Consider the following 47,812-nt stretch of genomic DNA (forward strand, 5'->3'; position numbering starts at 1 on the left):
GTTGCCGGCCGCGCGCAGCCCCGACGGCAGCGCCAGCGCCACCTGGTCGGCGCGCCGGCCCGCGCAGCGGCCCGTGCCGCCGGCCCGCGCGCCGCCGTCGCTCCGCCTCCGGGCCGCGCCGCCCCTCATGTCCACGCGGCCCCCGGGGGGGGGGGCCCCCCACCCCCGGGCCCCCCCCCCCCCCCGGCCCGGGGGCCCCCCCCCCCCCCCCCCCCCCCCCCCCCCCCCCCCCCCCCCCCCGGGGGGGGGGCCCCCCGCGAAGCGGCAGCGCCCCTCCCGGCGGGAGGAGAGCTGCCGGCAGTGCGCTCAGCGGCGCTCGTCGGCGCTGGCGTCGCGCGCCGCGCGGAACGGCTCGTCGGCGCTCCAGTTCGGCCAGGCACGGGAGTTGGCCAGCTGCTCGCCCAGCGTGTAGACCACTTCCAGGTCGCGCGCGGCACCGGCGAAGGTCCAGTCCGGCTGCCATTCGTCGCCCTGCTGGTGATAGCGCTTGGCGGTGTAGTCGTCCGAGGCCTTCTTGCCGGCCGCCACGCCGCCGTCGATCCAGTCCTGGCCGGCCGAGTACGACAGCGCCGGCACCCCGCGCTTGGCGAACGGGAAATGATCGGAGCGGAAGAACAGGCCCGCTTCCGGCTTGGGGTCCGGCGTGTAGCGGATGTCCCAGCCCTTGGCCACGTCCTTCAACTGGTCCAGCAGCTCGAAACGCGCCGAACCATAGATGCCGAAATCGCGCGACGGGCCGAACGGCGCCATGCCGTCCATGTTGATCAGCGCCACGGTCTTGCCCAGCGGGTAAAGCGGATGGCTGGCGTAGTACTCCGAACCCAGCAGGCCCTTCTCCTCGGCGGTGACCGCCAGGAACACCACCGAACGCTGCGGGCGCGGCGCCTTGGCGAAGCCGCGGGCCAGTTCCAGCAGCGAGGCGGTGCCGCTGGCGTTGTCCAGCGCGCCGTTGAAGATGCGGTCGCCGCGCGCGTCCGGCTCGCCGACGCCGATGTGGTCCCAGTGCGCCGAGTAGAGCACGGTCTCGTCCGGATGGCTGCTGCCCTCCAGGCGTGCAATCACATTATGCGAGGTGATGACCTCGGTCTTGACCGCGTAGTCGGCCGAGAACGTCTCGCCCTTCAGTTCCACCGGGCGGAAGCCGCGCGACTGCGCCTGCTTCTTCAACGCCTCGAAGTCCAGCCCGGCACGCTTGAACAGGTCCACCGCCAGATCACGCTGGATCCAGCCTTCCAGCGGCGGATGCGCCGCGGCGGGGTTGTCGCGGACCACGTCGAACATGGTGTTGGTGTTGGAACCGGCCACCGTCGCCCAGCCGTAGGAGGCCGGCGCGGTCTCATGGACGATCAGCACGCCAGCGGCGCCCTGGCGCGCGCCTTCCTCGTACTTGTAGGTCCAGCGGCCGTAATAGGTCATACCCTTGCCGTCGAAATCGCCGACGCCGGTCTCGAAGTCCGGGTCGTTGATCAGCATCACAGCGATCTTGCCCTTCAGGTCCACGCCCTTGAAGTCGTCCCAGTCGCGCTCCGGCGCCTTGACGCCGTAGCCGACGAACACCAGCGGCGCGTCCTTGATCGCCACCGCGCTGTCGCCGTTCATGGCCGCGCGCACCGCGATCTCCTGGCCCTGGGTCAGCGCCTGCGGCTTGCCCTTGCTGGACAGCGACAGCTGCGGCTTGCCGACGATGTCACCCTTGAGCAGCGGTACCGCCTGGGTCCACAGGCGCTTGCCGTCCTGCAGGTCGCCGCCAGGCTGCAGTCCGGCGTCGGCGAACTGGCGGCTCAGGTAGGCGATGGTCTTCTCCTCGCCGGCGGTAGCCGGCGAACGGCCTTCGTAGGCGTCGGAGGCCAGTTCCTTCACGTCGGCGGAAATCCGCGCGCCATCGAATTTCGGTGGCGCGGCCATCAATGCGGTGGACACCGACATCGCCAGCAGGCTGATCACAATTCGCTTCACATCCATCTCCAAGGGTCGGACAACCGCTGGAGTGTAGCCAGCGTCGCGGCTGGACGGGCAGTGCCGGAGTGCACGGGCAGCGGCCCGCATCGGCAAAGTCGCCATTGCCGTCCGTGCTCCGGCTACATTTTCCCCGCGCGGGCCAACAGCGCGGCGCGCTCGCGGCCATTGCCGCTCAGGCCGGCGGCGCGCTCGAAGGCGGCGCGCGCTTCGCCGCGACGGCCCAGCTGCTCGAGCAGGTCGCCGCGCACCGCATGCAGCGGTGCGTAGCCGTCCAGCCGGCCGTCTTCCTGCAGGGCTTCCAGCAGCGGCCACGCGGCCTGCGCTCCCTGTGCGCGCGCCACCGCGACGGTGCGGTTCAGTTCGATCACCGGCGAGGGCATCACCGCCATCAGGCGCGCGTACAGCTGCGCGATGCGCGACCAGTCGGTCTGCGCGGCGCGGCGCGCCCGCGCGTGGCATTCGGCGATGGCCGCCTGCAGTACATAGGCATCGTCGTCGCCACCGAGGGCCAGCGCCTTCTCCAGCGCCACCTGGCCGCGGCCGATCTGCAGCCAGTCCCAGCGGCTGCGGTCCTGTTCCATGAGCAGCACCGCTCCACCATCGGCGCCGGTACGCGCATTCATCCGCGAGGCCTGCAGTTCCATCAATGCCAGCAGCCCAAGCACCGGCGCCGACACGGGCATCAGCCCGGCCAGCACCCTGCCCAGGCGCAGCGCCTCCTCGCACAGCGCCGGGCGCATCCAGTCCTCGCCATTACTGGCCGCATAGCCTTCGTTGAAGACCAGGTAGACCACCTCCAGCACCGAGCGCAGCCGCGGCGGCAGCGCCTGCCGTCGCGGCACCTCGAACGCCACGCCGCGCTCGGCCAGGGTGCGCTTGGCGCGGACGATGCGCTGGGCGATGGTGGCCTCCGGCAGCAGGAACGCGCGCGCGATTTCGGCCGTGCTCAAGCCGCACAGCAGGCGCAGGGTCAGCGCCACGCGCGCGTCGGCCGGCAGCACCGGATGGCAGGCGACGAACAGCAGGCGCAGCAGGTCGTCGCCGATGTCATCTTCCACTTCGCGCTCGTGGTTGCGCACGACGCTCCCCTGGTGGTCCGGCTCCTGCGCCATCGCCGCGTGCTTGCCGGCATGCAGGCGACGCTGGCGCAGCAGGTCGATCGCCCGGCGCTGGGCCGTGGTCGTCAGCCATGCGGCGGGGTTGTCCGGCACGCCATGCCGCGGCCAATGTTCCAGCGCGGCGACCAGCGCGTCCTGGGCCAGTTCCTCTGCGCCGTCCAGGTCGCCCAGCATCCGCGCCAGGCGCGCGATCAGGCGTGGCGACTCCATGCGCCACACCGTATCGAGCCTGCGCCGGATTTCGTGGGTTTCCATCAGCCCGCGATCACAGCATCGCGCCACCGCAGGCGCAAGCTTCCGCACCGCCATGCCCTCGCCCCGCCTGTAGCGACGGGCATCCTGTCCGTCACAGATCGACGAAGGCCTTGAACCCGCCCCAGAACATGCGCTTGCCGTCGAACGGCATGCTCCTGGCGTCCATGCCGGCCAGGCGTGGGTCGGCCATGGCCTTGGCGTTGACCCGGTCGCGGTGCGCGCGCGAGCGATAGATGATGTAGGCGAAGATCACCACTTCATCGGGCTTGAGCTTGACCGCCTGCGGGAACGAGGTGTGCTTGCCCGGCTTGACGTCATCGGCCACCGCTTCCAGGTAGGCCAGCGCGCCATGCTCCTTCCACACCTTGCCGCCCAGGCGGGCCATGCGCCGGTATTCGGCCAGCCGCCCCTGCGGCACCGGCAGTACGAAACCATCCACGTAGCTCATCGTTGTCTCCTCCACCCATGGAATGCGACGGATGCGGCCGCGCGGGTTCGCGGCCGTCCGCGGATCAACCGGGCTCGCCGTCCATGTGGGCGATCTCCCACAGGTGGCCGTCCAGGTCCTGGAAGCCGCGCTGGTACATGAAGCCGTAGTCGCGTGCCGGCATCGGCTCGCTCGCGCCGGCGGCGAGCGCCTTGTCCACCAGCTGATCCACCGCCGCGCGGCTGGTCGCCGACAGGCAGGTGATGACCTCGGTCTGCCGGCGCGCGTCGCACAGCGGCTGGCGGGTGAAGGTCTGGAAGAACGGCTCCACCAGCAGCATCACGTAGATGCTGTCGCTGACGACCATGCAGGCCGCGTCCTGGTTGGTGAACTGCGGGTTGAAGGTGTAGCCGAGCGCAGCGAAGAAGGCCTTGGAGGCATCCAGGTCGCGCACCGGCAGGTTGACGAAGATCATCTGCGGCGTGGCCATGCTCACTGCCCCCCGTCCATCGGCTTCATGCAGTTGACCATCCATGGCTTGCCATAGCGGTCCACCAGCATGCCCCAGCGTCTGGCCCAGAACGTCTCGGCCAGCGGCATCTGCACCTGGCCGCCGTCGGCCAGCGCGGCGAACACGCGCTCGGCCTCCTCGACGCTGTCCACGTCGACGTTGATGGTGGTCGCGCCCTGTCCGTCGGTGGCTGGGCCATCGGCCGCCATCAGGATCGCGCCGCCGGCTTCGACCTGGCAGTGTGCGACATGCTCCGGCTGCGGCATGAAGCCGCCGCAGCCTTCGGCATCCATGTCCGGGCTCGGCGGCATGTCGCCGTATTTCATTTCCGACACCACCTTGCCGCCCAGCGCCCTGGCATAGAAGGCCATCGCCTCGTGGGTGTTGCCGTTGAAGCCCAGGAAGGGAATCAGTTTCATCGTGCTGCTCCTGTCGTCGGGGTTTTGGAAAGGGGTCAATCGTTGTTGTCGATGCGCTCGCGCAGACGTTGCTCCTGCGCGCGCAATTCAGGGGTGAAGACGTCGCCGAAGTCCTCGGCCTCGAAGAACGGGCGGATCTCCACCTCCACCGGCGTACTGCCGTCGGGATTGAAGGGCGCGCGCTTGAGCCACTCCACCGCCTCGTCCATGGAGCGCACCTGCCACAGCCAGAAGCCGGCGATGAGTTCCTTCGTCTCGGCGAACGGTCCGTCGATGACGCTGCGCCGCGCGCCGTCGAACCGCACCCGCGCGCCGCGCCGGCTCGGATGCAGGCCCTCGCCGGCCAGCATGATGCCGGCCTCCACCAACCGCTCGTTGTAGGCGCCCATCGCAGCCAGTTCGGCCTGGGTGGGCATCACCCCGGCCTCGCTGGCGGCCGTCGCCTTCACGATCACCATCACTTTCATCGCCGTGCCTTGACGGTTGCGGACCGGATGATCCGCTTCACACCCGATATGACGAACCGGCGCCGACGGTATCGACAAGGCTGCCGGTCTTTTTCATGAACGCGTTAATGATTGCCGCGCAACCGGTTCCCTGCGCGATCATGGCGGCTCACCCCGACCGGCGCCTGCCATGAAATTCCTGCTGCTGATCTACATCGACCCGGAACTGCTGCAGTCGCTCCCGCAACACGAGTACGACGCGCAGATGCGCCAATGCCTGCTCCACGCCGACGCCCTGCAGGCGCAGGGCACGCTGCAGTTGGCGCAGAAGCTGCAGCCCCCGGCCACCGCCCGGACCCTGCGCACCCGCAACGGCGAGCCGCGCATCACCGACGGCCCCTTCGCCGAGACCCGCGAGGTCCTGGCCGGCTTCAACCTGATCGAAGCGGCCGACGTGGACGATGCCATGCGCATCGCCCGGCAGTTCCCCTGGGCGGCCTACGGCAGCATCGAGGTGCGCGAGGTGGAGGACCTGCAGGTGGAGCGGATGCGGCTGGACGCCTGATCGCGCGCCCAGCCGACCCGGTCAGCGCGCCACGATCCGCAGTTCGCGACGTTCGCCGGCCTCGTTGCCGCTGTAATCCTTCGCGGTGATCCGGATCACATGTTCCCCGGGCGGCAGCTCTTGCGCCTGCAGCGCGCCGCTCGCCAGCCGCCCATCGCGCACCGTGTTGGTGAGCACGTAGCGGAACCGCGTGACCGCGCTGCCGTGGACGGTGATGCCGCTGTCTTCGGCGTAGGCCACCTTCACCGCATCGGCCTGCGGGGGCATGCGGTTGAACTCGATGTTCATGTGCGGCCGCTCGTAACCGGGCAGCGCCCGGCCCGCGGCATCGAGGATCTGGTAGCCCAGCGCGTACAGGCCGAGGCGGCGGCGCGGCAGGTTGCCGTCCACCTGGTCCCAGGCCTCGACCACCAGCTGCAGGCCGCCGGCGTCGCGCGGCACGACGAGGCGGCCGTCGCGCGTTTCGCGCAGCCGTTGGCCGTTGCCATCGAGCAGGGCGATGTCGTCGATCTTCGGCGCGACATGGTCTGCGTAGCCGGCAAAGCCCAGCCGCACCGCGTTGCGCTCATAGCCGGAAGGGCCCACTGCCAGATGCACGTGGGCCTGGGAATTGATGCTGCCCAGCGCGTCACCGGGCTGGAAGCGGGTGCCGCGGCGCACCCGCACCCGCTCAAGCTTGCCCGCGTCGTCATACAGCAGCTGCATGCGCGCCGGATCCAGCGCGCGATTGGCGGCATCGCGCCCCACCTTGATGTGGATGTAGTCGAGCTTGTCCAGCGACAGACCCTCGGCCTGCCCGCCCAGCGTCCAGGTCGAGGCCGGACTGCTGACCTTGCCGCCGGCAATCGCCAGCACGGTCTGGCCGACGTCGCCGCGCACGTCGAAGCCGCTGTGCAGGTGGTGGCGGCTCTCCCCGCGGAAATCGCCGCGGACCTCGCCCAGCGTGCCGGTCACCTCATGCCAGCCGGTCTGCGGGGCCAGCGGCCAGCGGCCCTGGTTGCGCGGCAGCGGATTGTCCGGCGACGGCCCCACGGGTGTCGCCAGCGGCGGTTCGCCCGGCTGCCGCGGTTGCAGGTGATGCAGGCGGTGGCCATCGGCATCGGCCAGCAGCAGGCTGCCATCGGCTGCCAGCGCCAGTCCGGCCGGGCGCGCGAAACGCCGCGCGTCGTCACCGGCCACGGCGACCACATGGCCGTGTGGCGAGACCTGCATCACGCGCCCACTCAGCCGCTCGCCCACATAGGCGACGCCGTCATGGGTCAATGCCAGGGCCATCGGCCCCCACAGCACGCGCTCGCCGTCGCCACCGCCCAGGCGGGTGCTGACCATTCCGGACGGCGTGATGGTGCGCAAGGCGTTGTTCTGCAGATCGGCGACCCACAGCGTGCCATCGGCCGCCAGCGCCAGGTCGGTCGGAGTATCGAAGCGCGCCTGGCTGCCTGCGCCATCGACCCAGCCCGGCTGCGCGCCGCCGGCCAGCGTCGTCACCTGCCCGTCGGGATCGATGACCCGGATCCGGTCGTTCCAGGTATCGGCGACGTAGATGCGGTCGTCGGCGCCAACCGCCACGCCCATCGGTCCGTTGAACTGCGCGAGCCGGCCGCTGCCGTCGGCAAAACCAGCGCGGCCACTGCCGGCGATGGTGGTGACCTCGCCCTGCGGGGTGATCCTGCGGATGGCGTGGTTGCCGGTATCGGCCACGTAAAGATTGCCGTGCCGGTCCAGGGCGATGCCCGAGGGCGTGTTGAACGCGGCCGCGGCGCCGCGGCCATCGGCAAAGCCCTCGCCGCTGCCGGCCAGCAGATGGAAGTCGCCGTCCAGCCAGCGGTAAAGGATGCGGTTGTTGTCGCCTGCGTCGGCCACGTACAGCGTGCCGCCGGCATCCATCGCCACGCCCCAGGGATCGCTGAAGCGGCTCTGCGCCCCCGGACCGACGACATCGCCCTCGACACCATCGCCGGCCAGCAGTTCGACCTGCGCGCGCCAGCCCAGCGGCGTCGCGGCCGGCACCACCGCCTGCGGCGCGCGCGGCGCCCACAGATAGCTGGCCGCCAATGCGCCGCCCGTCAGCACCACCACGGCCATCACCCAATGCCTTCGTTCCATTTACATCCAACCCACTGCGGACCGGGCACGATAGACGCTCACGGCCGATGGCGGAACCGCCCGGGCCCTGCGCGCGGGAGCCCCCATGCATCTTTACCTGGACGAAGACCCGATCCGCCTGCAGCCCACGCACGGTCCGGGCATCGGCTGCCGCTGACCCTGGCGTCGCTGCTGGAGGACGGCCTGCGCCGCTTCCCGCCATCGGAGGCGGCGCTGGAACAGGCCATCGCCCGCACCGAGGACGCGCTGATGCCGCAGATTCCGGCGCTGCGCGCGCATCCGCATCTGCGGCTGGACTGCAGCGACGCCGTGCTGCAACCGCTGGCCGGACTGCTGGGCCTGCCGGAGCAGCCGGAGCAGCTGCTCGATGTCGAACAGGTCGAGCGCGCATTCAACCAGGTGGCACGGGTGGCCGCGGGCCTGCCCGCCAGGGCGGCAGGACTATCGGAACGTCCCGGTTTTGTCGCCGCGCTGCTGGTGCTGCGCGAACTGATGCACCACCTGGGATCAGGCCAGCTGCGCCTCCTGCAGGCGCCGCACCGCTGACCGCCCGGCAAGGAACGCTACAACGCCGGCCGCTCCGGTGCGCGGCCCATGGCCCGCCGATAGCGCTCGTACAGCGTCAGCACCTTGTCCACGTACTGGCGCGTTTCCGCATAGGGCGGCACCCCGCCATAACGGGCGACCACGCCGATACCGGCGTTGTAGGCGGCAGCGGCCAGGCTGCGGTCGCCGTCGTAGCGGCGCAGCAACGCCTTCATGTAGCGGGCGCCGCCATCGATCGACTGCGCCGCCGACAGCGGATCGGCCACGCCGTACTCGCTGGCGGTTTCCGGCATCAGCTGCATCACCCCCTGCGCGCCCTTGGCCGAAACCGCCGTTTCGTCAAACCCGCTTTCGGCATGGGCCACGGCCCGCAACCATGCGTCATCCACGCCCGTGGCCCTGGCGGCAGCGCGGAACTGGGGGGCGTGGCGGTTCAATTGCGGCTTGCCGACCTGGCCCAGCCCGGCGTGCGCCGGTTCTCCCGGCGGCGTGGCGACGGTGAAGCGCAGGTATGGCCGCGAACCAGGCAGGTTGCGGGTGGAATAGACCAGCGCGCCGTCCTGCTCACGCTCGTACAAGGTACCGCTGAACACCCCGAAGTCGCCCCATAGATTGGGCGTCTGCACGGCGTTGTCGTCGATCACGATGGCTTCGCAGCGGGAGCCGGGCTCCGGCGCGGTGGCCATGCTCACCGTGCCTTTCTGCAGACAGCGGTATACCGTGCGGGCCTGCACCGGCGCCCATGGCAGATACAGCAGCAGGACCATCGCAACCGTACGCGGCATCGTCTTGCGCGCCCTCCATCGCAGAAGGCGATGCTGGACCCGGTCCTGCGAACCCGGGGTGATGGATCCTGGCGCCCTGTCACTCGAACCGAACCAACGCTTTCCCGGAACCCGCCATGGATCTCTCGCCCGCACCGCTGCTGACCTTCGTCAATCCGCTGTTCCACCGCGGCCGCAATACCAGCGTTCGCCGTGGCAACCGCTGGCACGGCGTGGCCCAGGCGCGCCTGCAGTGCGCGGCCGGCCAGCCGCAGCCCACGGTGACGCTGGCCACCGAGCTGCGCCAGTTCAGCACCCTTACCACCGCCGACCTGCGCGACGAGCACGATCCCGCCTGCCGGACGCCGGATGGGCTGCTGGACGTGCTGCAGCAGATCTACCCCGGCTTCCAGCCCGATGAGACGGTGACGCTGGTGCACTTCGTGCTGGACTGAACGGGAACGGCGCCGCGGATCGGCGCGGCGCCGTTGCGGCAGACTGCGTGGACGCTCAGCGCGCGGCGCTGGCCGCGCGCAGGTGCTTGCCGACCGCTTCGGAGAAGGCGCGCCCGTCGACCACGTCCGAGTTGATCGACCAGGTCATCACCCCGCGGAAATCCGGGTACGGCCGCGTCGGCACGACCTCGTCGCACTGCGTGGCGGTGGTCAGGCAATCGAAGGCGCGGTTGATATCGGCCGGGATCGCATGGCCGTTGCCGGCCGCGCGCAGCCCCGACGGCAGCGCCAGCGCCACCTGGTCGGCGCGCAGGCCCTCGAAGCGGCCCTTGCCGCCGGCCAGCGCGAAGCCTTCGATCAGCATCCGGGCCGAGCCGACCATCATGTCCACGCTGCCGCCGGGATACTCCTCGGCGCGGTAGGGAGTCGGCAGCCCGCCGTTGTTGTAGAGCTGCACGTGCAGCAGATCCAGCTCATCGCGCAGGCCGTCGATCAGCGGCAGGTAGGCGCCCCAGATGCCCTCCATCGACACGAAGCCGCCCTGCACATACGGGTGCTCCGGCGCCATCGAGACGTACAGGTTGGGATACATGCGGTGCAGGCGCTTGACCGCCGACACCAGGTGCGCGACCACCGGGGCGTCGTGGGTCACTCCGGCGATCTTCTCCAGGTCGATGTCGATGCCATCCAGGCCGAAGGTGTCGATGGCCTCGGCGGTGGTGGCGACGAAGTTGTCCTCCTCGCGACGGGTGTTCAAGGTCACCGTGCCCAGCTCGCCGCCGAACGACAGCGCCACGATCTTGCCCTGCGCGCGCTTGGCCGCGATATCGGCGATCAGCTGCGTGCGCTCCAGCGCCGGATCCGGATTGAACGCCACCTTGCCCTCGCCCATGTCGTCGGCGAAGGCCAGCACGATCACGTCCCAGCTGTCATCGACCTGGCCCACCGGCAACACCCCGGTGCCGTTGTCGAAATTGTGCAGATAGCCGATCAGCGCGTGCCTGGGCAGGGCGTGGCTGTTGCCCGGTGCGATACCCGCCTGCGACTGGACAGGTTCGTTCTGCCTGGCCTGGCAACCGAACGTGGTGAGGAGAACAAGCGCGCACGACAACAGGCCGATCGGCTTCATCGCAATCCCATGCGGTGGAGGAAGCCCGATTCTAGACAGCCTCCAGGACAGAAAAACCTTCCGGAACATGAAGTTGGACAAGTTGTCCGGAAATGGCCCGGGCCAGTCCGGGCGCTGTCCCGTACGCGCCGGCGCCGGCTGTCGGCGGGCTGTCGCATGCCGCTCCTGGCAGCGGCGACAAGGACAACGCACCGCCCCCGCCGGCAACGCGGAGCTCCCGGACCGGCCTTCGGCTGGCGCCGAGGCTCAACCGCAGGTCTTCATGCGCCGCTCGGCATCCCACAGCGCGCGCCGCGCCAGGTCGTAGGCGCTGTCGGCCGCCGACGGCAGCGTGTGTTCGGCCTCGACCGGATCGGCACCGTGGCGGTAGCGGTATTCCAGCCGCTCGAGCGCATCGAGGTGCTGCAGCGCAGTGGCGGACCAGCGGCTGCGCAGCTCGCCGCTGCAACGCGGATAGCGCCGTTCCAACTCGCCGATGGCGGCACGGAGGCGGCGGCTGGCCTCGCCGTCGAGGCCGGGCAGCGGTTCATGGCGGATCGGCGCGGCCTTGTAGGCATCGCCGGTCGCCTCGCTGCCCAGGTCGGACGCGCGCTCGTGCAGGGACGGATTGAACGCGACATCGGGTGGGCGCCGCGCTTCGGCCGGCTGGATATCCTCGCCATAGAGCCATTTCTCCTTGCGCGACTGCCGGGTCCCGGCTGCCCGCTTCGAGAACAGCCCGGCGGTAGCGCGTTCGCCGACCCCCGTCGCCAGTTCGTCGCGGTGCTCGAATACCCGCTCGCCGGTCGCACGCGTGCGGCCATCACTGGCGATGTCCTGGGGCAGGGCGATCTCGCCGTGGCTGTCGTACAGGCGCTGCCACCAGTCCGCGGACGCTGCCGGTGCGATGGCGGACGGAGGCGTGGCGACGGTCGACGGGGGAGGCCGGAGCTCCGGCGATGACGGCGCGGTGTCGCGGGACGCAACCGGCGTTTCCCGCATCACCGCCGTCGGCGGCGGCAGCTGCGCCTCATCGTGCTGGCGCGGCAGCCAGCGCACCTGCAGCCGCTGCGCGCGGCCGTCGGTCTCCGCCTCGGGCACCTGCCAGAGCACGCGCGCGAACAGGCAGAGGACCGCCGTGGTCGCCAGAGCGGCGCCGATGCGGTGGGACAACGGTTCGCGACCACGTGAATCCTGCATGCCTCTCCATCGCCGGGTATCTCTGCACGGGCGCGCATGGAGCCGCCGTGGTGCAACCATGACAGCAACAGACCGGCCGCGGCGCAACGAGTTCCATGGCCGCTACCGCGCCCGCCGCCGCTTGGTCCGGGCGCGGGTTACGATGGCCGCCCTTTCCGTCACCGGCCCTTTCCGCAGGGCCGCTCCGCGCATGCCCCATTACTCCGGTCCCCTGCTCACCCGCCCGCTGCTGGAGGCCATGCTCGACGCGCGCCGCAGCGGCAGGCCGACATGGGCCGGTTCGTTCGACCTGGGGTGCGGCAGCGACGAGGTCCGGCTGGAGGCAGATCACTGGCGGTGGCGCGGCAGCGACTACCCCTGGCCCGAACGGCTGAAGGACCGCACCGTCTACTACTGGGACGGCGAGGATTTCGCCCCCGCCTCGCGGTTCGGCAGCGGCCTGTACAAGCTGGTACCGACCGGGTGGGGCGTGCCGACCTTCGAGATCGACGGCATCAAGATGCTGGTCAGCGCGCAGCTGTCGCCGATGGATGACGCACGCCGCAAGGTCGCCTTGATCGCGCCGCGCGGCAAGCAGGTGCTCGATACCTGCGGCGGCATGGGCTATTTCGCCGCCTGCTGCCTGGAAGCCGGCGTGGCGGCCGTGCGTTCGTTCGAAAAGAGCCCGGAAGTGCTGTGGCTGCGTACGCTCAATCCCTGGTCGCCGGACCCGGAGTCCGACGCCGCGGGTGGGCGCCTGACGCTCGCGCATGGCGACGTCTCATTGGCCATCGCGGACATCGCCGATGCCTCGGTCGATGCCGTGCTGCATGACCCGCCGCGCTTCGGCATCGCCGGCGAACTGTATTCGCAGGCGTTCTACGACCATCTGGCGCGCGTGCTGCGCCGGGGCGGCCAGTTGTTCCACTACACCGGCGCGCCCAACAGGCTCACCAGCGGCCGCGATGTTCCCCGCGAGGTCGCCACGCGCCTGGCGAAGGCAGGCTTCCGCGCGCGCCCGGAACTGGACGGGGTGTTCGCCGTCCGCACCTGAGCGGCGCGCTACGCATCGCGCCCTTCCCGCCGCTCCAGGTTCTCGCGCTGGAACACCACCCGCTGCGGACGATGCAGGGCGAAACCCTGCGCGCTGTCCACGCCCAGCTCGCGCAGCAGATCCAGGGTGCCCAGGTCGTCCACCCACTCGGCTACGACCTTGGCCCCGCGCTGGTGGCCGATGCGGGTGACGGCATCGACGATGGTCCGGCTCATCGGGTCGCGGCCGAGGTCGCGCACGAAACTGCCGTCGATCTTGATGACGTCCACCGGCAGGTTCTTCAGATAACCGAACGAGGCCATGCCGGCGCCGAAATCGTCCAGCGCGATGCGGCAGCCGGCCGCGCGCAGCCGCTCGATCACCCGCACCACGCGCAGCAGGTCGCGCACCGCCACGGTCTCGGTGATTTCCAGGCACAGGCGTTGCGGCGGCACGCCGTTGCGGGCGATGGCATCGAGGATGAAATCGGCCAGCCCTTCGTCCTCCAGGCTGGCGCCGGAGAGGTTGATGGCGCAGTTCTGCAGGCGGTTGCCGCAGGGATGCAGGTTGGCGAAATTGGCCAGGGCGGTCCGGATCACCCAGCGGTCCACGGCCGGCATCAGGCCATATCGCTCGGCCGCCACCATGAATACGCCCGGCGCGATCACGCTGCCATCTTCGCCGCGCATGCGCAGCAGCAGTTCCACGCGCGTGACCGGGTTGGCGCCGGCCGACAGCGGCACGATCTCCTGGTAGTCCAGCAGCAGGCGGTCCTGCTCCATCGCCCGGCGCAGCCGGCTGGCCCATTCCATCTCGCCCATGCGGCGGGTGGCGTCGGCATCGTCGCGGTACACGCATACGCGGTTGCGGCCGTCTTCCTTGGCCTGGTAGCAGGCGCTGTCCGCCCAGGCCAGCAGGTCCTTCAGGGTGCATCCGGGACGATCGACCAGCACCAGGCCGATGCTGGCGCTCACCGTGTAGCTGCGTCCGAGCCAGCAGAACGTCGAACGCTCGATGCAGGCGCGCACCTGCTCGGCCAGCTGGTCGGCCTGCGCCTTGTCCACGCCGGACGCCAGCAGGCCGAATTCATCGCCGCCCAGGCGCGCCAGCAGGTCGCCGTCGCGGATGTGGCGGCGCATCGCCTGCGACAGCTGCACCAGCAGCTGGTCGCCCGCGGTATGCCCGGACAGGTCGTTGATCAGCTTGAACTGGTCCAGGTCGATGTACATCAGCGCGAACGATGCGGCGCCGGTATCGCCGCGGTCGAGCAGCGCCTGGCGCAGGCAGCGCTCGAACTCGCGGCGGTTGCACAGCCCGGTGAGTTCGTCGTGCGTGGCCTGGTAACGCAGGCGCTCGGTCATCTCGCGCTGCGCGCTGGTATCGCCGGCCACCATGAGCAGGTGGGGCACATGGTCCATGTCCAGCATGGCCAGCGAGCCGTTCACCCAGAGCGCCGCGTCGGCGCCGCGCACCACGAATGCTTCCTGGCTGTTCCAGTTTCCTTCCAAGAGGGTAGCGGCGACCGCCGCCCGGCCCTGCGCGGCATCGGCGAACAGGCCCTCCAGCGGCTCGCCGGCCACATTGCCCAGTTGTGTCCTCGCCGCGCGGTTGGCGTAGCGGATGCGTCCGTCACGGGCGTCGGCCACCAGCACCAGTGCCGGCAGCATCTCGTTCAGGGCCTGGAAGCGCGCTTCGCTTTCGCCGAAGCGGGCGCTCATCCGCCGCGCGAGTTCGACCGCGCGGCGGTGCAGGGTCGCCTGCGACCACAGGAACAGCGCCAGCAGCACGCTGATCGAACTGCCGCCGATGACGATCAGCCGCAGCTGCCCCCACGCTCCCATCGGCGCGCGCGGCCACAGGCGCAGCTCCCACGTACGCCCGCCGAACTCCATGCGCCGCACCTGCAGCGACGCGGTATCGGCCGGCAACGGCGCGCTGGCGAACACCCGCGCATGCGCGGGCAGGGCCCCCAGGTCGCGGATCTCCACGTCCATGTGGTCCAGGATCCTGCCGTACAGGGCCTGGCGGACCATCGGCTCCAGGCGCACGCTCACCGCCAGCGCGCCCAGTTCGCGCGCGCGGCGTTCGTCCACGGTGGCCGGCATGGCGCCCGGCGTATACGCGGGCAGGCGCACGGTGATGCCCATGTCGCCCGCTCCCTGCCGGTCGCGGAACTGCAGCAGCTGGAACGGCGCGGACAGGGCCGGCGCATCGGCATCGCGCGCGCGCCGCAGCGCTTCCATGTTTTCCGGCTGCCGGGCGATGTCGAAGCCCACCAGCACTTCGTTCCCTTCCAGGGGCGCCACGTACTGGTAACGGTAGGTGGCGCCGCCATCGTTGCCGGCGTCCCCGTGCCGCTGCGCGAAGGCAATCAGCACATAACCATGGATCCATTCCTGCGAACGCAGGTTGCGCTGGTAGCTGTCGAACGTGCCCTGGTCCAGTTGCGGGGTGCCGGCCAGCAGCACGGTCTGCATCGCCCGCAATCCCAGCGCGGCGCCAGCCAGCGGTTCGCGCAGGCGCGCGGGCGCCGCATCGGCCAGCGAGCGCTGCAGGGACTGCACCCGGCCGCGCTCGCCCTTCCACTCGCCGAGCGCCAGCCAGGCGGTCAGCGCCAGGCCTGCCACCAGTACCAGCAGGCCCCATAGTGGCGTGGTGGACATATGCCGCGGCGCATCGCCGCCGCCACGCTCCACGGAAGCGTCATGCATGCGCATATCCCCGGGGAATCATCATGGCAGCCCATCGGCCCGCCGTTGCCGCCGCAATCCCGTGAACCGTCATTGTCCCGCTGTCGTCCATACGGCCCCTGCCCGATACCCGAACTCCAGTACGCCGGCGGCAGGAAGCGGCCCCGGCAACGCGCACTACGAACGGACTTCCCCATCCACTCCACCACCCGGCGCAGAAGCGGTCGATGGGGCACGATGGAACGCCACGATTCTACTCACCACGCCGATCCTGCGGGCTGCCCCCGTCGGCCGCCCCGCACTGCCGCACCGGCCACTACCACAACCATCGCGCCGCGCCGCCCCGCCTGAGGCGAACGTGCGGCCCCTGAAGGGCGTGCAGGCATTCACCTTCATGTACCGCAGGTCGCGATCTACAGGCGCATTCCCTTCTCTTAACCTGGGCCTGTGTATACCTCGACACTCGGCCAGGCGGCACTGCAAACCGCGCCGATGCACAGCCAGCTGCCGGGCCACGCGCCCGGCGCCGGCTTCGGCGATCAGGAACCCATCCAATCTGGCGGGACGCACCCTTAGCCCTCGGCAGGACGGATGCGCGTCGAGACGGAGCCGATGCCCGCCGTCCTTCGCACGGAAGCCGGGACCGCCTGCATGCGCCTTCGAAGCGGACGCGATGCGGCGCTGTGCCGGCGGCCTGCCCGCTGCCGCCTGCCATCGCCATGTCGAATGGAAGACAAGCAGCGTTGCCAACCACAACCAGGGGATCCATCGCCAAGGAGAGCTGCCTTGAAAGAAGTGAACATGTTCCTGCAGGGACCGGGATTGGAACGGCGCGCCGTCACCCTGCTGGCAACCGAACAAGTCCCACTGGAAACACTCGTCTACCAGGCAGTCAACGCCCGCCGGGACGTCCTCGTCGACCTGCACATACTGGTGGACGAACAGGGCAATCTCGCGCGCCAGATCGACCATGAAGGCCTTCGCTACCGCTTCAACGGATCCAATGCATCCTGGGCGCTGGTCGTCAGTTGAGACCGGTGGCGAACGACATGCCGGGCTCACCCGGCGCGCCTGCTCCCAGACCATTGATTGCAGCGGCGCAGGCGACGGCATGTGGTTCGCCGCGACTCCCGTACCGCGCCAGGGCGCTGGCCGTCCCGCCCTCCATGCCTGCAGGACAGTGAAGTGGAGGCCGACGAACACAGCGGCGACGCTGTGGGCACCGAGTAGGCGGGAAGGCGAAAAGGCCAGGGAGAACAGGGCGGCAACGATGCAAGCCCTTGATCCGCGTGGTGGGCCCACCAGGATTCGAACCTGGAACCAAAGGATTATGAGTCCTCTGCTCTAACCGTTGAGCTATAGGCCCGCTGCCGGTGCGCAAGTGTAGTGGAGGCCGGCGCACGCGGCCACCGGCCCGCTTCCGCGCACCCGCCTCAATGCGTGGACTGCGAGTACGGCCTGGCGTCCGGGTGCGTGCCCCATTCGCGGTTCGGCCCGGCCTGCATGGTGAAGCGCAGCTCGCCGCCAGCCGTGATCTCCTCGTGGCGCAGGAAGGCGCGGTGCAGCGGCTTGCCGTCGAGGGTGGCGCTGCCGATGTAGGGATGGGCGTCGTCCAGGCCGTCGGCGACGATGGTGAAGCGCTTGCCGTTGGGCAGGTTCAAGGTGGCACGCGGCAGGAACGGGCGGCCGATGATGTACTCGTTGCTGCCCGGCGTGACCGGATAGAAGCCCAGCGCGGTGAACACGTACCACGCCGACATCTGGCCCAGGTCGTCGTTGCCGGCCAGTCCATCCGGGCGCGGGGCGTACTGGGTGTCCATGATCCGCTTGAGCCGTGCCTGGGTGCGCCATGGCTGGCCGGCGTAGGCGTAGAGATAGGCGACGTGGTGGCTGGGCTCGTTGCCGTGCGCGTACCAGCCGATCAGGCCGGTGATGTCTTCCATGTGTTCGAACACCGCCGGATCCACCTTGGCGTCGAACACTTCGTCGAGTCGTTGCAGCAGCTTGTCCGCACCGCCGTGCGCGGCGGCCAGCCCGGCCACGTCCTGCGGCACGTACCACGAGTACTGCCAGGCATTGCCTTCGGTGTAGTCGCTGCCGTAGCCGCTGGCAGCGGGATCGAACGGTTCGCGGAAGCTGCCGTCGCGCCTGCGGGCGCGCATGAAGCCGGTGGCAGGATCGAAGGCGTGCTTCCAGTTGCCGGCGCGCCTGGCGAATTCCGCGGCGACATCCCCGCGTCCCATCGCCTTGGCCATGCGCGCGATGCTCCAGTCGTCGTAGGCGTATTCCAGCGTCTTGCTCGCCGCCTCGCCTTCCTCGTCGATCGGCACCCAGCCCAGTTCGCGGTACTGGGCGATGCCGTCATAGGGACCATAGTTGGCGCTGGCGACCATCGCCTGCAGCGCCTCGTCCGCATCGAAGCCGCCGATACCCTTCATGTAGGCGTCGGCGATCACCGGCACGCCGTGGTAACCGATCATGCACCACGTCTCCAGACCGTGGAACGACCATACCGGCAGGATGCCGTAGGGGCTTTCGCGACGCGCGGCCAGCAGCGAATTGACCATATCGCTGCTGCGCTGCGGCGGCTGCAGCAGGGTCATCAGCGGATGCAGCGCGCGGTAGGTGTCCCACAGCGAGAAGGTCGAATAGTTGGTCCAGCCCTGCGCCTGGTGCACGGCGTTGTCCGGGCCGCGGTAGCGGCCATCGCTGTCCATGAACAACGTCGGGCCGAGCATGCTGTGGTACAGCGCGGTGTAGAAGCCGGTGCGCTGCGCCGGCGGTGCGTCCACGTCCACCGCCGCCAGGGCCTGCGCCCACTGCGCGCGGGCGGCGGCACGCATGCCGTCGAAATCCCAGCCGGGCGCTTCGGCATCGAGGTTGGCGATGGCGTTGTCCTCGCTGACCGGCGAGATCGCCACCTTCACCAGCAGGGGTTCGCGCCCGCCCTCGCCGAAATCGAAGCTGCCGACCAGCTGCCGGCCTTCGATCTGCGCACGTGCGCCCGGGTCCTTTTCTGCCGGCGGCGGAAAGCCGCGGTAGGCGACGTCGGTCTCGGTGTCGTGGAAGGCATGCCCGGTGACCGGCCGCGAGAAGCGCATGGCGAAATACAGCTGGCGGCCGGGCGCCCAGCCACGGGTTTCGCGGAAGCCGGTCACGGTGCCGTCCGCGCGCAGCCGCAGGCGCGACCACAGGATCTTGCCCGGGTAGTCGTACATGCTGGTGCGCAGATCGACCAGCACGTGCGCCGGTTGGTTCGCGGGAAAGGCGTAGCGGTGCATGCCGACGCGCGCGCTGGCGGTCAGTTCGGCGCGAACGCCGTAGTCGTCCAGGGTGACGGCGTAATAGCCCGGCTCTGCGCGCTCGCTGCGGTGATCGAAGCGCGAGGTATAGCCGCTGCGCGGCTTGCCGGCATCGCCGCGCTCGTACTTCACCTCACCGGCGATCGGCATCAGCAGGACGTCGCCGAGATCGGAATGGCCAGTGCCGGAGAAGTGCGTGTGCGAGAAGCCGACGATGGTGCTGTCGTCGTGGCGGTAGCCGGCCGCCCAGCCGTAACCTTCCTTGCGCGACCTGATCTGCGTGTCGGGGCTGAGCTGGATCATGCCGTGCGGCACCGTCGCACCCGGATAGGTGTGGCCCTCGCCGCCGGTGCCGATGAACGGATCGACCGCCGCTACAGCGCGTTCGCCGACGCTCTCCCCCGCCATCGCCGCGCCCGCCAGCAGCACCAGCGCCATCATCCACTTCGCCTGTCCGACCGCCATCGCCCGCCCCCTTGGACCGATCCAATGCAGGCGTCGAAAATACCACCGCCACCGCCGCAGGGGATGGCGCGGCACCGCAAAACGAAAAGGCCCCGCGATGCGGGGCCTTTTCATCCATGCCGCGATGGCGCTGCGGAACGGTCAGTCAATGTCCAGGAAGCTGCGCAGCTGCTCGGAGCGGCTCGGGTGGCGCAGCTTGCGCAGCGCCTTGGCCTCGATCTGGCGGATGCGCTCGCGGGTGACGTCGAACTGCTTGCCGACCTCTTCCAGGGTGTGGTCGGTGTTCATGTCGATGCCGAAGCGCATGCGCAGCACCTTGGCTTCCCTCGGGGTGAGGCCGGCCAGCACGTCGCGCACGGTTTCGGACAGGTTGATGTTGGTGGTGTTGTCGATCGGGGACTCCACGTTGGTGTCCTCGATGAAGTCGCCCAGATGCGAATCCTCGTCGTCGCCGATCGGGGTTTCCATCGAGATCGGCTCCTTGGCGATCTTCATCACCTTACGGATCTTGTCTTCCGGCATGTCCATTTCCTTGGCCAGCTCCTCCGGCGTGGCCTCGCGGCCGTACTGCTGGAGCATCTGGCGGGAAATGCGGTTGAGCTTGTTGATCGTCTCGATCATGTGCACCGGGATGCGGATGGTGCGCGCCTGGTCGGCGATCGAGCGGGTGATCGCCTGGCGGATCCACCAGGTGGCATAGGTCGAGAACTTGTAGCCGCGGCGGTATTCGAACTTGTCCACGGCCTTCATCAGGCCGATGTTGCCTTCCTGGATCAGGTCCAGGAACTGCAGGCCGCGGTTGGTGTACTTCTTGGCGATGGAGATCACCAGGCGCAGGTTGGCCTCGACCATTTCCTTCTTGGCCTTGCGCGCCTTGGCTTCGCCGTAGGCCATGACGCGGCTGATTTCCTTCAGCTCGTCCAGGCTCAGGTGCGAATCCTTCTCCACGTCGAGCGTGGCCTGCTGCTCGGCGACGATCTGGTCCTTGACGTCGCGCAGCGCCGACGACCACTTCTGCTTGCGCTTGATCGCGTCCTCGACCCATTCCAGGTTGGTCTGGTTGCCTTCCCAGGAACGGATGAAGTCCTTGCGCGGCATGCGCGCGGTGACCGTGGCCAGGTGCAGCACGCGCCGCTCCTGGGCCTTGATCCGGCCCATGGTGTCGCGCAGCAGGCGGACCAGCACGTCGGTCAGCGGCAGCGGCAGCTTCAGCGTCACGAAGGTCGCCGACAGCTCCTCGCGCAGCCTGGCCTGGGTCTTGGTATCGCCCTTGGCGTGGGCCTTCTTGAACTTGGCCATGTCGCTGGCCAGCTGTTCCATGCGGTTGGCGACTTCGACCGGATCCGGGCCGGTCGGGCCGGTATCCTCGTCGCCACTGACATCGTCCTCGTCCTCGTCGGCCTCGGCATCGCTGTCGTCGCGGGAATCGTCGCTGTCGGCGGCAGCCGCGGGCGCCGGCGTTTCTTCGACCAGGTCGTTGAAGCCGACGATGATCTCGGCCAGGCGCTTCTTGCCTTCCTTGTGCAGCTCGTAATCGGCCAGCACGGATTCGACCGCCGGCGGGAAGGTGCCCAGCGCGGCCTGCACCTGGCCCAGGCCTTCCTCGATGCGCTTGGCGATGGCGATCTCGCCCTCGCGGGTCAGCAGCTCGACCGTGCCCATCTCGCGCATGTACATGCGCACCGGGTCGGTGGTGCGGCCACCTTCGGTGTCGAGCGCGGTAAGTGCGGCGGCGGCTTCCTCGGCGGCGGTATCATCCACCTCGCGGTTGCCGGTGTTGCCATCGCTCAGGATCAGCGTGTCGGCATCGGGCGCCACCTCATGGACATCGATGCCCATGCCGGTGATCAGGCCGATGATGTCCTCGATCTGCTCCGGGTCGACCATGTCGTCGGGCAGGTGGTCGTTGACTTCGGCGTAGGTCAGGTAGCCCTGTTCCAGGCCCTTGCTGATCAGTTGTTTGATATCGGATTGCTGGGCAGGACGTTCGTTGGCCATGTAGTGCTCGCGCCACCGGCAGGGAAAGATAGAGAACCTACTATTATACCAGCGCAGCATAACGCTTGCCGGGCGGTGGTTTCACGGCGCGTCAGGGTCTGAGCAGGAAGGTCACCGGTCCATCGTTGACCAGGCTGACGACCATATGGGCCCCGAAGCGGCCGGTTTCCACCCCTCCACCCTGTTTTTCGCGGCAGATCGCCACCAATCGGTTGAATAGCCGTTCAGCCTCGGCAGGGGCGGCCGCGCTGCTGAAGCTGGGACGCATGCCGGACCGGGTATCGGCGGCCAGGGTGAACTGGCTGACCAGCAGAAGGCCGCCACCGGTATCGCTCAATGAACGATTCATCTTGCCGGCATCGTCGGCGAAAACACGATACCCGAGCAGGCGCTCGGCCATCCGCGCCAGCGCCGCCTCATCGTCGCCAGGCTCGACGCCGACCAGCGCCAGCAACCCGGGACCGATCTGCCCGACCACCTCCCCATCCACCGTGACCGATGCCTGGGCGACGCGCTGGATCAGGGAAAGCATGGGTACTCCTTGGACGTTGGAAGGCCGCACCATATACCGCGCCGCGCCCGGACGGCCCTGCACGGGCATGGGATCGGCCCCACGGATCGCGGCGCCGCCAAGCCTGTTGCCGCGGCGTACTAAACTTGCACGGATGAAACCGGAACGCGCCGCCAAGCTCTATCACCGCCTCGCCACCCTGCTCACCGCCCTGCCCTGGTCGTGGCAACGGGCCCTGGCCGATGCCCTCGCCTGGCTGTGGGGACGGCTGGACGCCCGCGAAAGCAGGGTGACCCGCCGCAATCTTGAACTGGCCTATCCGGAGCTTACCGCCGTACAGCGCGCGCGCCTGCACCAGGACGTACTGCGCACCACCGCCCGCCAGGCGCTGGAGACCCTGTATCTGTGGACCCACGACCCGGCCACCAACCTGGAACGCCATCTGCGCGAGCGCCACGGGCAGGCGCTGTACGACGCGGCGCTGGCCGCGGGCAAGGGCGTGATCGTGGTCGCGCCGCATTACGGCAACTGGGAACTGCTGAACCAGTGGCTGGCCTCGCGCGGGCCGATCGCCATCGTCTACGCGCCCCCGGAAAACCCGGTCGGTGACGCTTTCCTGCAGCTGGCGCGCGGCGGCGACAACGTGCGCCAGGTGCGCGCCGAAGGCCCGGCGGTGCGGCAGCTGTTCAAGGTGCTCAAGGACGGCGGCGCGGTCGGCATCCTGCCCGACCAGCAGCCTAAAAACGGCGACGGCGTGTTCGTTCCGTTCTTCGGCGTGCAGGCGCTGACCATGACCCTGGTCAACCGCCTGGCCGAACGCACCGGCGCCACCGTGCTCTACGCCTGGTGCGAGCGGACCGGCCCGGCCATCGAGTTCGCCCTGCACGTGGAACCGGCGCCGGCGCAGATCGCCGACCCCGACCTGCAGGTCGCCGCCGGCACGCTGAGCGCCGGCATCGAGCGCATCGCCCGGCGCGATCCCGCGCAGTACCAGTGGACCTACAAGCGCTACACGCTGCGCCCGCCCGGCAGCGGCGAATGCGACCCCTATGCCACGGAACGCCACCCGCATTGAGCGCGCATGCACACTGCCCCTGCAACACTGCGTCACCCCGGCGGTCGATTGAATCCGAGACCGCCGGCCTCATTAGGTTGCCGATGAACGCCACGTCCTCCACTCCCGCTTCCCCCAGCTTCGGCGAGACCGCGGCGATCCGCTGCGAACGCGCCGCGGCCGAACTGCGCGCCGGGCGGCCGGTGGTGCTTACCGACGGCGACCGCCGCCTGGCCACGATGGCGCTGGACAGCGCTTCGCCGGCGGGCTTCGCCGCCTTCGCCCGGGCCGCGGACGACCGCCACTACCTGTTCCTGACCACGCCGCGCGCGCGGACCCTGGGCATCGACACCGCCCACGGCATCCGCATCGCGCTGGCCGGGCAGGGCTTCGAGAGCCTGCCGGCGCTGGCCTACCTGCGCGACACGCCCTCGCCGGCCGGCATTCCCAGCGAAGGCGATGACCTCGATGCGGCCGCCGTCGAAGCAGCGCGCCTGGGCCTGCTGTTGCCGGCGCTGGTGTCGGCCCCCCTGCATGCCGGCGCCACGCCGTTCGACGACTGCCTGCACCTGGCGCTTGACGACCTGCGCTGCGGCGCCGCCCAGGCCGGCCAGGACTACGAGCTGGTGACGCGTTCCCCGGTGCCGTTGCGCGATGTCGGCATGACCGAGTTCGCGGTGTTCCGCGGCGGCGTCGCGCAGCGCGACCAGGTAGCGGTGATCGTCGGCACGCCCGACCTGCAGGGCGTGGTGCCGGTACGCGTGCACTCCTCGTGCCTGACCGGCGACCTGTTCGGTTCGCTCAAGTGCGACTGCGGCGACCAGCTGCGGCGCGGTCTGCGCACGCTCAAGGAACTGGGCGGCGGCATCCTGCTGTACCTGGACCAGGAAGGGCGCGGCACCGGCATCGCCGCCAAGATGCGCGCCTACGGCTACCAGCATGAAGGGCTGGACACCATCGACGCCGACGCGCAGCTGGGTTTCGGCGCCGACGAACGCCGCTATGGCAGCGCGATCGCCATGCTGCGCGGCCTGGGCGTGCAGCGCATCCAGCTGCTGACCAACAACCCCACCAAGGTGCAGCACCTGCGCAATGCCGGCATCGAAGTGCTGGGCAGCATCCCGGTGACCGGCGAGATCACCGCCGAGAACGAGCAGTACCTGCGCACCAAGGCCGCGCGCGCCGGCCACCACCTGGATGTCGATGCGCTGATCATGTCGGCGCAGTGATCGCGGGCGCGCCGCGCTGATGACGGGACTCCCGGCGTGCCTGTATGGTCGCGCCATGATCGAGCCTCCCAGCCTTCCCGCCGCGCCGCCCGCCACCGGAAGCGACTGGCAGCCCCTGCCGCGCCGCGGCGCGCCTTTCGCCGCGATCGGCGCGGGGCTGGCGTCGATGTCCATCCTGCTGCTGGCAGGCGGCGCGTTGTCGCTGGTGCTGCGCAATCCATGGTGGCTGCCGAGCGCGCTGATCGCCGCCGCCGTGGGCCTGCTGGGCGGTGCATGGATCGGTTGGCGCCGCCATCGCCGCACCTTCTGGCGGCTGGACGACCAGGGCCTGGGCGTACGCCGCGGCCATCTGTGGCTGAGCGAGAGCCATGTGCCGGTATCGCGCGTGCAGCACCTGGACCTGCGCCGCGGACCGCTGCAGCGCGCCGCCAACCTGGCGACGCTGGTCGTGCACACCGCCGGTACGCGGATGAACACCGTCGCCATCGCCGGCCTCGCCCAGGACGACGCCGAACGCCTGCGCGACCGCCTCGCCCGCCAGCTCGACCACGACGACGCGCTGTGAATCCTTCGCAGACGCCGGCAACGCCACGGGAGCAGCGCCTGCACCCGTGGTCGTGGCTGTTCGAACTGCAGCAGCAGCTGCGACAGTTCCTGCTGCCGCTGGTGGCACTGCTGTTCTTCGGCAGCCGCCGCCAGGACAGCGAATGGCCGTTCCACCTGGTCACGCTGGCGGTGATCCTGGCCATGGCCGCCACCGCGCTGCTGCAGTACCTGACCTACCGTTACCGGATCGGCGAGGACGCGCTGACCGTGCGCAGCGGCATCCTCGAACGCACCCGCCGCGAGATCCCGTTCGCACGCATCCACAACGTGGTCGTCCACCAGAACCTGCTGCATCGCCTGTTCGGCGTGGCCGAGCTGCGGCTGGAGTCGGCCGCCGGCGACAAGCCCGAAGCGCAGATGCGCGTGCTGCGGCTGGAACAGGCGCTGGAGCTGGAGCGCCTGATCCGCCAGGGCGGCGGCCGCGCACCCGCTGCCGCGGAGGAGCCCAAGGCCGCTCCCGGCTCCTTGCTCGAATTGCCGCTGCCGGAACTGGTGCGGCTGGGGCTGATCTCCAACCGCGCGCTGGTAGTGGCTGCGGCCGCCATCGGCGCGCTCTGGCAGATGTTCCCGCGCGACGTCGCGGAAGATTTCGTCCGCGACCAGGGCCGGCAGGTGTTCGGCTATGCCAGCCAGCTGCAGCTGGACACCCTCCCCCTGATCGGCACCGTCGCCGCCCTTCTGCTGCTGGTCCTGCTGTCGATGTGGCTGATGTCCATCGCGTTGGCGATCGTGCAGTACCACGGCTTCCGGTTGAGCGAAGCCGAGCGCCGCCTCACTGTCGAGCGCGGCCTGCTCACCCGGCTGCGCAGCAGCGTCGCACGCCGCCGCATCCAGGCCTGGACCCTGCGCGAAGGCATGCTGCACCGGCTGTTCCGGCGCCGCCAGCTGCGCGTGGACATCGCCGCCGGTGGCAGCCAGGAACAGGACGGACGCGCCTTGAAGGAACTGGCGCCACTGGCGACGCCCGACGCCTGCGACGAGCTGTTGCGGCATTTCCTTCCCGGGGTGCCATGGCCGCCTGCGCAATGGCAGGCGGTGTCGATGCGCGGCTGGTGGCGGCTGTGCCTGCCTGCGCTGTTCGTCGTCAGTGCGGCGACCCTGCTGGGCTGCCGCGGATTCGGCGCATGGGGGCTGCTGTCCCTGCTGTGGCTGCCCTGGTCCGCGTTCAAGGCGCATCGCCGGGTTTCGCGCATGGGCTACAGCATCGATCCGCGACGGGTGGCGATACGCGGCGGCTGGTGGAGCCGCTGGTGGCGCGTGGCCGAACTGGACAAGCTGCAGGCAGTGCGCCTGGACCGCTCACCGCTGGACCACCATTTCGGCACCGCCACGCTCACCCTCGATACCGCCGGCGCTGCCGGTTCGCCAGCACTGCGGCTGCGTTTCCTCGAGCAAGCGCGCGCCCGCGAACTGATGGACCAACTGGTCCGCGAGATGGCGCGACGCCGGCTGCGCTGGTAGCACGGTTGCAGGCGGTAGCGCCGGCTGCCGGCCGGCAACCGCATGGCGATGGCGATGATCCCGCGGCTGTGGACCAGGCGCCGCGCCCTCAACGCCGCGATGGCCCCCAATAGCCGAGATCGCGACGGATCTGCAGTCCACGCCACGTCGCGCCCAGCGGCTTGCGCCTCAGCGTTCCCAGGCGGCCGGCGATGAAATCCTCGGTGGCGGCGATCACCCGTCCGGAAGAACGCCCGTCACGATAGGGATGGATGGAATCGGCATAGCGGACGATCTCCGCCACCAATGCCGGTTCCGGCGCCAGCGCGCGCGCGAGCATGTCGGGCAACTGCTGCGGATCGTCGAAATCGAGCATGTGCGGCTGCGGCACGCGGTTGCGGAAGGTCACCACCGGCTTGTGCTGGACGATGAACTCCGAAACGATCGACGACGTATCCGAAACCAGCACATCGGCGGCGCGCTGCGCGGCCATCACCTGTTCCGGCTCGATGAAGCGGGCATTGCCGCCAGCCAGCGCGCGGTAGCGCCCGAACAGTTCCGGTGCGCACTTGGGATGCAGGGTCAGCAGCCAATAGCGCTCGCCGCGGGCGATGTCGGCGGCGATGCCCTCGTACAGGTGCGGCGCCGCGCTCAGGCGTTCGGTGAAGGTGGAGCCGAACAGCACCACCGGCCGGCCGCCGGCCGGCGCGCGCAGGGCGGCGCTTTCCCCGCCATCGTCGCGGAACAGCGGATCGAGCTTCGGCCAGCCGGTTTCCTTCACCGCGAAATGGCCTTCGCGCGCCGCCAGCTCCTGAAACGGGCGCGTCGTCGCCGGCCCCTGCGTGCAGTACAGGTCGAACAGGCCGCGCACCCGGAAATGGCCGCGGGCGTCCTCGCGCTTCTGTACGTTGAAGCCATGGAACAGCTGCACCTTGGCCCCGGCGATGAACGGCGGCACCCAGTTGGCCGCGCTCAGCACCGCGCGCGGACGCATCGCCAGCGCTTGCTCCAGCCCGATCGACGCCACGCCCTCCAGGGTCGCCCCGGCCGCACCGCCGTGGAACCAGGCCGCGACTTCGTGGCCGTCCGCGTGCAACGTCTGCACCAGAGGCGCGAGAATAGGCAGCGCGTAGCGCTCCGTCGCAAACAGCAGGTATCCGGCCATCACCATGTCCTCTCCGACCGCTCCCACCGAACGGCCTCGCATCACGGCCTGCATTATCGCGTTCAACGAAGCCGCGCGCATCGGCGACTGCCTGGCGTCGCTGGCGTTCTGCGACGAGATCGTGGTGGTGGATTCGTATTCCAGCGACGCCACCGTGGCCATCGCGGAGGCCGCCGGCGCGCGCGTGCTGCAACGCGCATTCGACGGATTCCGCAGCCAGAAGGCCTATTGCGTCGAGCAGGCCAGCCACGACTGGGTGCTGTGCCTGGACGCCGACGAGCGGGTGAGCGCCGGACTGCGCGAGGCCATCGAACAGGCGCGCGACAGTGGATTTTCCGGTGTCGCCGGCTATCGCTTCGCACGCCTGTCCGAGTACTTCGGCCGGTTCCTGCGCCACGGCAATGCCTACCCGGACCGCGTGCTGCGCCTGTTCGACCGCCGCCATGGCGGCTGGCGCGGCAAGCGCGAGATCCATGAAGCGGCCAGCGTCGACGGCGCGGTGCGCACGCTGCGTGGCGACCTGATCCACTACCCCTACCGCTCCTTCGAACAGCAGCTGGCCAAGACCCAGCGCTATGCGCGGATGATGGCCGAGCACGAGTTCGCCCGCGGCAAACGCGCCACCCTGGGCAAGCTGGTGCTGGCGCCGGCCTGGCGCTTCTGGCGCGGCTGGCTGCTGCGCGGCGGCTTCCGCGACGGCTGGCACGGCCTGGTCTATGCCTACGTGCGCGCCAACTACGTGCGGCAGAAAACCATCATGCTGTGGCTGCTGCAGAACGGCCAGAACGTGGCCGATCCGCCCGGCGATCAACCCTGAGCGGCACGCGGCCGGGAACCACCGGCCGCCGTGACCAGCGACAGGCCGGCCAGCATGCCGACCAGCGTGGCGTAGGTGCTCACGGTTATCTGGTGGGCGAACATCGACTGGGTCATGCCGCAAAGGATATAGGCGACCACCACCATCACCCCGGCCGCCGCGGGACCACGGAATCCACTTTCGCCGCTGCGGCGATGCAGGTGGATGAAGATCCAAAGCGGCAGGCCATAGATGCACAGCAACAGCAGCAGGCCCGGGACTCCCTGGGTCGCGCCCCATTCGGCGACGTCGTTGTGCGCATGCCCCAGATGGCAACGCGCCTCCATCGCTTCCGCCTGGCGGCAGTCCGGCAGGCGCTGCATGGCGGCGTCGAAATTGCCGATGCCCATGCCCACCCACGGATGTTCGAGGAAGGTATCCCAGGCCACCTGCAGCCGCTCCAGGCGCGCGCCAGCGGACGAATCCACGTCACCGGCCTCGATGCGCTGCACATCGCTGTGCAGCTCGCTCAGGCGGGTACGTTCGCGCAGCTGCGGGATCGCCAGCACCAGCGTGGCCGCGACCAGCACCAGTCCGGCCAGCGAGGCAAGCCGGAGACGCCCGCTGCCCCGGCGTATCGACAGGGCCATCGCGACCAGCAACGCAAGCAGGGCCGGCCATACGCCGCGGCTGCCGCTGAGCAGGACCACTCCGCCACCGGCCGCCATGCCCAGGACAATCCAGCCCCAGCGCTCGGGAGGCCGGCAGAACACCAGCAGAACCATGAACACCACAGTGATGTCGGCCAGCACGATGGAATTGGTCCAGGCCTGGGCGCGTGGCCAGCCATGGGCGACCTGGTAACCGGCGATGGCCAGCGTGGCGAACAGGCCGAACAGCACGCCCCACCACAGCGCCTCCAGCCGCGGGCGGAATGCGCATACCCAGAGCAGCACCCACGGCATGGCCAGGAACCGGGTGCGATACCCCTCGTCCCTGAACACATCGGCGAAATACCACGACGACAACAGCGCCGAGGCCAGCCCGGCCACGGTCAGGGCCAACAGCAGGCATCCGATGACACCGGTGCATGTGCGTGCGCGCCACAGGCGGGAGAAGCCCCAGATACTGGTAACCAGCAGCACCAGGGTGAAGGGCAGCACATTGAATGGCGTGGCGACCATCGCCGCCGGCAGCAGGAACAACCCTGCCGATGCCAGCGTGCCCAATGCATCCTTCCGCTCGAGAGCAGCGGTCGCCGTATAAGTCAGATTGCGTGCCATCCCTGCAACTCTGGAGCCGAAGCCATGAATCATTCCCTACCAGCCAGGCCCAGGACGCAGGAACACGATTCCCGGGCTCGCGGACGTGTCCGCCATACGCGGCAGCCGGCGGACGATACCACGCCGATCTGATTTCCCTATCGGCCGCGTTCCCTCCACCGTTTTTCCTTCGTAACCCGGCAGCCGGCGGCGCCGGCCCGCATCGGTGCGGCCACCTGGTCGACGACGGCCACGGTGCACCCGCCTCGACAACCTCCTTGCCGGCAGCAAGCACGGCGCCGCGCACCCGCGGCACCGGCTTCGAACGGATGCGCCGCGACGTGGCCTTCCCGCGGGTGGAACTGGGCCGCCCCCAATCTGCCGATCCTTGCCGGGCGGGCCCTCTTCATCGGCAGCTGGAGCGTGGCTTCACCCGACCAGCAGGCGTTTTCGCATGGATCACGCTTGCGCCGGGACATCCAGGCGGATGCGCCGGCCCGGCAACGGACTCCACTCGGCTCGCGCGCGACCTGGCCGGATTCCCGCTATCGGCCCTTCACCAGCCGTGCATGGAAAAAGCCATCGCCGCCCTGCTCTCCAGGCAGGCGCTGGCGCGTTCCCGCATCGCCATGGCCGAAAGCCTCGGGCAATCCGTCGACGCGCGCATCCGCCGTCCGGGCGAGGAAGGCAGCGATCTGCTGCTGGTTCTCGCGGCGGAGGATCGAGCAGGTGGCATACAGCAGCACGCCGCCCGGCGCCACCACCTGCCACAGGGCATCGAGCAGCCGCGCCTGCAGGGCGACCAGCGCATCGATGTCGCCGGGGCGGCGGTGCAGCAGCACGTCGGGCTGGCGGCGGACGACGCCGGTGGCCGAACACGGCGCATCCAGCAGCACCGCCTCGAACGGCTCGCCGTCCCACCAGGCATCCAGATCCGCCGCGTCCGCCGCCCGTACCTGCGCCGAAGCGCCCACGCCGGTGCGGTCGAAGGTCTCGCGGATGCGCTGCAGGCGCCGCGCATCCACGTCCAGCGCCAACAGGCGCAGCGCCGGGTCACGCTCGAGCAGGTGCGCCGCCTTGCCGCCGGGAGCGGCGCAGGCGTCCAGGACCCTGGCCCCGGGACTCGGCGCCAGCGTATCGGCCACCTGCTGCGCCGACAGGTCCTGCACCGACACCGCGCCCTCGCCGAAACCGGGCAGGCTGGCGACCGGCACCGCGACCGGGAGCCGGATCGCGTCGGCGGCCAGGGCCGAGATCTCGGCATCGATGCCGGCGGCGCGCAGTTGTTCGAGGTAGGCGTCGCGTGAGTACCGCTGCCGGTTGACCCGCAGCCACAGCGGCGCCGGCTGCAGGCTGGCGGCGAACACCGCATCCGCCTGCGCCGGCCAGTCCCGGCGCACCCGATCCCGCAGCCACTGCGGCCAAGCGTCTTCGGCGCGGGCAGCGGGAAAACCCTCGCGCTGCGCCCGGCGCAGCACCGCGTTGACCAGCCCGGCCTGGCGCTCGCGCCCCAGCGCGCGCACCGCCTCGACCGTGGCCGACAGCGCGGCATGGGCCGGCAGTTCCAGCGCGTCGAGCTGGGCGAAGCCGGCCAGCAGCAATCCCATCAGGTCGCCATCGCGCGGCCCCAGTGGCTTCTGCAGCCATTGCCGCAGCGCCTGTTCGTATACCGTGCGGCGGCGCAATGCGGCGAAGCAGATCGCCTCGAGCAGGGCGCGGTCGCGGCCGTCGTCCAGCTTCGGCAGGGTCGCCGCCAGTTCCGCCTTGAGCGAACGGCCGCGGCCGATGACTGCCGCCAACACCTTGGCCGCCAGCAGGCGCGTCTGCACGCCCGGCTGCTGCGCGGCGCCGCCCTTCCACGGTCCGGATGCCGAAACCACCATCCGCTCAGCCCTCTACCGGCAGGTCGCGGCGGGCATTGAGGTAGTCGGCGGCGGTGATCGCCTTGCCTCCCTCGCGCTGCACCACGCGCAGCCGCAGCGCGCCCTGGCCGCAGGCGATGTCGATGCCATCGCGGGATGCACCGATCACCGTGCCCGGCGCCTTGCCGCGGTTGTCGTCGATGGGCACCGCGCCATGGATGCGCACGCGCTCGCCCGCCAATGCGGCTTCGGCCACCGGCCACGGATTGAAGGCGCGCACCCGCCGCGCCAGCGCGGCGGCGTCCTGGTTCCAGTCCAGCCGCGCCTCGGCCTTGTCGAGCTTGTGCGCATAGGTGACGCCGGCCTCCGGCTGTACCTGCGGTACCGGCTTGAGGCCCGCGCGCAGCAGCCCCAGGCCGTCGGACAGCACCCGCGCGCCCATCTCGGCCAGGCGGTCGTGCAGCAGACCGCCGGTATCGGTGTCGCTGATCGGGGTGCTCTGGTGCAGCAGTACCGGCCCGGTATCCAGGCCTGCCTCCATCTGCATCAGGCAGACGCCGGTCTCGCTGTCGCCGGCCTCGATCGCACGCTGGATCGGCGCCGCGCCGCGCCAGCGCGGCAACAGCGAGGCATGCACGTTCCAGCAGCCATGGGTGGGAATGGCAAGCACCGCCCTGGGCAGGATCAGCCCATAGGCGACCACGATCATCAGGTCCGGCTGCAGGTCGCGCAGTTGCCGCTGGGCCTCGGGGGTCTTCAGGCTCTCGGGCTGGAACACCGGAATGCCGCGGGCGATGGCGTCGAGCTTGACCGGCGACGGCATCAGGCCGCGGCCGCGGCCGGCCGGGCGGTCGGGCTGGGTGTAGACCGCGACCACCTCGTGGCGGCGCGCGGCCGCGCCAAGCGAGGCGACGGCGAATTCCGGCGTACCGGCAAAAACGATTCTCATGGCAATCCAACTCCCGGAAAGAACGACGGCGCCGGGGGGCGGCGCCGTGCGATGCGCTGGTGCGCGATCCCGGCCAGGCCGGGCAGCCCGGCTCAGGCGACGTGCTTGCGCTGCTTGGCCAGCTTCTTGCGCACCATTTCGCGCTTGAGCGGCGAGAGGTAATCGATGAACAGCTTGCCGTCCAGGTGGTCCATCTCGTGCTGGATGCAGGTGGCCAGCAGGCCATCGGCGGCCAGTTCCCGCTCGCGGCCCTCGCGGTCCAGGAAGCGCACGACGATGTTGTCGGCACGGGTCACGTCGGCATAGATGCCGGGCACCGACAGGCAGCCTTCCTGGTATACGCGGCCGCTTTCGCTGGCGCTGGCGATCTGTGGGTTGATGAACACCTGCGGCGCGTCGTGCTCCTCGCTCACGTCGATGACCATGAAGCGCTTGTGCACGTCCACCTGGCTGGCGGCCAGGCCGATGCCCGGGGCGTCGTACATGGTCTGGAGCATGTCGTCGAGCAGCTGCTGGAAGGCCGGCGTGGTCACTTCGGCGGCGTCGACCAGGGCCGCCTTGGTGCGCAGCCGCGGGTCGGGGAATTCAAGAATGGGCAGGAGGGCCATGGGGTGCACCGGATGGGAGATGCCGCACAATTCGGCAGGACGTCCCAATTCTAGCGCCTGCGCTTGCCCGGCGCCCCGGGTTCTGCACTATAGTGCGCGGACCTGTTGGGGAATCAGGCAGATCGCAGCCATGCTGAAACAATTACGTACGGTCGCCGCCGTCGCGTTGCTGACCGTGACGACCTATGCCGTGGCGGTGGAGACCGACGCCACCCATCCCGACACCTATGTGGTGCGAAAGGGCGACACGCTCTGGGATATCGCCGCCCGTTTCCTGAAGAAGCCGTGGCTTTGGCCGGAAATCTGGCAGGCCAACCCGCAGGTCAAGAATCCGCACCTGATCTATCCTGGCGACGTCCTGAGCCTGGCCTACCTGGACCGGGTGACGCCGCAGGGGACGATCCAGCCGGGCAGGCGCGACGAGGCGCCGATCAATGCGATCCCGCTGGCCGAGGTTGAACCGTTCCTGAAGAACCTGACCGTCATGGACAGCTTCAAGGAGCTGCCCTACGTCGTCGGCCTGGAAGACAACCGCATGCGCGGCAGTGCCGGGCAGCAGGCCTATGTACGCGGCCTGCAGAACGCCCAGCCCGGCCAGCGCTATGCCGTGCTGCGGCCCACGGTCCGTTACGGCCAGCCCAAGCCCAGCGACGACCTGGACGAACGCGGCAACACCACGCCGTTCACCGGCGACCTGTGGAAGAGCTACATCTCCAGCAGCGACCGCCACGAACTGCTGGGCTACGAACTGGCCCAGGTCGCGGTCGGCACGGTGCGCCACATCGGCAGCGGCGAGCGCGAAGCCTCCACCCTGCTGCTGCAGGACAGCGGTCGCGAAGTCCGCGCCGGCGACCGCCTGGTACCGGTGCAGGCCAACCCGTACGACCTGCAGTTCGTGCCGCATGCGCCCTCCGCGGCGGTCGCCGACGGTCACCTGCGCGTGCTGGCTGTCGCCGATACCCTGACCTCGGGCGGGCCGCGCGACGTCATCGCCATCTCCGGCGGCGCACGCGACGGCATCGACAACGGCACCGTGTTCTCGGTCTGGCGCAGCAGCCGCCATGTCATCGACCGCGTGACCGGCATGACGAGCTCGCGTGCGGACGACGCGCTGAAGCCCGGCGCCGGCCGCGTGTCGCTGCCGGCCGAGTATGCCGCCCATGCGATGGTGTTCCGTACCTTCGACAAGGTCAGTTATGCGCTGGTGATGGAAGGCAGCAAGCCGGCCCGCGTCGGTTACGAGCTCAGGCATCCGGACGCCCAGTAAGCGGCGCGGCACAATCCTACGCAGCAGCACGACGGCGCCCGAGGGCGCCGTCGTGGTTTCCGGACCAGCATGCGCGCATGCCAGTCCTTCCAGACCTCGCCGCCGAGCGCGGGCATGAAGCCGAGGCCCTGTTGGCGCTGGTCCTGGCCGGTGGCCCGGCGCGACCACTGCGCGACCTGCTCGAACACTTCGGCAATGCCCGCGACGCGCTGGCGGCCGGGCTCCCTGCATGGCGGGTCGCCGGCCTCGGCCCGCAGCAGATGCAGGCGCTTGCCGTCGCGGCGCCCGGGCGCATGGAGCAGGTCCGCCGCTGGCTGGACCATCCGCGCCACCACCTGCTCGGCTGGCGTGATCCCGACTACCCGCCGCTGCTGCGCAGTTGCCCGAATCCGCCGGTCGCCGTGTTCGTCGACGGCGACCCGGTGCAGCTGTGGCAGCCCGCCATCGCCATCGTCGGCAGCCGCAACCCCAGCGCGGCCGGGCGTGACAACGCCTACGAGTTCGCCAGCGCCCTGTCGGCAAGCGGCCTGTGCGTCGGCAGCGGCCTGGCGGCGGGCATCGATGCGGCCGCGCATCGCGCCGCGCTCGACGGGGGCGGCAGCACGTTCGCGGTGATCGGCACCGGCCCGGACCTGGCCTACCCGCACCGGCACGCCGTCCTCCAGGAACAGATCGCCGCCGCCGGTGCGGTGGTCAGCGAGTACCCGCCAGGCACGCCCGCGCGCAGCGGCCAGTTTCCCGCCCGCAACCGGCTGCTGGCCGCGCTCTGCCTGGGCACGGTGGTGATCGAGGCGGCCGAGCGCTCCGGCGCGCTGATCACCGCCCGGCTGGCCGCGGAAGCCGGGCGCGAGGTGTTCGCGATGCCCGGCTCGATCCGCAACCCCATGGCGCGCGGCTGCCATCGCCTGATACGCGACGGTGCAACATTGGTGACACAGCCCGCCGACATTCTTGAAGGCGTGGCCAATCTGGCCGGCGAACTGGCAGGCGCCTTGCAAAACCGGTTGTTGACCCCCATTCCGGATGCGCCGGGCGCCCCTTGCCCGGCCCCCACCCTGCCGGACCAGGACTACCAGCGCTTGTGGAATGCGCTGGGCCACGACCCCACCGGTATGGATTCGCTGATCAGGTGTACTGGATTGACGGCCAGCAGGCTGTCATCCATGCTGCTGGTCATGGAACTGGAAGGAAAGGTGTCGTCCGCATACGGCTGCTACACCCGCACCTGAGGTTCCTTCACCTCCACAGCGCCGCATGGCGCAGGCCGAGGGCAATGAAAGAGAGCATTCTGGACGTCCTGCTGTATCTGTTCGAACACTATTTCAGCGAGGACGCCGATCTCATAAGAGACCGCGACTCCCTGCAGAACGGCCTGATCCAGGCCGGTTTCAGCCCCACCGAGATCAGCAAGGCCTTCGACTGGCTCGATGCGCTGGCCGAGCAGCGGCCGGCCGTAGGCCAGCCGCGGGTGGACGGGCCGGTACGCATCTTCCATGGTCCGGAACTGGACAAGCTGGACGTGGAGAGCCGCGGCTTCCTGCTGTTCCTGGAACAGCACGGCATCCTCGACGCCGACCAGCGCGAACTGGTGCTGGACCGGGCGATGGCGCTGGACCAGGACGAACTGGACCTGGACGACCTCAAGTGGGTGGTGCTGATGGTGCTGTTCAACCAGCCGGGCGCGGAAGCGGCCTATGCCTGGATGGAAACGCAGATGTTCCTTGACGAACCCGAGCCGCTGCACTGAAGAAGAGCCGTAGCGCCAATCCCCCTGCGGGATTGGCGAAGAAGCCGCGCCGCAAGGCTTTGTCAGCGGTTCTGATGGCGAACGCGATACCGCGCGCGGGCGGAAAGCGGCTGGGCGCGGGCGTCTGAACGACAAGCCGTAGTACGAGGCTTCGCCCCGCGCCTTCATCCAGCCTGTGGGCCCGCTCTCCCCGCATCGGTCGCGCACCAGGTTCGCCCCTCCATGGACAGCCGCAAGGAATCCCCCGTGAGCCAGTGGTTCTATGCCGAAGGCAACCGCGAACGCCGTGGTCCTCTGCCCGCCGCGAACATCGCCGAACTGTTCCGCTCCGGCCGCATCGCCGACGACACCCTGGTCTGGCGCGAAGGCGCCGCCGACTGGCGGCCGCTGCGCGACTTCGCCGCCGAACTCGGCCTGGACATGCCGGTCGGCATCCCACCGGAACCGTCCGCGCCGCCGTTGCCGCCACCGGTACAGCACGCTCATGTCGTCGCGCCGGCACCGCCTCCCCGCTCCGGGCTGTCCGGCTGCGCCGTCATCGGCATCATCGCCGCGGTGGCGGGCGTCGCGCTGCTGGCGCTCGTCGGCATCCTCGCCGCGATCGCGGTCCCGGCCTACAACGACTACCTGCTGCGCTCGAAAATGGCGGTCGCGCGGGGACAACTGCAGCCGTTGACCCACGAAGTCGCCCATTTCGCCGCCGCCAACGGGCACTGCCCGGTCAATGGCGACGACGGCTTCGACGATCCCGAAGGCTATGCCGCCGGCGATGTCGCGAGCGTGCGCGTGGGCCGGTTCGAGAACGGCCACTGCGGGCTGGAGGCGACGTTCCGGATGCCCGGCAAGCAGATGCTCGACGGCAAGCACCTCTGGCTCGACTACGATACGCAGGCCGACACGTGGACCTGCAGCTCCGATGTGGCGGACAAATATCTGCCAGCCAGTTGCCGCGGCTGAGCCGGGGCGAACCGAACCTTACGGGGAATATTGATGAGTCAGTGGTATTACGCCGATGCCAGGCGCGAGCGGCATGGGCCGGTCGAGGCCGACACCCTCCGCGACAAGTTCCGCAGGAACGAGCTGGACCTCTCCACCCTGGTCTGGCGCGAAGGCATGCCGCAATGGCAGCCGCTCTCGGCGATGGCCGAGGAACTGCAGCTGCTGGTGCAGGCCGACACCGGCGGCGGCATCGACCTGCGCGCGGACTACCAGGCCATCGAGGACGGCACCGCCGTCGCGAAGGCCAGCGCGGCGGCGGCCATTGCCGAATCGCCCTATGCGGCGCCCGGGAGCGTGACCCTCGACACCAATCGAGTGATCGCCAGCGGTGACGTGGTCCATGCTGGTTTCCTGCGACGCCTGGCCGCCTCCCTCGTCGATTCTTTCGTCACTGGCATCATCACCTGGATCCTGTTGATCCCGATCATGCTGTTGATGGGCGTCGGCCTGGGCACCTTGGCCGACCCGGAGAACATCGCCAGCCTGGGCGCCATGCTGGGCTTCCAGGGACTGATGTACCTCGTCAGCTTCCTCGTTCCGTGCCTCTATTTCGGCTGGATGCAGTCTTCCACCAGCATGGCCAGCCTGGGCAAGATGGTGGTCGGCATCAAGGTCGTGCGGGGCAACGGCGAACGCGCAAGCTTTTGGCGCAACTTCCTGCGCTATCTGGCCATGATGGTTTTCGGCATGGTCACCTGCTACGTCGGCTTCCTCATCACCGCCTTCATGGTGGCGATGACCGAGCGCAAGCAGGGCCTGCACGACATGATCTGCGACACCCTGGTCGTGGACAAATGGGCGTTCACCGACCATCCGCAATGGCAGCAGCGCGGCCTGGGCACGGCGACCATCGTGATTCTTTCGATCTTCGGCCTGCTGGTGGTGGGCGGCACCATCGCCATGCTGGCGCTGATCGGCATCGCCTCCTCCAAATTCAGCTGAATCACATGCCGCCGCTTGACAACGGCGGCCTCTCCGTGATTTCTCTGGACAAGAAAAGCTGAACGCCCGGGTCCTGCCCGGGCGTCGGCATATGCGGATCGGCCGCCGCGGCTTCACTAACGGGCGCGTTTGCGCCACCCTAGCGCCCCCACCGGGCCCAGCCCTCCCCCGCAAGAATCCACTGACATGCCCAAGCACCTGCTCATCGTCGAATCGCCCGCCAAGGCCAAGACGATCAACAAATACCTCGGCAAGGACTTCACCGTCCTGGCCTCGTATGGGCATGTGCGCGACCTGGTGCCGAAGGAAGGCGCGGTCGATCCTGACCATGGCTTCGCCATGCGCTACGACCTGATCGAGAAGAACGAGAAGCATGTCGAGGCCATCGCCAAGGCCGCCAAGAGCGCCGACGACATCTATCTGGCGACCGACCCGGACCGCGAGGGCGAGGCGATCAGCTGGCACATCGCGGAAATCCTGAAGGAGCGTGGGCTGCTCAAGGACAAATCGATGCAGCGCGTGGTCTTCACCGAGATCACGCCGCGCGCGATCAAGGAGGCGATGAACCAGCCGCGCGCCATCGCCGACGACCTGGTCGATGCCCAGCAGGCGCGCCGGGCGCTCGATTACCTGGTCGGCTTCAACCTCTCCCCGGTGCTGTGGCGCAAGGTGCAGCGCGGCCTGTCCGCCGGCCGCGTGCAGAGCCCGGCGCTGCGCATGATCGTCGAGCGCGAGGAGGAGATCGAGGCATTCAAGGCGCGCGAATACTGGTCCATCGAGGCCGACTGCGCGCACCCGACCCAGCATTTCTCGGCCAAGCTGATCAAGCTGGACGGGCAGAAGTTCGAACAGTTCACCATCACCGACGGCGACACCGCCGAAGCCGCTCGCCTGCGCATCCAGCAGGCCGCGCAGGGCCGCCTGCACGTCACCGACGTCGCCAGCAAGGAGCGCAAGCGCCGCCCGGCGCCGCCGTTCACCACCTCCACCCTGCAGCAGGAGGCCTCGCGCAAGCTCGGCTTCACCACGCGCAAGACCATGCAGGTGGCGCAGAAGCTGTACGAAGGCGTGGCGATCGGCGAGGAAGGCACGGTCGGCCTGATCTCCTACATGCGTACCGACTCGGTGAACCTGTCGCAGGACGCGCTGGTCGAGATCCGCGACGTGATCGCACGCGACTACGGCACCGCCTCGCTGCCGGACAAGCCCAATACCTACACCACCAAGAGCAAGAACGCGCAGGAAGCGCACGAAGCGGTGCGCCCCACTTCGGCGCTGCGCACGCCGGCGCAGGTGGCGTCGTTCCTGTCCGACGACGAGCGCAGGCTGTACGAGCTGATCTGGAAGCGCGCGGTGGCCTGCCAGATGATCCCGGCCACCCTCAACACCGTCAGCGTCGATCTTTCCGCCGGCAGCGAGCATGTGTTCCGCGCCAGCGGCACCACCGTGGTGGTGCCGGGCTTCCTCGCCGTCTACGAAGAGGGCAAGGACAGCAAGAATGCGGAAGACGAGGACGAAGGCCGCAAGCTGCCGACGATGAAGCCCGGCGACAACGTGCCGCTGGAACGCATCGCCGCCGACCAGCACTTCACCCAGCCGCCGCCGCGCTTCACCGAAGCGGCGCTGGTCAAGGCGCTGGAGGAATACGGCATCGGCCGTCCCTCGACCTACGCCTCGATCATCCAGACCCTGCTGTTCCGCAAATACACCGAGATGGAAGGCCGCAGCTTCAAGCCGACCGACGTGGGCCGCGCGGTCAGCAAGTTCCTGTCCAGCCACTTCACCCGCTACGTCGACTACGACTTCACCGCCAAGCTCGAGGACGAGCTGGACGCGGTGTCGCGCGGCGAGGAGGAGTGGGTGCCGCTGATGGAGCGCTTCTGGGGCCCGTTCAAGGAGCTGGTCAGCGACAAGAGCGAGTCGCTGGACCGCACCGACGCCGGCAGCGCGCGCGTGCTCGGCACCGACCCGGCGAGCGGCAAGGAAGTGAGCGCGCGCATCGGCCGCTTCGGCCCGATGGTGCAGATCGGCACCGTGGAAGACGAGGAAAAGCCCAAGTTCGCCTCGCTGCAGCCCGGCCAGAGCATCTATTCGATCTCGCTGGACGACGCGTTGAAGCTGTTCGACATGCCGCGCAAGCTCGGCGCCGACGCCAACGGCGAGGAAGTGAGCGTGGGCATCGGCCGCTTCGGCCCGTTCGCCAAGCGCGGCAGCACCTATGCCTCGCTGAAGAAAGAAGACGACCCGTACAAGATCGACCTGGCCCGCGCCGTCTTCCTGATCGAGGAGAAGGAAGAGATCGCGCGCAACCGCATCATCAAGGAGTTCGAGGGCTCGGACATCCAGGTGCTCAATGGCCGCTTCGGCCCCTACATCAGCGACGGCACCCTCAACGGCAAGATTCCGAAGGACCGCGAGCCGGCCTCGTTGACCCTGGCCGAAGTGCAGCAGCTGATGGCCGAGACCGGCAAGCCGGCGCGCAAGGGCTTCGGCGCAAAGAAGGCCGCGGCCAAGAAGACGGCGGTGAAGAAGGCAGCGGTGAAGAAGGAAGCTGCGCCGAAGAAGACAGCCGCCAAGAAGGCGGTGAAGAAGGCGGCCGGCAAGACGGCGATCAAGAAGACCGCTGCCAAGAAGACCGTGGTGAAAAAGGCCACGCAGGCCGACGACGCACCGCCGTTCTGACCCCCTGCCGCGCCGGCAGGAGGATAATCGGCACTCCCGCAGCAGGCCGCCCACCGGGCGGCCTGCTGCTATGCGTTCCACCCGCGCCTGCGTACCTTGTACTTCGCCCCAAACGGTGCCGACCATGCCTGAACTCGATCTGCAGACCGCCATTCCCGCGCTGCGCGCCGGTGGCGTCATCGCCTACCCGACCGAAGCGGTCTGGGGGCTGGGCTGCGACCCGTCCAACGAAGCGGCCGTCATGAAGCTGCTGGCGCTCAAGCAGCGCCCAGTCGAGAAGGGCATGATCCTGGTCGCCGCGGCAACGGCGCAGCTGGAGGGATGGGTGCGGCTCGACGCGCTGGCCGGCGACCGCCGGCAGGCCGTTCTCGACAGCTGGCCCGGCGCCAATACCTGGATCGTCCCGGCCGGCCCGCTCGCCCCGCGCTGGATCACCGGCGAACATGACGGCATCGCCGTGCGGGTCAGCGCGCATCCGCTGGTACGCGCCCTGTGCCAGGCCTGGGGCGGTCCGCTGGTCTCGACCAGCGCCAACCTTGCCGGCCAGCCCCCGGCGCGCGACCGCAGCCAGCTCGACCCGGTCCTGCTCGCTCGGCTTGATGGCCTGCTCGCCGGCGCCACCGGCGGCCTGGCCCAGCCCACCCGCATCCGCATCGCCGCCACCGGACAGGTGCTGCGCGACTGAGCCGGCAGGAATGCCGGTGGCGATGCCGCATCGCCGCGCGCCACCGCCTCATGGCCTGCTCCGGCTGATCGATGCCGGTGGAGCGGCGGCTGTCCAGGCGCATACCGCGGCACGATCGCCACCTCGGGTACGGCCTGGCTTCCGCATCGCCGCACGCGCGTCCCCGGCATGCGCCCGGCCGGGGCGGTCCCTGCGGCATATCCCCTTGGCCCGACACCGCCCGGAGGCTTGCGCCATCGGCCATATGCGGCAACATGGCGGCATGCGCCTCCGCCTGCTCCTGCCCGGGTTCCTCGCCCTGCTGGCCGCCGCGGTGCCGGCCGCCGAGCCGGTGCCCACCGGCAGCGTACGCATCTATCGCTGCGTGGCGAGCAACGGCGCGGTCGCGCTGCAGGACGCCCCCTGCGGCGACGGACACCGCCAGCAGGTGCTGGACATGCAGCGTCCGCAGGATCCGCCTCCCGGGCCGGGGCCGGCGCCCTCCATGCCAGCCCCGGCCATGCCGGCCGAGCGCGAGATCCGCATCGTCACCGTGCAGCCGCCGCAACCGCTTTACGAATGCATCGCTCCGGATGGCGGGCGCTATACCAGCGACGACGGCGTGGGCAACCCGCGCTGGGTGCCGCTGTGGGTCGACGGCCATTACCCGCCCGTGACCATGGGCGGCAGCGTTTCAGGCAGCGTCAGCCTCGGTTCCGGCACGGTCGCCATCCAGAGCGGGCGACCCGGCCACGACCATCCGCGGCCCCATCGGGGCGGGCCTGCGGTCGCCACCGGCACCTGGGTCCGCGATGCCTGCCACCCGCTGCCGCAGCCGGAAGTCTGCGCACGCCTGCGCGACCGCCGCTGGGAACTGGTGCGCCGCTACAACAGCGCCCTGCAGAGCGAGCGCCAGGCGCTCACCCGCGAGCAGCGCGGCATCGAGGCGCGGCTGGAACGGGATTGCGGCGGCCATTGAGGCCAACAGGCGTCCGGCCGCCGGTGCGGCCGCCCGCGGAGCCGGGCCTCAGAACCCGTAGCGCAGGAAACCGCCGTCCACCGCGATGCATTCGCCGGTGACGTAGCTCGATGCCGGCAGGCACAGGAAGCCGACCGCGGCGGCGACTTCCTCCGGCTCGCCGATGCGGCGCATCGGCGTGCGCGCGATCACTTCGTCGTAGTAATCCGCGTCCGACAGCGGTCCGGAGGTGCGACGGGTGCGGATGTACCAAGGCGCCACCGAATTCACGCGGATGCCATCCTCGGCCCATTCGCAGGCCAGGTTGCGGGTCATCTGCTGCAGCGCCGCCTTGGTCATGCCGTAGACCACGCCGCTGCGCACGTGGGTGATGCCGGAAACGCTGCCGACGTTGACGATGGCCGACGCGGCGTGGCGCGTGAGCAGCGGGTAGGCATGGCGCGACAGTTCGAACGCGGAGAACAGATTGGTCTCGAAGATGCCGCGCCATTCGTCTTCGCTGTAGTCGTTGGCCGGCCGGGTGATGTTGCCGCCGGCGTTGTTGACCAGCAGGTTCAGTCCGCCATGGTCCTCGGCCCAGTCCAGGATCGCGTGGCGGTCCTCGTCGTCGGCGACATCGGCGGACAGGCCATGGATCTGGCGGCCGGGGAATTCGTCGGCCAGGTCGTCGCGCACCTGCGCCAGCGCATCGGCGTCGCGCGCCACCATCAGCAGGTCGGCGCCGAAACCGAGCAGTTCGCGCGCGATCGCCAGGCCGATGCCGGCGCTGGCGCCGGTGATCAATGCGGTCTGTCCGTCCAGCCGCCAGCGGTTCGTGTTCATGCGCCGTAGCATACCGCCGACCCCACGACCGGCCCATGCCGATGATCCCTCCGGCCCCTCGACCGGACACCGCGGCGTTCGCCCTGGCCCTGCTGCCGTGCGGGAGCGAAGCCGCACGGGCGCAGGCACTGTTCGCCGGCGTGCGGGCCGGCATGACGGCGGAAAGGTAATGGCGGCGGTGCCGGATGCGGGCTCGCCGTCCGGACCGCACCACCTGCGGGAAGCGATGAGGAGCGCGTACGACCGCGACGACCGGTTGTCGCAGCTGACGCCCGGCCCCGTACGCCGCGACCTGCCGCCGACGGAGGCGCTGACGACCTGCGATGCGGTGCTGGCCGTGATGACGGCCCGCCATGGAACGCCATCGCGACAGCAGGATCTGCTCGACGATTCTTGGTGCCGGAGCGCGAGGCACCCCGGCGCCAGGGCGACAGCGACATCCCCCTTCCCTGCCTCGGCGATGGCGACGGTTGAGGCCGGCACCTGCCGCTGTTGGACGTGGCGTTCCGGCCGATACGGCGGAACCGAACGCCGTCGGGCGCGCATGCCTCCCTTCATGGCGATGTGTCAGGATGTCGCCAGCTTCCACAGGAGCGTGCCGATGGATATCCGTCATTGCCTGTTGCCCTCGACCCTGGTCCTGCTGGCCGGTTGCAGCAATCCGCAGCCGCCGGAGACCGAGCGCCGGCCCGATCCGCAGGCCGCGGCGATGCGCGAGGCCATCGCGCAACCGCTGGCCGACGCCAAGGCCGCCGCGGCCGCGACCGAAGAAGCGGCCAAGGCGGAGCAGAAAGCCATGCAGGCGGCGGACGCCGCCCCGTAGCAGCGCGTCCTGGTGCGCAACGAGCCCTGTGCGGCTCCCGCGGCAACGGCCAGCGGATCCGCGCGCGTAGACCAGACGGGAAAGCCCATCGCCCCTGGAAGGGCGCGCCGCATATGACAACGCCGCCCGAAGGCGGCGTTGTCAGGTCACGTGGCGGCGGCCATCACAGCCCGCAGAAGCAGTAGGCCAGCGCCTTCACCGGCGCGCCGTTGCGGTCCTTCACTGCGTCCTCGACGAAGCGCAGCTGGGTGTCCATCTCCGGCATCGTGCGCGCCAGCATCATCCGCGCCAGGCCGGAATCGGACAGCATCCAGGCGCCGGCGCGGCTGCCGGCGAAGCCGGTCATGAACTGCGCGAACGGCGTGGCCGCTTTTTCGATGTAACGCACGCGGTACTTGTCCTGCGCGCCGAGTTTGGCGCGCGTGGCGGCGTCGGCCACCGCAGCCTTCAGCCCGCCGAATTCGTCCACCAGCCCGCGCTCCTTGGCCTGCGCGCCGCTCCATACGCGGCCGCGCGCCACTTCGTCGATGGCGTCCACGTTGCGGTCGCGCGCCTGCGCCACCTTGCCGGTGAAGTCGGCGTAACCCTTGTCGATGACCGACTGGATCACGCGGCCCACCGCCGGGTCCATCGGCCGGGTGACGTCGAACGCGCCGGCGAAGCGGGTGGTGCCCACGCCGTCGGTGTGCACGCCGATCTTGTCCAGACTGCGGGCGAAGTTGGGGATCATGCCGAAGATGCCGATCGAGCCGGTGATGGTCGATTCGTCGGCATAGATGCGGTCGGCGTTCATGCTGATCCAGTAGCCGCCGGAGGCGGCCATGTCGCCCATCGACACCACCACCGGCTTGCCGGCGGCCTTGAGCGCGTCCACCTCGCGGCGGATCTGCTCGGAGGCGAACACCTCACCGCCCGGTGAGTCCACGCGCAGCACCACGGCCTTGACGTCGTCGTCGTCGCGCGCGGCACGCAGCAGCGCCGAGGTGGAGACGCCACCGACGCGGCCGGCAGGCAGGTCGCCGCCGGCGATCTCGCCTTCGGCCACCACCACCGCCACCTGCGGACGGTTGTCGATCGGCGAACGGTGCGCATCGATCTGGGTCAGGTAGTCGCCCAGCGCGATCTGGCGGAATCCGCCATCGGCATCGTTGTCGGCCACGCCGCGGTCGGTGAGCAGCGCTTCCACTTCCTCGCGGGTTTTCAGCCCGTCCACCAGCTTCTGCTGCAGGGCGAAGCGCGCCAGGTCGCCGCCGGCGGCGGCGATGCCCTCGGGCAGGGTATCGATGCCGGCGGCCAGCTGCGCGGCGTCGAGCTTGCGCGCACTGGCGATGTCGCCCAGGTAGCGCTGCCACACGTCGTTCATCCAGAACAGGTCGGCTTCCTTGGCCTGCGGCGAAGCGGCATCGAGCACGTAGGGCTCGGCGGCGGACTTGTATTCGCCCACCTTGAACAGGTGCACGTCCACGCCCAGCTTGTCCTGCAGGCCGCTGCGGAAGTACTGGCGGTAACGCCCCAAGCCCTCCAGCAGCAGGCTGCCCATCGGATCGAGATAGACCTCATCGGCCTGCGCGGCCAGCAGGTACTGCGACTGGCTCATGTTTTCGCTGAAGGCGACCAGCTGCTTGCCGGAGGCGCGCAGTTCCTGCAGCGCCACGGCTACCTCGCGCATCGAGGCGAAACCCGATGGCTGCAGCTTGTCCAGCTCCAGCACCACGCGCTCGATCTTCTTGTCGTCGCGCGCGGCTTCGATCGCGCGGACCAGGTCGCGCAGCTGGAGTTCCTCGGCGTTGTTGTCGCCCACCATCTTGGCCAGCGCGCGGCTGACCGGATCGGTGCTGTACTGCTCGACCAGCCGGCCTTCCGGGGCGATGACCAGGGTGGTGCGGTCCTGCAGCACCTTGGCCGACGAGGCGCCCTTGCCCATCGCCACCAGGAACACGATCAGCAGCAGGAACAACAGGCCGAAGAACAGCAGGTTGAGGATCAACCGCCGGGTGAAGTTCATGACGTCCCACAGCCCGACGAAGAAGCTGGCGATGGGGTTGCGGCGGGGCAGCGGTGGGGGGTTCATGGATGCTCCGGAAGGGGCTTGTTGCAACGCAGGATACCCATGATCGGCAAGGCCGGCATGGGCTTCAAGTCAGGGTGCCGCAGGATGGAACAGGCGCTGGCTGCTGACCCGCAGGCGCCAGCCCATCAGCACGGCGGCGGCGGTCAGGCCCATGATCAGGCCGACCCACATGCCCTGCGGTCCCCAGCCCAGGCCGAGGCCGAGGCCGGCGCCGAGCGGCATGCCCACGCCCCAGTACGCGAACATGGCGATGAACATCGGCACGCGGGTGTCCTTGAGCCCGCGCAGCGCGCCGGCCGAAAGCACCTGGATGCCGTCGGGGAACTGGAAGGTGGCCGCGTACAGCAGCAGGGTGGAGGCCAGCGCCGCCACGGCCAGGTCGTCGGTATACAGCCGCACCACCGCGTCGTGGCCCAGCAGCAGCACGGTGATCGACAGCATCTGGGTGACCAGCACGATGGCGTAGCCGGCCCAGGTGGCGCGGCGCACGCCCAGCGGATCGTTGCTGCCCACGGCGTGGCCGACGCGCACGGTGGTGGCCTCGGCCACGCCCATCGGGATCATGAAGCACAGCTGGGCGACGTTGATCGCGATCTGGTGCGCACTGGCCTCGACCGCGCCGATGCGGCCGATCAGCAGCGCGGTGATGATGAAAAGACCGCCCTCCATCAGCACGGTGACGCCGATCGGCAGGCCGGTGCGCAGCAGGTCCCAGATCGCGCGCCAGCGCGGCGGTTCGAAATGCCCGAACAGCTGCAGGTGGGCAAAGCGCCGGGTCTTCCACAGGTAGGCGGCGAAGCACAGCGCCTGCAGCCACATCGTCACCGACGAGGCGATGCCCAGGCCTTCGGCACCCAGTTCGGGGAAACCGAACCTGCCGTTGCACAGCGCATAGCCCAGTGGCCCCAGCACCAGCAGCCCGCCGAAGCCGAGCAGCATGGTCGGCAGCGTCCAGTGCATGCCTTCGCTCAGGTAGCGCATGCAGAAGTACAGCGTCAGCGCCGGCACGCCCCAGCGGATCGCGTGCAGGAAGCCGGTGGCTCCGGGCACGATATCCGGGGCGATGCCGAAGGCCGGCAGGAACGCCGGCACCACGCTGAGGAAGGCGAACATCAGCACGCTCAGGCCCACGCCCAGCCACAGCGCCTGGCGGAACAGCGGGCCGATGTCGCGCTCGCGGCCGGCGCCATTCAACTGCGACACCGAAGCGGTCAGCGAGATCAGGGTGCCGATCGGCACCAGCATCGGCAGCCACAGCAGGGCGGTGCCGATGCTGACCGCGGCGAAGGTATCGGTGCCGTGGTGGCCGGCGATGGTGTTGTCGACGAAAGCGATCAGGCCGGTAGAGACATGGCCCAGGACCAGGGGCAGGGCAAGCAACCCGGTGGCGCGCACTTCCTGGCGGAAGCGCGGCGTGGCGGAGAGGGTGGGCATACGGGGAGGAACGCGGACTGCGGCCGGCGCGGGACGCGCTGTTGCCGGGTCGCGGGAGCCGCGCATTGTAAAGGCAGCGGATGAAGATGCGTGAAAGGCGTGCCGGCCGCGCAGGGCATCGCCCCACCCGGCGCGACCGCGCGCCGGGCGGATGCGCGGCGTGTCACCGGGTTTCGGTCTTCTGCCGCAGCCAGTCGGCGCGGCCTGCGGCCGGCACGGCCAGCAGCTGGTCGCGCAGCGCGTCGCGTTCCTGCGGCGGCGTGCGCTGCGACAGCACGCCCAGTTGCGCCAGCTGCGCGGCATCGAGCTGGCGCAGCAGCGCCAGCATCGGCTCGCGCTGGTGTTCCGGCAGATAGCCCAGCAACGGCTGCAACTTGGGGTACTGCGCGCCCAGCTGCGGGCCCAGCCGCCAGCCATCGCGATGCAGGCGGTCCAGACCGAGGAAACGGTCGCGCAGCGCCTCGCGCTCGGCCGCCGGCAGCGCCGCCATGGCGGCCGCGGCCCGGCGCACGCGCTGGCGCTCGGACTCGGGCAGCGCGCGCCACGCCGCATAG

Annotated in this window: 42 protein-coding genes and 1 tRNA gene; 19 read left to right on the top strand and 24 right to left on the bottom strand. The window is 69.6% G+C overall.

Annotation, left to right across the window (positions count from 1 at the left end):
* Positions 1–306 precede the first annotated feature (306 nt).
* The 6 genes from QMX80_RS06585 to QMX80_RS06610 form a co-directional block, all read right to left on the bottom strand.
* Entirely contained in the window at positions 307–1,956 is a 1,650-nt protein-coding gene (locus QMX80_RS06585; protein ID WP_282276019.1) for a M28 family metallopeptidase, read from the bottom strand.
* A gap of 122 nt (positions 1,957–2,078) precedes the next feature.
* Entirely contained in the window at positions 2,079–3,332 is a 1,254-nt protein-coding gene (locus QMX80_RS06590; RefSeq protein ID WP_282276020.1) for an RNA polymerase sigma factor, read from the bottom strand.
* A 91-nt stretch (positions 3,333–3,423) separates the two neighbouring features.
* Positions 3,424–3,780: a DUF1428 domain-containing protein gene (locus QMX80_RS06595; RefSeq protein ID WP_055770637.1), complete on the bottom strand. Its 357-nt coding sequence runs from the start codon at positions 3,778–3,780 to the stop codon at positions 3,424–3,426.
* A 64-nt stretch (positions 3,781–3,844) separates the two neighbouring features.
* Positions 3,845–4,255 (bottom strand): VOC family protein, encoded by a 411-nt coding sequence (locus QMX80_RS06600; RefSeq protein ID WP_273083035.1) that lies wholly within the window; start codon positions 4,253–4,255, stop codon positions 3,845–3,847.
* Positions 4,252–4,689 (bottom strand): VOC family protein, encoded by a 438-nt coding sequence (locus QMX80_RS06605; protein ID WP_282276021.1) that lies wholly within the window; start codon positions 4,687–4,689, stop codon positions 4,252–4,254. Before QMX80_RS06605 ends, QMX80_RS06600 begins: the two co-directional genes overlap by 4 nt.
* A gap of 35 nt (positions 4,690–4,724) precedes the next feature.
* A complete protein-coding gene (locus QMX80_RS06610; RefSeq protein ID WP_282276070.1) occupies positions 4,725–5,156 on the bottom strand; it encodes a YciI family protein in 432 nt (143 codons plus the stop codon).
* A gap of 169 nt (positions 5,157–5,325) precedes the next feature.
* Between QMX80_RS06610 and QMX80_RS06615 the strand changes: the two genes are divergently transcribed.
* Positions 5,326–5,700, top strand: coding sequence for a YciI family protein (locus QMX80_RS06615; RefSeq protein WP_282276022.1), 375 nt, complete (start codon positions 5,326–5,328; stop codon positions 5,698–5,700).
* Positions 5,701–5,721: 21 nt separating this feature from the next.
* On the opposite strand, the gene QMX80_RS06620 is transcribed toward QMX80_RS06615, so the two are convergent.
* Positions 5,722–7,806: an NHL repeat-containing protein gene (locus tag QMX80_RS06620; RefSeq protein WP_282276023.1), complete on the bottom strand. Its 2,085-nt coding sequence runs from the start codon at positions 7,804–7,806 to the stop codon at positions 5,722–5,724.
* A gap of 249 nt (positions 7,807–8,055) precedes the next feature.
* Between QMX80_RS06620 and QMX80_RS06625 the strand changes: the two genes are divergently transcribed.
* Entirely contained in the window at positions 8,056–8,352 is a 297-nt protein-coding gene (locus tag QMX80_RS06625; protein ID WP_282276025.1) for a hypothetical protein, read from the top strand.
* Positions 8,353–8,369: 17 nt separating this feature from the next.
* Here QMX80_RS06625 and QMX80_RS06630 read toward each other — a convergent pair whose 3' ends face one another.
* Positions 8,370–9,137 (bottom strand): lytic transglycosylase domain-containing protein, encoded by a 768-nt coding sequence (locus QMX80_RS06630; RefSeq protein ID WP_282276026.1) that lies wholly within the window; start codon positions 9,135–9,137, stop codon positions 8,370–8,372.
* 116 nt (positions 9,138–9,253) lie between these two features.
* Here QMX80_RS06630 and QMX80_RS06635 point away from each other — a divergent pair, with 116 nt between their 5' ends.
* On the top strand, positions 9,254–9,571 hold the full coding sequence (locus QMX80_RS06635) for a hypothetical protein (RefSeq protein ID WP_273083052.1): 318 nt from the start codon (positions 9,254–9,256) through the stop codon (positions 9,569–9,571).
* 55 nt (positions 9,572–9,626) lie between these two features.
* On the opposite strand, the gene QMX80_RS06640 is transcribed toward QMX80_RS06635, so the two are convergent.
* Positions 9,627–10,700 (bottom strand): chitinase, encoded by a 1,074-nt coding sequence (locus QMX80_RS06640; protein WP_282276028.1) that lies wholly within the window; start codon positions 10,698–10,700, stop codon positions 9,627–9,629.
* 246 nt (positions 10,701–10,946) lie between these two features.
* Positions 10,947–11,879, bottom strand: a complete 933-nt coding sequence (locus QMX80_RS06645) for a hypothetical protein (RefSeq protein WP_282276029.1) — start codon at positions 11,877–11,879, stop codon at positions 10,947–10,949.
* A gap of 190 nt (positions 11,880–12,069) precedes the next feature.
* Between QMX80_RS06645 and QMX80_RS06650 the strand changes: the two genes are divergently transcribed.
* The gene (locus QMX80_RS06650) at positions 12,070–12,912 is read left to right on the top strand and encodes an MnmC family methyltransferase (protein WP_282276031.1); all 843 of its coding nucleotides are present in this window, start codon (positions 12,070–12,072) and stop codon (positions 12,910–12,912) included.
* Between the two features lie 8 nt (positions 12,913–12,920).
* Here the strand turns inward: QMX80_RS06650 and QMX80_RS06655 are convergent, their stop codons facing one another.
* Complete coding sequence (locus QMX80_RS06655) at positions 12,921–15,602, bottom strand: EAL domain-containing protein (RefSeq protein ID WP_282276033.1); 2,682 nt, start codon at positions 15,600–15,602, stop codon at positions 12,921–12,923.
* A gap of 765 nt (positions 15,603–16,367) precedes the next feature.
* Here QMX80_RS06655 and QMX80_RS06660 point away from each other — a divergent pair.
* Complete coding sequence (locus tag QMX80_RS06660) at positions 16,368–16,613, top strand: hypothetical protein (RefSeq protein WP_152984031.1); 246 nt, start codon at positions 16,368–16,370, stop codon at positions 16,611–16,613.
* 258 nt (positions 16,614–16,871) lie between these two features.
* Here the strand turns inward: QMX80_RS06660 and QMX80_RS06665 are convergent.
* From QMX80_RS06665 to dtd, 4 genes are all read right to left on the bottom strand, one after another.
* Positions 16,872–16,947 (bottom strand) — tRNA-Ile (locus QMX80_RS06665).
* A gap of 67 nt (positions 16,948–17,014) precedes the next feature.
* Entirely contained in the window at positions 17,015–19,324 is a 2,310-nt protein-coding gene (locus tag QMX80_RS06670) for a GH92 family glycosyl hydrolase (RefSeq protein ID WP_282276071.1), read from the bottom strand.
* A 165-nt stretch (positions 19,325–19,489) separates the two neighbouring features.
* Positions 19,490–21,346 (bottom strand): RNA polymerase sigma factor RpoD, encoded by a 1,857-nt coding sequence (rpoD, locus tag QMX80_RS06675; RefSeq protein WP_282276034.1) that lies wholly within the window; start codon positions 21,344–21,346, stop codon positions 19,490–19,492.
* 91 nt (positions 21,347–21,437) lie between these two features.
* Positions 21,438–21,878, bottom strand: coding sequence for a D-aminoacyl-tRNA deacylase (dtd, locus tag QMX80_RS06680; RefSeq protein WP_282276035.1), 441 nt, complete (start codon positions 21,876–21,878; stop codon positions 21,438–21,440).
* Between the two features lie 133 nt (positions 21,879–22,011).
* Between dtd and QMX80_RS06685 the strand changes: the two genes are divergently transcribed.
* The 4 genes from QMX80_RS06685 (at position 22,012) to QMX80_RS06700 (ending at position 26,207) form a co-directional block, all read left to right on the top strand.
* A complete protein-coding gene (locus QMX80_RS06685; RefSeq protein WP_345782355.1) occupies positions 22,012–22,932 on the top strand; it encodes a lauroyl acyltransferase in 921 nt (306 codons plus the stop codon).
* Positions 22,933–23,015: 83 nt separating this feature from the next.
* The gene (ribA, locus tag QMX80_RS06690) at positions 23,016–24,140 is read left to right on the top strand and encodes a GTP cyclohydrolase II RibA (protein ID WP_282276037.1); all 1,125 of its coding nucleotides are present in this window, start codon (positions 23,016–23,018) and stop codon (positions 24,138–24,140) included.
* A 55-nt stretch (positions 24,141–24,195) separates the two neighbouring features.
* A complete protein-coding gene (locus QMX80_RS06695; protein WP_282276038.1) occupies positions 24,196–24,705 on the top strand; it encodes a PH domain-containing protein in 510 nt (169 codons plus the stop codon).
* Positions 24,702–26,207: a PH domain-containing protein gene (locus QMX80_RS06700; RefSeq protein ID WP_282276040.1), complete on the top strand. Its 1,506-nt coding sequence runs from the start codon at positions 24,702–24,704 to the stop codon at positions 26,205–26,207. The genes QMX80_RS06695 and QMX80_RS06700 overlap by 4 nt, the downstream gene beginning before the upstream one ends.
* 88 nt (positions 26,208–26,295) lie before the next feature.
* Here the strand turns inward: QMX80_RS06700 and QMX80_RS06705 are convergent, their stop codons facing one another.
* A complete protein-coding gene (locus QMX80_RS06705) occupies positions 26,296–27,354 on the bottom strand; it encodes a CDP-glycerol glycerophosphotransferase family protein (protein ID WP_282276072.1) in 1,059 nt (352 codons plus the stop codon).
* A gap of 1 nt (position 27,355) precedes the next feature.
* Between QMX80_RS06705 and QMX80_RS06710 the strand changes: the two genes are divergently transcribed.
* Complete coding sequence (locus tag QMX80_RS06710) at positions 27,356–28,168, top strand: glycosyltransferase family 2 protein (protein WP_282276042.1); 813 nt, start codon at positions 27,356–27,358, stop codon at positions 28,166–28,168.
* On the opposite strand, the gene QMX80_RS06715 is transcribed toward QMX80_RS06710, so the two are convergent.
* The 4 genes from QMX80_RS06715 to def form a co-directional block, all read right to left on the bottom strand.
* Positions 28,159–29,376: an O-antigen ligase gene (locus tag QMX80_RS06715; RefSeq protein ID WP_282276044.1), complete on the bottom strand. Its 1,218-nt coding sequence runs from the start codon at positions 29,374–29,376 to the stop codon at positions 28,159–28,161. The genes QMX80_RS06710 and QMX80_RS06715 overlap by 10 nt on opposite strands.
* A 578-nt stretch (positions 29,377–29,954) precedes the next feature.
* Positions 29,955–31,292, bottom strand: a complete 1,338-nt coding sequence (gene rsmB, locus QMX80_RS06720; protein ID WP_282276045.1) for a 16S rRNA (cytosine(967)-C(5))-methyltransferase RsmB — start codon at positions 31,290–31,292, stop codon at positions 29,955–29,957.
* Positions 31,293–31,296: 4 nt separating this feature from the next.
* Positions 31,297–32,220 carry a methionyl-tRNA formyltransferase gene (gene fmt, locus QMX80_RS06725; RefSeq protein ID WP_282276046.1) on the bottom strand — a complete coding sequence of 308 codons (924 nt, stop codon included), beginning with the start codon at positions 32,218–32,220 and terminating at the stop codon, positions 31,297–31,299.
* 92 nt (positions 32,221–32,312) lie between these two features.
* Entirely contained in the window at positions 32,313–32,828 is a 516-nt protein-coding gene (gene def, locus QMX80_RS06730; RefSeq protein WP_055770711.1) for a peptide deformylase, read from the bottom strand.
* A 130-nt stretch (positions 32,829–32,958) separates the two neighbouring features.
* Between def and QMX80_RS06735 the strand changes: the two genes are divergently transcribed.
* The 8 genes from QMX80_RS06735 (at position 32,959) to QMX80_RS06770 (ending at position 42,108) form a co-directional block, all read left to right on the top strand.
* Positions 32,959–34,095, top strand: coding sequence for a LysM peptidoglycan-binding domain-containing protein (locus QMX80_RS06735; protein ID WP_282276052.1), 1,137 nt, complete (start codon positions 32,959–32,961; stop codon positions 34,093–34,095).
* Between the two features lie 77 nt (positions 34,096–34,172).
* The gene (gene dprA / locus QMX80_RS06740) at positions 34,173–35,324 is read left to right on the top strand and encodes a DNA-processing protein DprA (protein WP_282276054.1); all 1,152 of its coding nucleotides are present in this window, start codon (positions 34,173–34,175) and stop codon (positions 35,322–35,324) included.
* Between the two features lie 44 nt (positions 35,325–35,368).
* A complete protein-coding gene (locus QMX80_RS06745) occupies positions 35,369–35,842 on the top strand; it encodes a DUF494 family protein (RefSeq protein WP_055770726.1) in 474 nt (157 codons plus the stop codon).
* Positions 35,843–36,088: 246 nt separating this feature from the next.
* Positions 36,089–36,799, top strand: a complete 711-nt coding sequence (locus QMX80_RS06750; protein WP_282276073.1) for a pilin — start codon at positions 36,089–36,091, stop codon at positions 36,797–36,799.
* A 33-nt stretch (positions 36,800–36,832) separates the two neighbouring features.
* Positions 36,833–37,783, top strand: coding sequence for an RDD family protein (locus QMX80_RS06755; protein WP_282276059.1), 951 nt, complete (start codon positions 36,833–36,835; stop codon positions 37,781–37,783).
* A 186-nt stretch (positions 37,784–37,969) separates the two neighbouring features.
* Positions 37,970–40,465 (top strand): DNA topoisomerase I, encoded by a 2,496-nt coding sequence (locus QMX80_RS06760; RefSeq protein WP_282276060.1) that lies wholly within the window; start codon positions 37,970–37,972, stop codon positions 40,463–40,465.
* Between the two features lie 124 nt (positions 40,466–40,589).
* Positions 40,590–41,150, top strand: coding sequence for a Sua5/YciO/YrdC/YwlC family protein (locus tag QMX80_RS06765; RefSeq protein ID WP_282276061.1), 561 nt, complete (start codon positions 40,590–40,592; stop codon positions 41,148–41,150).
* Positions 41,151–41,412: 262 nt separating this feature from the next.
* On the top strand, positions 41,413–42,108 hold the full coding sequence (locus QMX80_RS06770) for a DUF4124 domain-containing protein (RefSeq protein WP_282276063.1): 696 nt from the start codon (positions 41,413–41,415) through the stop codon (positions 42,106–42,108).
* 48 nt (positions 42,109–42,156) lie between these two features.
* Here the strand turns inward: QMX80_RS06770 and QMX80_RS06775 are convergent, their stop codons facing one another.
* Positions 42,157–42,930, bottom strand: a complete 774-nt coding sequence (locus tag QMX80_RS06775; RefSeq protein WP_055770741.1) for an SDR family oxidoreductase — start codon at positions 42,928–42,930, stop codon at positions 42,157–42,159.
* Between the two features lie 169 nt (positions 42,931–43,099).
* On the opposite strand from QMX80_RS06775, the gene QMX80_RS06780 reads away from it, so the two are divergent.
* A complete protein-coding gene (locus QMX80_RS06780; RefSeq protein WP_282276066.1) occupies positions 43,100–43,753 on the top strand; it encodes a hypothetical protein in 654 nt (217 codons plus the stop codon).
* 163 nt (positions 43,754–43,916) lie between these two features.
* On the opposite strand, the gene sppA is transcribed toward QMX80_RS06780, so the two are convergent.
* The 3 genes from sppA to QMX80_RS06795 all read right to left on the bottom strand — a co-directional run.
* Positions 43,917–45,824: a signal peptide peptidase SppA gene (sppA, locus tag QMX80_RS06785; protein ID WP_055770748.1), complete on the bottom strand. Its 1,908-nt coding sequence runs from the start codon at positions 45,822–45,824 to the stop codon at positions 43,917–43,919.
* Positions 45,825–45,893: 69 nt separating this feature from the next.
* Positions 45,894–47,258, bottom strand: a complete 1,365-nt coding sequence (locus QMX80_RS06790; RefSeq protein WP_055770751.1) for an MATE family efflux transporter — start codon at positions 47,256–47,258, stop codon at positions 45,894–45,896.
* Between the two features lie 163 nt (positions 47,259–47,421).
* The coding region (locus QMX80_RS06795) for a hypothetical protein (RefSeq protein WP_282276069.1) at positions 47,422–47,812 on the bottom strand (391 nt) is incomplete at its 5' end.

Source organism: Stenotrophomonas sp. PS02297, from assembly GCF_029959705.1.
Lineage (GTDB): Bacteria > Pseudomonadota > Gammaproteobacteria > Xanthomonadales > Xanthomonadaceae > Stenotrophomonas > Stenotrophomonas nitritireducens.

What these genes read in the sequence shown, in the direction of transcription:
- QMX80_RS06590 (WP_282276020.1), bottom strand. Translation starts at nt 3,332, where the DNA reads ATGGAAACCCACGAAATCCGGCGCAGGCTCGATACGGTGTGGCGCATG.
- QMX80_RS06595 (WP_055770637.1), bottom strand. Translation starts at nt 3,780, where the DNA reads ATGAGCTACGTGGATGGTTTCGTACTGCCGGTGCCGCAGGGGCGGCTG.
- QMX80_RS06605 (WP_282276021.1), bottom strand. Translation starts at nt 4,689, where the DNA reads ATGAAACTGATTCCCTTCCTGGGCTTCAACGGCAACACCCACGAGGCG.
- QMX80_RS06610 (WP_282276070.1), bottom strand. Translation starts at nt 5,156, where the DNA reads ATGAAAGTGATGGTGATCGTGAAGGCGACGGCCGCCAGCGAGGCCGGG.
- QMX80_RS06615 (WP_282276022.1), top strand. Translation starts at nt 5,326, where the DNA reads ATGAAATTCCTGCTGCTGATCTACATCGACCCGGAACTGCTGCAGTCG.
- QMX80_RS06620 (WP_282276023.1), bottom strand. Translation starts at nt 7,806, where the DNA reads ATGGAACGAAGGCATTGGGTGATGGCCGTGGTGGTGCTGACGGGCGGC.
- QMX80_RS06625 (WP_282276025.1), top strand. Translation starts at nt 8,056, where the DNA reads ATGCCGCAGATTCCGGCGCTGCGCGCGCATCCGCATCTGCGGCTGGAC.
- QMX80_RS06630 (WP_282276026.1), bottom strand. Translation starts at nt 9,137, where the DNA reads ATGCCGCGTACGGTTGCGATGGTCCTGCTGCTGTATCTGCCATGGGCG.
- QMX80_RS06635 (WP_273083052.1), top strand. Translation starts at nt 9,254, where the DNA reads ATGGATCTCTCGCCCGCACCGCTGCTGACCTTCGTCAATCCGCTGTTC.
- QMX80_RS06640 (WP_282276028.1), bottom strand. Translation starts at nt 10,700, where the DNA reads ATGAAGCCGATCGGCCTGTTGTCGTGCGCGCTTGTTCTCCTCACCACG.
- QMX80_RS06645 (WP_282276029.1), bottom strand. Translation starts at nt 11,879, where the DNA reads ATGCAGGATTCACGTGGTCGCGAACCGTTGTCCCACCGCATCGGCGCC.
- QMX80_RS06650 (WP_282276031.1), top strand. Translation starts at nt 12,070, where the DNA reads ATGCCCCATTACTCCGGTCCCCTGCTCACCCGCCCGCTGCTGGAGGCC.
- QMX80_RS06655 (WP_282276033.1), bottom strand. Translation starts at nt 15,602, where the DNA reads ATGCATGACGCTTCCGTGGAGCGTGGCGGCGGCGATGCGCCGCGGCAT.
- QMX80_RS06670 (WP_282276071.1), bottom strand. Translation starts at nt 19,324, where the DNA reads ATGATGGCGCTGGTGCTGCTGGCGGGCGCGGCGATGGCGGGGGAGAGC.
- rpoD (WP_282276034.1), bottom strand. Translation starts at nt 21,346, where the DNA reads ATGGCCAACGAACGTCCTGCCCAGCAATCCGATATCAAACAACTGATC.
- dtd (WP_282276035.1), bottom strand. Translation starts at nt 21,878, where the DNA reads ATGCTTTCCCTGATCCAGCGCGTCGCCCAGGCATCGGTCACGGTGGAT.
- QMX80_RS06685 (WP_345782355.1), top strand. Translation starts at nt 22,012, where the DNA reads ATGAAACCGGAACGCGCCGCCAAGCTCTATCACCGCCTCGCCACCCTG.
- ribA (WP_282276037.1), top strand. Translation starts at nt 23,016, where the DNA reads ATGAACGCCACGTCCTCCACTCCCGCTTCCCCCAGCTTCGGCGAGACC.
- QMX80_RS06695 (WP_282276038.1), top strand. Translation starts at nt 24,196, where the DNA reads ATGATCGAGCCTCCCAGCCTTCCCGCCGCGCCGCCCGCCACCGGAAGC.
- QMX80_RS06710 (WP_282276042.1), top strand. Translation starts at nt 27,356, where the DNA reads ATGTCCTCTCCGACCGCTCCCACCGAACGGCCTCGCATCACGGCCTGC.
- rsmB (WP_282276045.1), bottom strand. Translation starts at nt 31,292, where the DNA reads ATGGTGGTTTCGGCATCCGGACCGTGGAAGGGCGGCGCCGCGCAGCAG.
- fmt (WP_282276046.1), bottom strand. Translation starts at nt 32,220, where the DNA reads ATGAGAATCGTTTTTGCCGGTACGCCGGAATTCGCCGTCGCCTCGCTT.
- def (WP_055770711.1), bottom strand. Translation starts at nt 32,828, where the DNA reads ATGGCCCTCCTGCCCATTCTTGAATTCCCCGACCCGCGGCTGCGCACC.
- QMX80_RS06735 (WP_282276052.1), top strand. Translation starts at nt 32,959, where the DNA reads ATGCTGAAACAATTACGTACGGTCGCCGCCGTCGCGTTGCTGACCGTG.
- dprA (WP_282276054.1), top strand. Translation starts at nt 34,173, where the DNA reads ATGCCAGTCCTTCCAGACCTCGCCGCCGAGCGCGGGCATGAAGCCGAG.
- QMX80_RS06745 (WP_055770726.1), top strand. Translation starts at nt 35,369, where the DNA reads ATGAAAGAGAGCATTCTGGACGTCCTGCTGTATCTGTTCGAACACTAT.
- QMX80_RS06755 (WP_282276059.1), top strand. Translation starts at nt 36,833, where the DNA reads ATGAGTCAGTGGTATTACGCCGATGCCAGGCGCGAGCGGCATGGGCCG.
- QMX80_RS06760 (WP_282276060.1), top strand. Translation starts at nt 37,970, where the DNA reads ATGCCCAAGCACCTGCTCATCGTCGAATCGCCCGCCAAGGCCAAGACG.
- QMX80_RS06765 (WP_282276061.1), top strand. Translation starts at nt 40,590, where the DNA reads ATGCCTGAACTCGATCTGCAGACCGCCATTCCCGCGCTGCGCGCCGGT.
- QMX80_RS06770 (WP_282276063.1), top strand. Translation starts at nt 41,413, where the DNA reads ATGCGCCTCCGCCTGCTCCTGCCCGGGTTCCTCGCCCTGCTGGCCGCC.
- QMX80_RS06775 (WP_055770741.1), bottom strand. Translation starts at nt 42,930, where the DNA reads ATGAACACGAACCGCTGGCGGCTGGACGGACAGACCGCATTGATCACC.
- QMX80_RS06780 (WP_282276066.1), top strand. Translation starts at nt 43,100, where the DNA reads ATGGCGGCGGTGCCGGATGCGGGCTCGCCGTCCGGACCGCACCACCTG.
- sppA (WP_055770748.1), bottom strand. Translation starts at nt 45,824, where the DNA reads ATGAACCCCCCACCGCTGCCCCGCCGCAACCCCATCGCCAGCTTCTTC.
- QMX80_RS06790 (WP_055770751.1), bottom strand. Translation starts at nt 47,258, where the DNA reads ATGCCCACCCTCTCCGCCACGCCGCGCTTCCGCCAGGAAGTGCGCGCC.